The 57,671-nt window shown below is 63.3% G+C and carries 49 protein-coding genes (1 of these 49 running past the window's edge); 28 read left to right on the forward strand and 21 right to left on the reverse strand.

What is annotated here, in order from left to right; genetic code table 11:
- Positions 1–114: 114 nt before the first annotated feature.
- Both P9273_RS26750 and P9273_RS26755 read right to left on the reverse strand, forming a co-directional pair.
- Positions 115–1,611 (reverse strand): FAD-linked oxidase C-terminal domain-containing protein, encoded by a 1,497-nt coding sequence (locus P9273_RS26750; protein WP_278051459.1) that lies wholly within the window; start codon positions 1,609–1,611, stop codon positions 115–117.
- Positions 1,612–1,872: 261 nt separating this feature from the next.
- Positions 1,873–3,195 carry a DUF3422 family protein gene (locus P9273_RS26755; RefSeq protein ID WP_278051460.1) on the reverse strand — a complete coding sequence of 441 codons (1,323 nt, stop codon included), beginning with the start codon at positions 3,193–3,195 and terminating at the stop codon, positions 1,873–1,875.
- Between the two features lie 207 nt (positions 3,196–3,402).
- Here P9273_RS26755 and P9273_RS26760 point away from each other — a divergent pair, with 207 nt between their 5' ends.
- From P9273_RS26760 to P9273_RS26770, 3 genes are read left to right on the forward strand one after another with little or no spacing between them, the layout of a single operon-like run.
- Entirely contained in the window at positions 3,403–4,206 is an 804-nt protein-coding gene (locus P9273_RS26760) for a FadR/GntR family transcriptional regulator (RefSeq protein ID WP_278051461.1), read from the forward strand.
- A gap of 21 nt (positions 4,207–4,227) precedes the next feature.
- Entirely contained in the window at positions 4,228–5,364 is a 1,137-nt protein-coding gene (locus tag P9273_RS26765) for an alpha-hydroxy acid oxidase (RefSeq protein WP_041003469.1), read from the forward strand.
- A 59-nt stretch (positions 5,365–5,423) separates the two neighbouring features.
- Complete coding sequence (locus P9273_RS26770; protein WP_278051462.1) at positions 5,424–6,191, forward strand: metallophosphoesterase; 768 nt, start codon at positions 5,424–5,426, stop codon at positions 6,189–6,191.
- Between the two features lie 44 nt (positions 6,192–6,235).
- On the opposite strand, the gene P9273_RS26775 is transcribed toward P9273_RS26770, so the two are convergent.
- Together P9273_RS26775 and P9273_RS26780 are read right to left on the reverse strand one after the other, a co-directional pair.
- The gene (locus P9273_RS26775; RefSeq protein WP_263481599.1) at positions 6,236–6,367 is read right to left on the reverse strand and encodes a hypothetical protein; all 132 of its coding nucleotides are present in this window, start codon (positions 6,365–6,367) and stop codon (positions 6,236–6,238) included.
- 354 nt (positions 6,368–6,721) lie between these two features.
- Positions 6,722–7,420, reverse strand: a complete 699-nt coding sequence (locus tag P9273_RS26780) for a type 1 glutamine amidotransferase (RefSeq protein WP_278051559.1) — start codon at positions 7,418–7,420, stop codon at positions 6,722–6,724.
- A gap of 86 nt (positions 7,421–7,506) precedes the next feature.
- Here P9273_RS26780 and P9273_RS26785 point away from each other — a divergent pair, with 86 nt between their 5' ends.
- The 4 genes from P9273_RS26785 to P9273_RS26800 all read left to right on the forward strand — a co-directional run bounded on the left by P9273_RS26785 (position 7,507) and on the right by P9273_RS26800 (position 11,647).
- Positions 7,507–8,154: a hypothetical protein gene (locus P9273_RS26785; protein WP_278051463.1), complete on the forward strand. Its 648-nt coding sequence runs from the start codon at positions 7,507–7,509 to the stop codon at positions 8,152–8,154.
- Positions 8,155–8,185: 31 nt separating this feature from the next.
- Positions 8,186–8,920, forward strand: a complete 735-nt coding sequence (locus P9273_RS26790; protein WP_278051464.1) for a 16S rRNA (uracil(1498)-N(3))-methyltransferase — start codon at positions 8,186–8,188, stop codon at positions 8,918–8,920.
- Between the two features lie 252 nt (positions 8,921–9,172).
- Positions 9,173–10,546, forward strand: a complete 1,374-nt coding sequence (locus tag P9273_RS26795; protein ID WP_041003537.1) for a glutamate--cysteine ligase — start codon at positions 9,173–9,175, stop codon at positions 10,544–10,546.
- A 102-nt stretch (positions 10,547–10,648) separates the two neighbouring features.
- Positions 10,649–11,647, forward strand: a complete 999-nt coding sequence (locus P9273_RS26800; protein ID WP_278051465.1) for a DUF937 domain-containing protein — start codon at positions 10,649–10,651, stop codon at positions 11,645–11,647.
- 306 nt (positions 11,648–11,953) lie between these two features.
- Here P9273_RS26800 and P9273_RS26805 read toward each other — a convergent pair whose 3' ends face one another.
- Positions 11,954–12,244 (reverse strand): DUF1127 domain-containing protein, encoded by a 291-nt coding sequence (locus P9273_RS26805; RefSeq protein ID WP_278051466.1) that lies wholly within the window; start codon positions 12,242–12,244, stop codon positions 11,954–11,956.
- A 180-nt stretch (positions 12,245–12,424) separates the two neighbouring features.
- Here P9273_RS26805 and P9273_RS26810 point away from each other — a divergent pair, with 180 nt between their 5' ends.
- Positions 12,425–13,381 carry a LysR substrate-binding domain-containing protein gene (locus tag P9273_RS26810; protein ID WP_041003454.1) on the forward strand — a complete coding sequence of 319 codons (957 nt, stop codon included), beginning with the start codon at positions 12,425–12,427 and terminating at the stop codon, positions 13,379–13,381.
- Between the two features lies 1 nt (position 13,382).
- On the opposite strand, the gene P9273_RS26815 is transcribed toward P9273_RS26810, so the two are convergent.
- Positions 13,383–15,593 carry a bifunctional diguanylate cyclase/phosphodiesterase gene (locus P9273_RS26815; protein ID WP_278051467.1) on the reverse strand — a complete coding sequence of 737 codons (2,211 nt, stop codon included), beginning with the start codon at positions 15,591–15,593 and terminating at the stop codon, positions 13,383–13,385.
- A gap of 120 nt (positions 15,594–15,713) precedes the next feature.
- Here P9273_RS26815 and xseA point away from each other — a divergent pair, with 120 nt between their 5' ends.
- The gene (xseA, locus tag P9273_RS26820) at positions 15,714–17,279 is read left to right on the forward strand and encodes an exodeoxyribonuclease VII large subunit (protein ID WP_278051468.1); all 1,566 of its coding nucleotides are present in this window, start codon (positions 15,714–15,716) and stop codon (positions 17,277–17,279) included.
- A 7-nt stretch (positions 17,280–17,286) separates the two neighbouring features.
- Positions 17,287–18,405, forward strand: coding sequence for a DmpA family aminopeptidase (locus tag P9273_RS26825; RefSeq protein WP_278051469.1), 1,119 nt, complete (start codon positions 17,287–17,289; stop codon positions 18,403–18,405).
- A 33-nt stretch (positions 18,406–18,438) separates the two neighbouring features.
- On the opposite strand, the gene P9273_RS26830 is transcribed toward P9273_RS26825, so the two are convergent.
- Positions 18,439–18,693 carry a hypothetical protein gene (locus P9273_RS26830; protein ID WP_278051470.1) on the reverse strand — a complete coding sequence of 85 codons (255 nt, stop codon included), beginning with the start codon at positions 18,691–18,693 and terminating at the stop codon, positions 18,439–18,441.
- Between the two features lie 410 nt (positions 18,694–19,103).
- On the reverse strand, positions 19,104–19,775 hold the full coding sequence (locus tag P9273_RS26835) for a FadR/GntR family transcriptional regulator (RefSeq protein WP_041003444.1): 672 nt from the start codon (positions 19,773–19,775) through the stop codon (positions 19,104–19,106).
- Positions 19,776–20,000: 225 nt separating this feature from the next.
- On the opposite strand from P9273_RS26835, the gene P9273_RS26840 reads away from it, so the two are divergent.
- From P9273_RS26840 to P9273_RS26890, 11 genes are all read left to right on the forward strand, one after another.
- Positions 20,001–20,879: a fumarylacetoacetate hydrolase family protein gene (locus tag P9273_RS26840; protein WP_278051471.1), complete on the forward strand. Its 879-nt coding sequence runs from the start codon at positions 20,001–20,003 to the stop codon at positions 20,877–20,879.
- A complete protein-coding gene (locus P9273_RS26845) occupies positions 20,876–21,655 on the forward strand; it encodes an alpha/beta fold hydrolase (RefSeq protein WP_041003440.1) in 780 nt (259 codons plus the stop codon). Before P9273_RS26840 ends, P9273_RS26845 begins: the two co-directional genes overlap by 4 nt.
- Positions 21,656–21,707: 52 nt before the next feature.
- Complete coding sequence (locus tag P9273_RS26850) at positions 21,708–23,048, forward strand: metal-dependent hydrolase family protein (protein ID WP_052458974.1); 1,341 nt, start codon at positions 21,708–21,710, stop codon at positions 23,046–23,048.
- The gene (locus tag P9273_RS26855) at positions 23,045–24,094 is read left to right on the forward strand and encodes a branched-chain amino acid ABC transporter permease (RefSeq protein WP_442920262.1); all 1,050 of its coding nucleotides are present in this window, start codon (positions 23,045–23,047) and stop codon (positions 24,092–24,094) included. Before P9273_RS26850 ends, P9273_RS26855 begins: the two co-directional genes overlap by 4 nt.
- Positions 24,091–25,119 (forward strand): branched-chain amino acid ABC transporter permease, encoded by a 1,029-nt coding sequence (locus P9273_RS26860; protein ID WP_041003438.1) that lies wholly within the window; start codon positions 24,091–24,093, stop codon positions 25,117–25,119. Before P9273_RS26855 ends, P9273_RS26860 begins: the two co-directional genes overlap by 4 nt.
- A 51-nt stretch (positions 25,120–25,170) precedes the next feature.
- The gene (locus P9273_RS26865) at positions 25,171–26,412 is read left to right on the forward strand and encodes an ABC transporter substrate-binding protein (protein ID WP_278051472.1); all 1,242 of its coding nucleotides are present in this window, start codon (positions 25,171–25,173) and stop codon (positions 26,410–26,412) included.
- A 24-nt stretch (positions 26,413–26,436) separates the two neighbouring features.
- Positions 26,437–27,222, forward strand: coding sequence for an ABC transporter ATP-binding protein (locus tag P9273_RS26870; protein WP_278051473.1), 786 nt, complete (start codon positions 26,437–26,439; stop codon positions 27,220–27,222).
- Positions 27,215–29,434, forward strand: a complete 2,220-nt coding sequence (locus P9273_RS26875; protein WP_278051474.1) for an ABC transporter permease — start codon at positions 27,215–27,217, stop codon at positions 29,432–29,434. The genes P9273_RS26870 and P9273_RS26875 overlap by 8 nt, the downstream gene beginning before the upstream one ends.
- An 82-nt stretch (positions 29,435–29,516) precedes the next feature.
- Complete coding sequence (locus tag P9273_RS26880) at positions 29,517–31,721, forward strand: flotillin domain-containing protein (protein ID WP_278051475.1); 2,205 nt, start codon at positions 29,517–29,519, stop codon at positions 31,719–31,721.
- 255 nt (positions 31,722–31,976) lie between these two features.
- Positions 31,977–32,414, forward strand: coding sequence for an SRPBCC family protein (locus P9273_RS26885; protein ID WP_278051476.1), 438 nt, complete (start codon positions 31,977–31,979; stop codon positions 32,412–32,414).
- Between the two features lie 10 nt (positions 32,415–32,424).
- Positions 32,425–33,960 carry an SRPBCC family protein gene (locus tag P9273_RS26890; protein WP_278051477.1) on the forward strand — a complete coding sequence of 512 codons (1,536 nt, stop codon included), beginning with the start codon at positions 32,425–32,427 and terminating at the stop codon, positions 33,958–33,960.
- A gap of 207 nt (positions 33,961–34,167) precedes the next feature.
- On the opposite strand, the gene P9273_RS26895 is transcribed toward P9273_RS26890, so the two are convergent.
- The gene (locus P9273_RS26895; RefSeq protein ID WP_278051478.1) at positions 34,168–35,187 is read right to left on the reverse strand and encodes an NAD-dependent epimerase; all 1,020 of its coding nucleotides are present in this window, start codon (positions 35,185–35,187) and stop codon (positions 34,168–34,170) included.
- A gap of 234 nt (positions 35,188–35,421) precedes the next feature.
- Here P9273_RS26895 and P9273_RS26900 point away from each other — a divergent pair, with 234 nt between their 5' ends.
- The 5 genes from P9273_RS26900 to P9273_RS26920 all read left to right on the forward strand — a co-directional run bounded on the left by P9273_RS26900 (position 35,422) and on the right by P9273_RS26920 (position 42,954).
- Positions 35,422–38,070 carry an AMP-binding protein gene (locus P9273_RS26900; protein ID WP_336619407.1) on the forward strand — a complete coding sequence of 883 codons (2,649 nt, stop codon included), beginning with the start codon at positions 35,422–35,424 and terminating at the stop codon, positions 38,068–38,070.
- Complete coding sequence (gene nadE / locus P9273_RS26905; protein ID WP_278051561.1) at positions 38,067–39,050, forward strand: NAD(+) synthase; 984 nt, start codon at positions 38,067–38,069, stop codon at positions 39,048–39,050. Before P9273_RS26900 ends, nadE begins: the two co-directional genes overlap by 4 nt.
- A 5-nt stretch (positions 39,051–39,055) precedes the next feature.
- A complete protein-coding gene (gene asnB, locus P9273_RS26910) occupies positions 39,056–41,077 on the forward strand; it encodes an asparagine synthase (glutamine-hydrolyzing) (RefSeq protein ID WP_278051480.1) in 2,022 nt (673 codons plus the stop codon).
- Positions 41,074–42,627 (forward strand): class I adenylate-forming enzyme family protein, encoded by a 1,554-nt coding sequence (locus P9273_RS26915; protein ID WP_278051481.1) that lies wholly within the window; start codon positions 41,074–41,076, stop codon positions 42,625–42,627. Before asnB ends, P9273_RS26915 begins: the two co-directional genes overlap by 4 nt.
- A gap of 63 nt (positions 42,628–42,690) precedes the next feature.
- Positions 42,691–42,954, forward strand: coding sequence for an acyl carrier protein (locus P9273_RS26920; RefSeq protein ID WP_278051482.1), 264 nt, complete (start codon positions 42,691–42,693; stop codon positions 42,952–42,954).
- 18 nt (positions 42,955–42,972) lie between these two features.
- Here P9273_RS26920 and P9273_RS26925 read toward each other — a convergent pair whose 3' ends face one another.
- The 7 genes from P9273_RS26925 to P9273_RS26955 all read right to left on the reverse strand — a co-directional run bounded on the left by P9273_RS26925 (position 42,973) and on the right by P9273_RS26955 (position 49,870).
- Positions 42,973–43,665 carry a N5-glutamine methyltransferase family protein gene (locus tag P9273_RS26925; RefSeq protein WP_278051483.1) on the reverse strand — a complete coding sequence of 231 codons (693 nt, stop codon included), beginning with the start codon at positions 43,663–43,665 and terminating at the stop codon, positions 42,973–42,975.
- A 55-nt stretch (positions 43,666–43,720) separates the two neighbouring features.
- On the reverse strand, positions 43,721–44,923 hold the full coding sequence (locus P9273_RS26930; RefSeq protein ID WP_278051484.1) for a polysaccharide biosynthesis/export family protein: 1,203 nt from the start codon (positions 44,921–44,923) through the stop codon (positions 43,721–43,723).
- 43 nt (positions 44,924–44,966) lie between these two features.
- The gene (locus P9273_RS26935; protein ID WP_278051485.1) at positions 44,967–46,235 is read right to left on the reverse strand and encodes a hypothetical protein; all 1,269 of its coding nucleotides are present in this window, start codon (positions 46,233–46,235) and stop codon (positions 44,967–44,969) included.
- On the reverse strand, positions 46,232–47,236 hold the full coding sequence (locus P9273_RS26940; RefSeq protein WP_041003410.1) for an SDR family NAD(P)-dependent oxidoreductase: 1,005 nt from the start codon (positions 47,234–47,236) through the stop codon (positions 46,232–46,234). The genes P9273_RS26935 and P9273_RS26940 overlap by 4 nt, the downstream gene beginning before the upstream one ends.
- A 65-nt stretch (positions 47,237–47,301) precedes the next feature.
- Positions 47,302–47,976 (reverse strand): sugar transferase, encoded by a 675-nt coding sequence (locus P9273_RS26945; protein WP_278051486.1) that lies wholly within the window; start codon positions 47,974–47,976, stop codon positions 47,302–47,304.
- Positions 47,973–49,109 (reverse strand): DegT/DnrJ/EryC1/StrS family aminotransferase, encoded by a 1,137-nt coding sequence (locus tag P9273_RS26950; RefSeq protein WP_041003407.1) that lies wholly within the window; start codon positions 49,107–49,109, stop codon positions 47,973–47,975. The genes P9273_RS26945 and P9273_RS26950 overlap by 4 nt, the downstream gene beginning before the upstream one ends.
- Before the next feature lie 38 nt (positions 49,110–49,147).
- On the reverse strand, positions 49,148–49,870 hold the full coding sequence (locus tag P9273_RS26955) for a nucleotidyltransferase family protein (protein WP_041003405.1): 723 nt from the start codon (positions 49,868–49,870) through the stop codon (positions 49,148–49,150).
- A gap of 418 nt (positions 49,871–50,288) precedes the next feature.
- Between P9273_RS26955 and P9273_RS26960 the strand changes: the two genes are divergently transcribed.
- Positions 50,289–50,945 (forward strand): LuxR C-terminal-related transcriptional regulator, encoded by a 657-nt coding sequence (locus tag P9273_RS26960; RefSeq protein WP_041003403.1) that lies wholly within the window; start codon positions 50,289–50,291, stop codon positions 50,943–50,945.
- Between the two features lies 1 nt (position 50,946).
- Here P9273_RS26960 and P9273_RS26965 read toward each other — a convergent pair whose 3' ends face one another.
- Positions 50,947–52,626 carry a PAS domain S-box protein gene (locus tag P9273_RS26965; RefSeq protein ID WP_278051487.1) on the reverse strand — a complete coding sequence of 560 codons (1,680 nt, stop codon included), beginning with the start codon at positions 52,624–52,626 and terminating at the stop codon, positions 50,947–50,949.
- A gap of 217 nt (positions 52,627–52,843) precedes the next feature.
- On the opposite strand from P9273_RS26965, the gene P9273_RS26970 reads away from it, so the two are divergent.
- Positions 52,844–53,542: a helix-turn-helix transcriptional regulator gene (locus P9273_RS26970; protein WP_278051488.1), complete on the forward strand. Its 699-nt coding sequence runs from the start codon at positions 52,844–52,846 to the stop codon at positions 53,540–53,542.
- Positions 53,543–53,948: 406 nt separating this feature from the next.
- On the opposite strand, the gene P9273_RS26975 is transcribed toward P9273_RS26970, so the two are convergent.
- The 4 genes from P9273_RS26975 to P9273_RS26990 form a co-directional block, all read right to left on the reverse strand.
- Positions 53,949–55,055 (reverse strand): glycosyltransferase family 2 protein, encoded by a 1,107-nt coding sequence (locus P9273_RS26975; protein ID WP_278051489.1) that lies wholly within the window; start codon positions 55,053–55,055, stop codon positions 53,949–53,951.
- Complete coding sequence (locus tag P9273_RS26980; RefSeq protein WP_278051490.1) at positions 55,036–56,394, reverse strand: lipopolysaccharide biosynthesis protein; 1,359 nt, start codon at positions 56,392–56,394, stop codon at positions 55,036–55,038. Before P9273_RS26980 ends, P9273_RS26975 begins: the two co-directional genes overlap by 20 nt.
- A gap of 236 nt (positions 56,395–56,630) precedes the next feature.
- The gene (locus P9273_RS26985; RefSeq protein WP_082045310.1) at positions 56,631–57,425 is read right to left on the reverse strand and encodes an AAA family ATPase; all 795 of its coding nucleotides are present in this window, start codon (positions 57,423–57,425) and stop codon (positions 56,631–56,633) included.
- Between the two features lie 35 nt (positions 57,426–57,460).
- Positions 57,461–57,671: the end of a GumC family protein gene (locus P9273_RS26990; protein WP_278051491.1), read on the reverse strand. It continues 1,994 nt past the right edge of the window; the window shows 211 of its 2,205 coding nt (coding positions 1,995–2,205); its start codon lies off the right edge, out of view — the gene reads right to left on this strand; its stop codon occupies positions 57,461–57,463.

Here is a 57,671-nt window from a genome sequence, read left to right on the forward strand (position 1 = left end):
CCTCAACGCAAAAGCACGCGACGCGAGAACCGAGTTCGCAAATGCAACTTGACAGCCCAGACAGTCGCTCTCCCCCGCTTTGCGGGGGCGAGGAACTTTGATCCCTAGCCCCCATCAAAACCTCGGAATGTCCGGAAACGCCATCTGCCCGCGATGCACATGCATCCGTCCCAGCTCCGCGCAGCGGCGCAGCTGCGGAAACACCTTGCCGGGGTTGAGCAGATGGTTGGGATCGAAGGCGCATTTGACGCGCATCTGCTGGTCGAGGTCGATCTGGTTGAACATTTCCGGCATCAGGTCGCGCTTCTCGACGCCGACGCCGTGCTCGCCGGTCAAGACGCCGCCGACCTCGACGCAAAGGCGAAGGATGTCGGCGCCGAAGCTTTCGGCCTTGTCGAGCTCGCCCGGCACGTTGGCGTCGTAGAGGATCAGCGGATGCAGATTGCCGTCGCCGGCGTGGAAGACATTGGCGACTCCCAATCCATATTTCTCGGAGAGATCGCGCATGCCGGCAAGCACGCGCGGAAGTTCCTTGCGCGGGATGGTGCCGTCCATGCAGTAATAATCCGGCGAGATGCGGCCGACGGCCGGGAAAGCCGCCTTGCGGCCGGCCCAGAAGCTCAGCCGCTCCTGTTCGGATTGCGAGATGCGGCAAATGGTCGAGCCGTTCCTGTAGGCGATTGCCTCGACAAGGCCGATCAGGTGGTCGACCTCGACGCTCGGGCCGTCGAGCTCGACGATCAAGAGCGCCTCGACATCGAGCGGGTAGCCGGCGTGGACGAAATCCTCCGCCGCGTGGATCGCCGGGCGATCCATCATCTCCATGCCGCCTGGGATGATGCCGGCGCCGATGATGTCGGCGACGCATTGACCGCCCTGTTCGCTGGTCGGAAAGCCGATCAAAAGCGCGCGCGCCGTCTCAGGCTTCTTGAGGATACGCACGGTGACCTCGGTGACGACGCCGAGCAGGCCTTCCGAGCCGGTCATCACGCCGAGCAGGTCGTAACCTTCCTGGTCGAGATGGCTGCCGCCGAGCCGCACCACCTCGCCATTCATCAGCACCATCTCGATGCCCAGCACATTGTTTGCGGTGAGCCCGTATTTCAGGCAGTGGACGCCGCCGGAATTCTCCGCGACGTTGCCGCCGATCGAGCAGGCGATCTGGGAGGAAGGATCGGGGGCGTAGTAGAAGCCCTCCTGCTCGACGGCGGTGGTGATGCCGAGATTGGTGACGCCGGGTTGGGCAACGACCACGCGATTCGGGTAATCGATCGCGAGGATGCGGTTGAAGCGGCTCATCACCAGCAGCACCGCGTCCTCGAGCGGCAGCGCGCCACCAGACAGCGAAGTGCCGGAGCCGCGCGGCACGACGCGGATGTTGCGCTCGTTGCAGTATTTCAGCACGCGGGAAACCTGGGCGACCGTTTCCGGCAGCACCACCACCAGCGGCAATTGCCGGTAGGCGGTGAGGCCGTCGCTTTCGAAGGCGCGCATTTCATTGGCCGCGTCGACCACCCCCTCGCCCGGCACGATGATGCGCATGTCGGCGACGATCTCGGCGCGCCGGCGCATCGTCTCGGCATCTGGCTTGGGCATGGCTAGGCCGGACATCGGTCATCTCGCTTGACTGGTCAAAATCTTTTACCAGCCTGACCGTTTTGTTGCAAACGCTGCTTTGATCGCATCGGGCGACGAGCGTGACGCCAGGCTTCCGCAGCGGCAATCTGCCGCTGGCGCTCTACCCTCCCCTTTATGGGAAGGGTCGCGAACGAAGTGAGCGGGTGGGCCGCGCCGGCGAGGCGCTTTACGAGCCCATTCCCGATCCGCTCTGCAGATCGACCCCCCACGAAGGGGGAGGGTAAAAGAGCTGCCCTACTCGCCCGGATGCTTCGCCGGCTCGGAATGCATTTTCCGCACACGGCGCACGCCCCACCAGACCAGCAGGACGGCGACCGGGACGGAGGCCGCGGTGACGACCTCGGGCGCGAAGGCGTGACCGAAGATCGAGGCGCCCTTGGCGACATAACCGATGAGACCGACGACATAATAGGACACGGCGGCGACCGACAGGCCTTCGACGGTCTGCTGCAGGCGTAGTTGCAGCCGGGCGCGGTTGTTCATCGAGGCCAGCAAGTCGCGGTTCTGCTTCTCGACGTCGACATCGACCCAGGTCCGTAAGAGCGTCGTCGCGCGGGTGAGTTTTCGCGATAGATTGGCCTGGCGCTCCTCGACCGAGCGGCAGGTGCGCATGGCCGGCGCCATGCGACGCTGCAAGAAGCCCGCCCATGTGTCGTAACCCTGCACCGGTTCCTCGTCGAGCGCCTCAAGGCGTTCGGTGACTATGCCGTCATAGGCGCGGCTGGCGCCGAAGCGGTAAAGGCTGGACGCAGCATCGGCCTCGAGCTCGGCGGCGAGTTCGGTGAGATCGGCGAGCAGCGTCTGGCTGTCGCGGGTCTCAACCGCCTTCATCTCCAACGTGGTCTGCGCCAGGCGGTCCTCAATGCGGCGGGCACGGCCGGACAGCGTCAGCGCCAGCGGCAGGCCGAGCATGGCCAGCGTCCGGTAGGTCTCGATATCGATCAGCCGCTGCGACAAGGCGCCGGTGCTGGCCGGCGTCAGGCCGCGATCAAGCACCAGCATGCGGGTCAGGCCGTCGCCGTCCTGGCGAAAATCGGTGATGATGGCGGCGGCACCCCGCTCGACCAGCGAATAGCACAGGCTGGTCGGATCGAAGCCGGCAATCAGCCTTTCGCTTGCTTGCGTCCATTTGCGGATCTCGAGCCGGATTCCGGAGATCACCGTTCCCGGCGGCGAGAAGCCGTTGCCGAAGGGCGAATCCTCCTGCCCGCGGCCATTCTCGGCCAGCGGCCCTTCCCAGAGATAGGTCGAGAATTCCGTATGCCGCTCCCAGCGCAGCGTGCCCTTGCCCCATTTCATGGCATGATGGCGCGCGTTGCGCTCGGGCGCGGCGATGCCCAGCCGCCGCGACAATTCCGAGAGCACGGCATGGTCGACCGCGGCGCCACCCTCGGTCATGAAGGAAAGCTGGATGAGCACGCGCGGTTTTTCGATCAGCGGGTGCGGACGCGCATGGACCTCGCCCAGCGCGCCAGGTCGCCCCTCATGCGCCGGGAAGCCCATCACACTGCCTTGCGCGCGCGGCTGAAATTCGAGCTTGGACGTCTCGTCCGACACGGCTGGTCCCCCTGACTTCGACCGATCGTGCAATCCGGTCGTCTTGCGGCAATCGGCGGGACGCGTAAACAGCAAATATTGGCGTCCAGGCAATGCGACGCGGGGCAGGCGATGCAACCGGACTGGACAAATTGGATAAATAATTTGACCAGTTGGCGACAGACGCTTTAATCTGAGTGACCTCCGTCCCGTTCTCCAGGCGTCCCTTTGAGCGACATTTTTTCCAGGATCGAGCATTCGCGCACCGCCGACGAGGTGGTGCAGCAAATCGAGAGCCTGATCCTCGAAGGCGTGCTGCGCACCGGCGACCGGCTGCCCGGCGAGCGCGAGCTGGCGCGTCAGTTCGACGTGTCGCGGCCGATCCTGCGCGACGCGCTGAAGGCGCTGGAAGGCCGCGGGCTGCTGACGACCAAGGCCGGCGGCGGCACGCATGTCGCCGACGTTATCGGGCAACTCTTCACCAAGCCGGTGACGGACCTGATCTCCACGCACCGCAAGGCGGTGACCGACTATCTGGAATACCGGCGCGAGATCGAGGCGGTGGCGGCCGAATACGCGGCGCGCCGCGCGACGCCGGAGGATCTGGCGCTGCTCGATCGCATCATGGCGCGCATGGACGAGGCGCACCGGACCGGCGATTTCGACGACGAGGCGGAAATCGACGTCGAGTTCCATCATGCGGTGTGCGAATGCGCGCACAACATCATCCTGCTGCACACGCTGCGCTCCTGCTACCGGCTGCTGTCGGAAGGCGTTTTCCAGAACCGGCTTCTGGTGTTCGGCGTGCCCGGCGCGCGCGAGGCGCTGCTTGAGCAGCACCGGGCGATCCATACCGCGATCAAAGCCGGCGATCCAATAGCGGCGCGCAAGGCGGCGATGGACCACATCACCTATGTCGAGCGCTCGATGGCGGAAGCCGAGCGCAGCGGCGACTGGCAGCGGGTGTCCAGGTTGCGCCTCAGGCAACGCTCGGAGGCCGGCGACATCGAACCCACACGAAAACGCTCCTAAGCAAATTTAGCGGGGACCACCATGAGCGACATCCTCACCATCGCCGACCTCAAGGACTTGGCACGCCGCAGGGTGCCGAAGATGTTCTTCGATTATGCCGATTCAGGCGCCTGGACGGAGAGCACCTACCGGGCCAACGAAGAAGACTTCGGCAAGATAAAATTCCGCCAGCGCGTGCTGGTCGACATGAGCAACCGTTCGCTGGAATCGACCATGATCGGTGAGAAGGTGGCGATGCCGGTGGCGTTGGCGCCGACCGGACTGACGGGCATGCAGCATGCCGACGGCGAGATGCTGGCGGCGCAGGCAGCGGAAGAATTCGGCGTGCCGTTCACGCTTTCCACCATGAGCATCTGCTCGATCGAGGATGTTGCCTCGGCGACCAAAAAACCGTTCTGGTTCCAGCTCTATGTGCTGCGCGACAAGGATTTCGTGCTCAACCTGATCGACAGGGCCAAGGCGGCGAAATGCTCAGCGCTGGTGCTGACGCTCGACCTGCAGATCCTGGGGCAGCGCCACAAGGACGTCCGCAACGGTCTCTCGGCGCCGCCCAAGATGACGCTTGCCAATATCCTCGACCTGGCGCTGAAGCCTCGCTGGTGCCTGGGGATCGCCGGCACGCCGCGCCGCACCTTCCGTAACATCGTCGGCCACGCCAAGGGTGTCGGAGACGTCTCCTCGCTGTCCTCCTGGACGACGGAGCAGTTCGATCCGCACTTGTCGTGGAAGGACGTCGCCTGGATCAAGGAGCGCTGGGGCGGCAAGCTGATCCTGAAGGGTATCCTCGACAAGGAGGACGCTCTGATGGCGGCCGAGACCGGAGCGGACGCGATCGTGGTCTCGAACCATGGCGGGCGTCAGCTCGACGGCGCCGCCTCCTCGATTTCGGTGCTGGAAGAAATCGCCGATGCGGTCGGCGACCGGATCGAAGTCCATATGGACGGCGGCATCCGCTCCGGCCAGGACGTGCTTAAGGCGCTCTGCCTCGGCGCCAAGGGCACCTATATCGGCAGGCCGTTCCTCTACGGCCTCGGCGCGATGGGCAAGGACGGCGTCACCAAGGCGCTGGAGATCATCCGCAAGGAGATGGACATCACGCTGGCGCTCTGCGGTAAGCGTCTGGTAACCGACATGGGCAAGGACCAGTTGCGGCGCTAGTCCTTATTCACCGATCCGCCCTAGTTTCCCGTGATGAACGAAACGGGAAGACGCTCGCCTTGACCGACACCGGCATCCATTATCTCGACGCGCGCGGGCCGGACGGCATGCGGCTCTACGCCATCGGCGATGTGCATGGCCGCCAAGACCTGCTCGCCGCCATGCACCGGCGCATCGCGAGCGAACTGGAATATGCGCCCGGGTCCGACTGGCGCATCATCCATCTCGGCGACTATGTCGACCGCGGTCCGGACTCCAAAGGTGTCATTGACATGCTGATCGAGGCGCAAAAGCGCGATGCGCGCAACATCATGCTCGCCGGCAACCACGACATCGGCATGCTCGAATTCCTGGCCGATGGCGAGCCGGACGGCTTGTTCATGAATTATGGCGGCGTGCAGACGGCGCAATCCTATGGCGTGGATTTCACGCGGGACATGCATTGGGTCGGCAAGGCGGAGGCCATCGCGAGAGGACACGCCGCGCTGGTGAAAGCGGTGCCGCGCAGCCATATCGATTTCCTGCAATCGCTGACGTTTTCGGCCAGTTTCGGCGACTTCTTCTTCTGCCATGCCGGGATAAGGCCGGGCGCGCCGCTCGACCGTCAGAACCAGCAGGACCTGATCTGGATCCGCGATGCCTTCCACGACCACCAGGAGCTTTTTTCAAAGGTGATCGTGCACGGGCACACGCCAGTCCCGGAAGCCGAGGTGAAGGCCAACCGCGTCAATGTCGACACGCTCGCCTGGAAATCGGGGACGCTGAGCGCGCTCGCCATCAACGGTGGCGACAAGCAGATCATCGACGTGCAAGGCAAAGCGCTCTAAGCGCGATCCCGGGCGCGGGCGTGCTTGCGATTTTTTGTCGAGGCTTAGTTCAGCGAGGCGGTGACGCCATAGCCGTCGACGGCCCGGTGATTGGTCGCTGCATCGGCGGCATAAATGCCCAGGCCGCAGAGCACGATGGCAGACAGCATGACAAAAGACAGGAGAGCTGCTTTCACGGACGTCATCTCTGGTTAAGCTTTCTGCATCTGGGCACGAGGCGGTTACCAATGCGTTGAAACGATAAAATGCGTCTCAATGTTTCGACGATTTCGCGCTTCTAAGCAGATTCTGTATCGCCGGTGTGTCGGCTGGATCACACAAAAGGTTCATAGCGGTTGCACCGACGATACAAAGCGCGCCCGCTTTCTTCTGTCCCGGTGCAATTCCGGACGGAAAACCGCTTCGCACTTTTCCTGGAATTGCTCTAGGCGAGCGGCCGGACACAAACCAAGGAAGAAGAATGTTGTCCCCAGGCGGAAGCGTGCGGGCGTGCCAATTATGCCACGCTTCGCCCGATCGGCGTTGGATGCTCAGATGGTAGCCACCCAGGCGCGGGCTATCGCCAGCCCGGCCGCGTCGGCGTCGGCGCCATTGCGGGCCAGTTCGTCGCCGAGGCGGTCGTTCCAGTCGGGATGGCGCTCGGCGATCGTTGCCGCGAAGGACGTGCTCCAGTCGCGCACCATCGGCGTGTCCGCCTCGAAGTGGAACTGGAAACCATAGACGGCGCGGCCGAGGCGGAAGGCCTGGTTTTCGGCGACCGCGCTGCCGGCGAGCCGCACGGCGTTTTCCGGCAGGCCGAACGTGTCGTCATGCCATTCGAAGATCGGAAATTTCTCAGGCAGCGCCGCCAGCACCGGATCCGACTTGGCGGCCGGCGTCAGCGAGACTTTGTGCCAGCCGAACTCGGTGGCGCCGCCGATGTGGTTGTCGCCGCCGAACGCGCGGGCAAGGAGTTGGCTGCCAAGGCAGATGCCGAGCACCGAGCGGTCCTTGTCGGCGAAATCACGCGTCAGCTCGAGGAGCGCCGGGAAATAGGGATAGTCTTCGTCGGCCAGCGCATTCTGCCCGCCGCCCAGCAAGACCATCGCATCATACCCGCCTGCATCCTGTGGCAACGGATCGCCTTGGTAGGGGCGCCGCAGGTCGAGATCGGCGCCCGCTTCGGCCAGAGCGGCACCGACCTGACCGAGGCCGGTGTTGTCGTAGTTCTGGACCACCAGCACGCGCATCGAGAATCCTGCTGACATGAAAATGCTGGGGCGAGCGATATCATGCGGCCCGCATTTCAGCCAAGATGCGTGCCGGAGAGAAAGCTATGCCACTGCAGAACCGGGTCGATCCTTTCGGCGTCATCCATGCCGTGCCGGAACGCGGCCTGTTCACCGGCAATCGCGGCATCATCCATGATCCGGAGACCAGGACGCTGCTCAAGAAGCGCTGGGCCTTGCAGGCTTGGATCATCTGCGTTTGCCGGTTCCGCGACGTGCGGCGCGAGCCGATGGGCCGCAACAGGCCGGGTGGCAAGGCAGGCTGGACGGAACTGTTCTTCCTCGACGAGGTGACAGCCTTGGCTGCCGGCCACCGGCCCTGTTTCTTCTGCCGCCGCGAACGAGCGACCGATTTCCTCGACCGATTCGGTCGCGCCTTCGGCATCGCCGAACCGCGGGTGCCGATGGTCGATAAAAGACTGCACGAGGAACGGCTGGCTTCAGGCGGACAGCCGCCTAGCGTGCTCGTGGAAGGCCTCACCAGCTTGCCTGACGGCTCGATGATTGCCAGTGGCGATACTGCCTATGCGATCCGCGCCGGCAAGGCACTCGAATGGTCGTTCGCGGGCTATGCCGCTCCCCTTCCCTTCGAGCGCCTGGCAGGACAGAAGCTGCGGATGCTGACGCCGGCGAGCACTGTTTCGGTATTGAAGTATGGTTTCACGCCGGTCTGGCATCACAGCGGCGATACTTGACGACAGTCAATGCCTCGCCCATTCCTCAGCCATGCGCGCCAACTATAAAATGCAGCGGCTGTTCGTGCCGGACGATCTTGGGCCTGGCCTCGAATTCGACGCCGGACAGCAGCAGAGCCATTATCTCGCCCATGTGCTGCGGCTGGGCGAAGGCGCCGAGGTGCTGCTTTTCAACGGCCGCGACGGCGAATGGTCGGCGTCGATCGCCGCGAAGTCCAAGAAGGCGGTCCGGCTGAAGGTGCTGGAGCCGCAGCGGCCGCAGCCGACGCTGCCCGATCTCGTCTACTGCTTTGCACCGCTGAAGCAGGGCCGGCTCGACTACCTGGTGCAAAAAGCCGTCGAGATGGGCGCCGGCACCCTGCAGCCGGTCATCACCCAGCACACGCAGGTGGCAAAGCCCGGTATCGACCGGCTGCGCGCCAATGTCGTCGAGGCGGCCGAGCAATGCGGCATACTGGCGGTGCCGGAAGTGCGCGAGGCGGAAAGGCTGCAGCGGCTTCTCGCCAATTGGAACAAGGAACGGCGGCTGATCTTCTGCGACGAGGATGCCTCCACCAACAATCCGCTGCCTGCCCTGCAAGCGGTGAGCGAGAAGAAATTTGCGCTTCTGGTCGGGCCGGAAGGCGGCTTTTCCGACGAAGAGCGCAAGATGCTGCGGGCCTTGCCTTTCGTCACCGCCATCCCGCTCGGGCCTCGCATCCTGCGCGCCGACACCGCGGCGGTGGCGGCATTAGCGGTGATGCAGGCGACGATCGGCGACTGGTAGGATCTTCCTTTATCCCGTGGGAGAAGGGAAGGCGAGCCACGCAGATCAAGCCCAGTTGAGCCGTGGCTCAGGATTTTTCGCTTGATCGGCTGCTGACATTTCGTCCATCTAGCGCCCGGCGGCCAGCTGACCGCCTACAGCGCCGCGCGTCCTTCGGACGCGCAAAGGACGCTGTAGCACTTTGTTTGGCCGCATGATCCTTTCCGAAAATCGAAGCCGATTTTCGGGGTCATGCGGTGGGAGGGCTTCCTTATGGCGCGCGACACAACCGATACCCAGCCCATCGAAGGCATCGACGAACTGGTCGGCTACCTGGCCGCTGGCAACAAGCCGCGCGACAAATGGCGCATCGGCACCGAGCACGAAAAATTCCCCTTCTATGTCGACGGCAACGCGCCTGTGCCCTATGGCGGCGAGCGCGGCATCCGCGCAATCCTGGAAGGCATGCAGGAAAAGCTCGGCTGGGATCCGATCATGGATGCCGGCCGCATCATCGGCCTTGTCGAGCCGACCGGCCAGGGCGCGATCTCGCTGGAGCCCGGCGGCCAGTTCGAGCTTTCCGGCGCGCCGCTGGAGTCGATCCACCAGACCTGCCGTGAGGGAAACGCGCATCTGGCGCAGGTGCGCGAGATCGCCGAGCCGCTCGGCATCCGCTTCCTCGGCCTCGGCGGCAGCCCGAAATGGTCGCTGGCCGACACGCCGAAAATGCCGAAATCGCGCTACGAGATCATGACGCGCTACATGCCGAAGGTCGGCACCAAGGGCCTCGACATGATGTACCGCACCTGCACGATCCAGGTGAATCTCGACTTCGAGAGCGAAGCCGACATGCGCCGCAAGATGCAGGTGTCGCTCAAGCTGCAGCCGCTGTCGACGGCGCTGTTTGCCAACTCGCCTTTTACCGAGAGCCGGCCGAACGGCCTCCAGAGCTGGCGCGGCGACATCTGGCGCGATACCGACAACCAGCGTTCCGGCATGCTCGAATTCTGCTTCGCCCCGGATTTCGGCTTTGCCGATTATGTCGAATGGGCGCTCGACGTGCCGATGTATTTCGTCATCCGCGACGGCCACTATCACGACATGACGCGCTACACGTTCCGCCAGTTCATGGCGGGTGCGGCGCGCAGCGAAGTGCCCGATGGCCTGCCGACGATGGGCGACTGGGCGAACCATCTCTCCACTTTGTTCCCCGACGTTCGGCTGAAGCGCTTTCTTGAGATGCGCGGCGCCGATGGCGGCCCGTGGCGGCGCATCTGCGCCCTGCCCGCCTTCTGGGTCGGGCTGCTCTATGACGAGCAGGCGCTGGATGCCGCCGAGGCGCTGACGTCGAGCTGGACCTATGCGGAAGCGCTGGCGATGCGCAATGCCGTGCCGGAGTTGGGCATTGCCGCACCGTTCCGCAACGCCACCTTGCGCGACGTCGCCCGCGACGTGCTCGCCATTTCCCGTATGGGACTGAAGAATCGGGCTAAGAAGAACCGCGACGGCTATGACGAGACGTCATTCCTCAACACGCTGGACGAGGTCGTGGCGCGCGGCACCACCAGCGCCGAGGAGATGCTGTCGGCCTACCACACGCGCTGGGGCGGCTCGATCGAGCCGGTCTTCATGGAATATGCCTATTAACCGTCCGGCCTGCGCCGAGCGGTTGGGCACCAAAAGCTGCTTCAATCGGTGATGGAAACGAACTAGGCTCCTCGACGAGGATATTCTCGGAGGAGAACCCAAATGGCTTCCCTGTTCGACATTTTCACCCAGGCCCAGAACGGTGCCGGCATGCAGGCGCTGGCGCAGCAATACGGGCTTTCGATGCAGCAGACCCAGGCCGCGGTTCAGGCGCTGCTGCCCGCGTTCTCGCAAGGGTTGCAGCGCAACACCGCCGATCCTTACGGTCTCGGCGCCTTCATGACGGCGATGGCGAGCGGCCAGCACGCGAAATATTTCGAGGACGCCACGAGGGCCTTTTCGCCGCAAGGCATCGATGAGGGCAACGGCATTCTCGGCCATCTGTTCGGCTCGAAGGATCTGTCGCGCGCCGTGGCAGCCCAAGCCGCGCAAGCGACGGGGCTCAGCCAGCAGGTGCTGCAGCAGATGCTGCCGGCCATGGCCTCGATGATGATGGGTGGCCTCTTCAAGCAGACCAACAATCAATTGAGTGGGGGGCAGATGCAGGCCGCCGGCGGTTTCGGCGGCAGCGGCAACCCGCTCGGCGAGATCATCGAGGAGATGATGCGGCAAAGCGGCGTCGCGCCTGCGCCGCAGCCGGCGCCCAACCCTTATGGCGAGAACCCGCTCGGCAAAGTGCTGCAGGATATGTTCGGCGGCGGTGCGTCCCAGTCCCAACCGCAACCATCGCCTAACCCTTACGGCGAAAACCCGCTGGGCAAGGTGCTGCAGGATATGTTCGGCGGCGGCGTGGCGCAGCAGCCGCAGCAAACTCGACCAGAGACGCAAAGCCCCTATGGCGACAACCCGCTCGGCAAGATCTTCGAAGAGATGCTGCGCCAGGGCGGCGGCGGCTTCGGCCTGCCCGGCGGGCAGCCGGCGCCGCAACCGCAACAGAGCGCGCCGCAACAGCCGCAGACCAACCCGAGCGGCCGGCCGCGAAACCCGTTCGACGACATCTTCGGCAAGATGTTCGAGACCGGCGCTCAGCAGCGCGACGAATATGAGAAGAGCGTCGGCACGATCTTCGACCAGTTCAAGCGCGACATGGATCGGCGGTAGATCCGCGCAGCCCAAAGGTGTGCCGAGATTCAGGTCAGGCCGAGCCGAAAATGGTGGTTTCCGAGAACCGGAGCGGAGCGTACTTAAGGACGTGAGCACCGGAAGCGCAGGAAGCCGCCGTTTGCAGGCCGGCCTCACCTGAAGGTCGGTACATCTTAAAAAAAATGCCCGGTCCTGGAGGAGAACCGGGCAATGTGCAGGCTGGCCGGCGGGGAACCGGCAGGGAGTGTGGGAGCCTGCTTGAAGCTGGTCGCGCCGAGCCGTGAAAAGGTTCAACGCGACCGGAAATCCAGGCAACGCGGCCGTTCAGGCCACCTGACGAGCGAAATCCTCGATCGTGTCGGCGCGCTCGCTGGCAATGGCGCGCAGCTTCACGGTCGGATCGCGGCCGAACGGCACGGCGACGGCGACATGGAGGTCCGCGCGTGTCAGGCCGATATCGGCAAGCTCGGCATCTGTCATCTCGCCCAGGCGATAGAAGGCGCGGCGGTTTTTCCAGGCGACATAGGCGTTGGCGAGAGCATTGAGCACGCGCGTCGCAACGGCCGGACGCGTGGTGATGCGCGGGGTCTCGGAAGCGAATTCAATCGTGGTCATGTCAGTCTCTCCTGCAGAGCCGAGCGGACGAAACCAGGCAATCGGCGCCTTGGGAGAAGCGCCGTTCCGGTTTCCATTCACATGCTGTCATGTGGACGATGCCAATTTGCCATCGCGCGATTGATTAATCCAACGAATGTTTTTAATCTCTAGCATCAACATCAATGATAGGTTGGACCGATGAAAGCGCCGCTCGACCTCGATCAGTTGCAAACCTTCATCTCGATTGCAGACACGGGAAGCTTCACCCGCGCCGCCGAAGAGGTGCACCGGACACAGTCGGCCGTGTCGATGCAGATGCGGCGGCTGGAGGAGCGGATCGGCAAGCCGCTGTTCGAAAAGGACGGCCGCACCAACAAGCTGACCGAGGAGGGCGACCGGCTGCTTTCCTATGCGCGGCGGCTGATCTACCTCAACCGCGAGACGCTCGCCGCCTTCGACGACCAGCGGCTCGAAGGCACGATCCGCATCGGCACCCCGGACGACTATGCCGACCGCTTCCTGCCCGAGATCATGGCGCGCTTCTCGCGCTCCAACCCGCGCGTCGAGCTGACGGTGGTCTGCGAGCCGACGCCGGGACTGGTCGAGCACATCAAGCGCGGCAATCTCGATCTTGCGCTGGTGACGCATAACGACACGCGCGGCCAGTCGGAAGTGGTGCGGCGCGAGCCGCTTTTGTGGGTCACCTCGGCCAACCACGCCACGCATGAGCAGGAAATCCTGCCTATGGCGTTCGGCCGGCCGAACTGCATCTGGCGGCGTGCCGCCGTCGACGTGCTCGACCGGCAGAACCGCGACTACCGTGTGCTGTTCTCCAGCTTCTCGGCCACGGTGATCACCGCCGCCGTGCTTTCCGGCCTGGCGGTCTCGGTGCTGCCGGAATGCGCGCTTCGGCCCGGCATGCGCGTGCTCGGCGAGGCCGACGGGTTTGGCCAGCTGCCGGATTGCCGCATCGGCATCATGCGCGGCCAGACCTCGCAGCCGGAGATCGTCGACGCTTTGGCCCGCCACATCGCCGAAAGCCTCGACAATATTTCCGTGCCGGTGAGCGAAGAGGCAGGAAGCTTCGACTTCGCCGCGCTCGCCTTCGCCAAGATGAAGCGGGTCAAGCCGAACCAGATCATGCCTGGATGGTAGATCAAGCTCGAGCGGCGGAACGCTCCTGATCGGCTGACGAGATACCCGGCAGCGCAAGCAGCCGGCCGGGCTCCAGCGGCGGCGACAGGAGATAACCCTGCAATTGCCGGCAGCCCATGCCGACCAGCAGGTTTTTTTGCGCGTCTGTCTCGACGCCTTCGGCGGTCACCTCAACCTTAAGCGCCAGCGCCAGCTCGATCAGCGTCTTGGCGATCGCGCGGGCGCTTTCGTCCTCGTCGAGCAGATGCACGAAGGAGCGGTCGATCTTCAACTCGTCGATCGCCTGGCGCCGCAGATAGCTCAGCGAGGAATAGCCGGTGCCGAAATCGTCGAGCACGATGCGCACGCCGGACTGGCGCAGCGCGGCAATCACCGTGCCGATCGTGTCATTGTGCTCGAGCAGAACGCTTTCGGTGGTCTCGAGCTGCAGGCGGGACGGATCGAGCCCGGTTTCCTCCAAGATTGCGGCGACCTGTCCGGCAAAACCGATATCGCGCAACTGCATCGGCGAGATGTTGACCGCGATCCAGGGCAATTCGGTCCCGGCGGCAAAGCGGCAGGCCTCGTTCAGCGCCCATTTGCCCAAATCGCCGATGAGACCGCGCTCCTCGGCGATGGCGATGAACTGCGCCGCGGGCAAGGCGCCATGCACCTCATGCCCCCAGCGGATCAGCGCCTCGGCCCCGAGAATCCGGCGGCCGTCGGCAGCGAAGACCGGCTGATAGGCGAGCTTTATGCCGCCGTCGCCCTCAAGCGCCTTGCGGAGTTCGGATTCGACCTTGCGCTTGCGCAGCAACAGATCGTCCATGTCGCCGGCGAACACCTGATAGCGGCCGCGACCGTTCTTCTTGGCCTCGTAAAGCGCGATGTCGGCCTTTCGCAGCAGGTCGTCCGCATCCGTCTCCGATCCGGACGACAGCGCGATGCCGACGCTCGCGCTGACGAACACCTGGTCGTCGATCAGCCGGAACGGCTCGCGCAGCTTCATGAGCAGCCTGTCGGCGATGTCCTCGGCGCTCCCGACATGAGGAACGTCGAGCAGGATGATGGCGAACTCGTCGCCGCCGAGCCGGGCGACGGTATCGACGTCGCGGATCGTGTGCTTGAGCCGCGCCGCCGTCTGACGCACGAGCTCGTCACCGGCCGGATGGCCCAACGTGTCGTTGATGTGCTTGAAGCGATCGAGATCGAGGTAAAGCAGCGCCACGCGCGTTCCGTCCTTGCTGGCGAAGAGCAGCGTGCGCCGCAAGCGGTCCTCGAACAGCGCCCGGTTGGGCAGGCCGGTGAGCGTGTCGTGGAAGGCAAGATATTGCGCCTGGTCCTGGCTGGTCTGCAACGCCGCCGAGGCGCGACGCAACCTGCTCAAAAGGAACACCAGCACGCCGCCCGCCAGGAGCAGCGCGATCGCCAGGGCAGGAGCGATCTTACGCACCAAAGCGAGGCCAGGCCGCAATTGGTCCCAGCCGACATAACCGAGGATCACGCCGCGCGAATCGACCAGCGGCACGGCGGCCGGGCCAACCGGCTCGGACAAGGGCACCAGACGCGCTCCCTCGAGCAGATATTTCCCGGCGATCTTGTGCACCACGGCGTCGCTGATGAATTTGACCGATACATGCAGATATTCGGTGCCTTGCGCCTGGCTGACCCTGTCCGAGCTCGGCACCAGCGGCGCGACGCTGACGATCGCCAGCGCGCCGTCGAGCGACACCAGATCCTCGGCCACCATCTTCATAGGCTGGCCGTGCGCATCGGTTTGCGGCGGCCCAGCCAGCATGCGACGCAGCTTTTCGATGATGGGAAGAAGCGTGGGTTGGTCCTCGCCATAGGCGGAAACTTCGACCAGCTTGCCCTCGCGCATGGCGTGGATCGGATGGTTGGCGCTGTCGAGAACGTAGACCCGGTTGTGGCCGTAATAAGTGTACATCCAGACGCTGAGGTTCTCGGCCATCCAAAGCTGGTTGCCGGCCTTTGCATTGATGACGGAATCGTCCCAGACCGAGATGCTTTCCTGCTCCCGCTCAACGGCCGCGATCTTGTCCTGCAGGCCGTCGGCAATGAACATCTTCTGCCGTTCGAGCGAGGCATCGTCCGCCTGGCTGGCGGCGTAGAAGCCGAAGCCGACGACGATGGCCAAAGCGAAAGCCGCGAGCGTCAGCACGGTCAGCGTGACCTGACGCGTCAAAGGGCTGCTGTTGTGGCGTGCGCTCATCGCGTCCCTGGCCGGCTCTCCTGCCGCCAGTCAAAGCAAACCGGGCTTAAGATCGCGTTATAATATTAGCGAGGTTTCTCCGCGCTTGACGCGGGCCGATAAGCGCTCCCCAATCGCCAGATGAGTGAAACAGCAACCGAATCACGCAGCAACGCCACCGAATACACGGTGAGCGAGATTTCCGGCGCGCTGAAGCGCACGGTCGAGGACGCCTTCGGCAATGTGCGGGTGCGTGGCGAGATTTCCGGCTATCGCGGCCCGCATTCGTCCGGCCATGCCTACTTCGCACTGAAGGACGACCGCGCGCGGATCGACGCCGTGGTCTGGAAGACCACCATAGCGCGGCTGAAATTCCGCCCCGAGGAAGGTATGGAGGTGATCGCCAGCGGTAGGCTGACGACCTACCCCGGCAAATCCAATTACCAGATCGTCATCGACAATCTGGAGCCGGCGGGCGCCGGCGCGTTGATGGCGCTGCTCGAAGAACGCAAGCGCCGGCTCCAGGCAGAAGGCCTGTTCGACGCCGGCCGCAAGCGGCGGCTGCCGTTCATGCCACGGGTCATCGGCGTGGTCACCTCGCCGACCGGCTCGGTGATCCGCGACATCATCCACCGCATCAAGGACCGGTTCCCGCTCCATGTGCTGGTCTGGCCGGTGCGGGTCCAGGGCGAGACGACCGCCAAGGAAGTGACCGCAGCCGTCAATGGTTTCAACGCGCTGACATGGGACGGGCCCATCCGCCAGCCCGATCTTCTGATCGTGGCGCGCGGCGGCGGCAGCCTCGAGGACCTCTGGGGCTTCAACGACGAAGGGCTGGCGCGAGCGGTGGCGGCGTCCGGCATCCCGGTGATCTCGGCCGTCGGGCACGAGACCGATACGACCCTGATCGACTTCGTCGCCGATATGCGCGCGCCGACACCCACCGGCGCGGCCGAGATCGCCGTGCCGGTCAGGGCGGATCTGGAGGCAACCTTGGCCAGCCTCGGCGCGCGACTCAACGCCTGCGCCTCGCGGCATCTGGAGCGCAAGCGCCAAGCGGTGCGCGCGGCGGGGCGCGCGCTCCCCTCGCCCGACCAGTTGCTGGCGCTGCCGCGCCGCCGTTTCGACGATGCGACCAGCCGCCTCGGCCGCGGGCTGACGGTGAATATCGAGCGCAAGCGAGCGACACTGGAGCGGCAAAGGCTGACGCCCGCGACCCTGTCGCGGCGCTTGAACGAAGCGCGCCTGCTGACCGGTCGCGACATCGCGCGTGCCCGCGCGGCGTTCTTCGCCATCGTGCGCGAGCGGCGCGCGCGCTTCCAGCGCAATTCGACGCGCCTGTCGCCGGCCCCGATCGCCCGGCGGCAGAAGCTGCAGGCCGACGCATTGGCCGGACTGTCGCGCAGGCAAGACCAGGCCTTGGCACGGCGGCTCGACCGGCTGCGCGCGGCGCTGACCCAGGCCGACCGGCTCTTGTCGACGCTGTCGCACAAGGCCGTGCTGGCGCGCGGCTTCGCGCTGGTCAAGGATGCCGACGGCGCCGTCATCAAACGGGTCGCGGAACTGGCGCCGGGCGCGGCGCTGCAGCTGGAATTCGCGGACGGCACTGCCGAGGCCATCGCGACCTCCGGCGGGGCGCGGCCGAAGCTGGCGGCGAAGTCGCCCGCCAAGGCCAAGCAACCGGGCAATCAGGGCTCGTTGTTCTGAGGTTTCCATGAGCAACCACGACCCGCATCTTCGCACCCCGTCCGGCAAGCCGCGCCTGCGCGCCTTCGGCATCGCGCTGGACGGGACGCCCGGCCGTTTCAATGCCATCACCGACGTTTCGGGCGTGTCGGTGGGCTATACGACGCTGATTTCCGGCGATGGTCCGCTGCGGGTCGGCGCCGGACCGGTGCGCACCGGCGTCACCGCGATCCTGCCAAGGCCGGTTCAAGAACTCGCGACACCGGTATTCGCCGGCGTGTTCAGCCAGAACGGCAATGGCGAGCTGACAGGCACGCACATCATCGAGGAGACCGGCGCGTTCAACTTCCCGGTCACCATCACCAACACGCATTCCTGCGGCGTCACCCGCGACGCCACGCTGCGCTGGATGCACAAGGTGTTGCCGGCCGCGCTCGACAGCGGCTGGGGTCTGCCGGTGGCGGCCGAGACCTACGATGGCTTCCTCAACGACATCAACGGCCATCATGTGAGCGTCGACCACGTGGCCGCGGCACTCGACAGCGCCAACGGCGGGGCCATCGAGGAAGGTAGCGTCGGCGGCGGCACCGGCATGATCAGCTTCGGCTTCAAGGCCGGATCCGGCACCGCCTCGCGCGTCGTCCAATGGCAGGACAAACGCTACATGCTCGGCGTGTTCGTTCAGGCGAATTTCGGCAAAAGGCACAATTTTACCATTCGCGGCCAGCGTGTCGGCCCGGAATTGGCCCAGCCGGCAATCCGTGAGGCGACGGCGCGCGCCGAGAAGGGTTCGATCATCGCCGTCGTCGCCACCGACGCGCCGTTCCTGCCGCATCAGATGAAGCGGCTCGCCCGGCGCGTGCCGCTCGGCATCGCCCTGACCGGCGGCTATGGCTACCACAGCTCGGGCGATATCTTTCTGGCGTTCTCGACCGCCAATCCGCAGGCCGCGCTAGGCGCTTCGGGGCGGATCGGACAGGCTGAGTTCATCCCGGACGTCGACGTCGACCCGTTCTTTGACGCGGTCGTGCAAGGCGTCGAGGAGGCGATCCTCAACGCCTTGGTCGCCAATGAGGACATGACGGGACGCGACGGCAATTTCGTGCCGGCGCTGCCGAAGGATTGGCTGAAGGAGATGTTCGGCTAAGAGATACCGCTGCTGGCCTGTGCCAGGCGGGTATTATTCCGCCGGCTTGTCGGGCCTTGCTTCGCTGCTGCCCTCTTCGGCAGCTTCCTCGAGGCGCGACGCGATCAGCTCCTGGATGTCGCCGACCTCTTCCTGAATGTCCTCGAGCAGAATGCCTGCCTCGGCGGCTTTGGCGCAGCACTCCCTGGCGAGGGTCTCCGCCTGCTTGTCGATCTTGATCGGCGAATGCTGGCATTGGACTTTCTCGCCAATCCATCCGCGCAAAAACTCGATCGCATGTTCACTCATACTGCTTCTTTCCTAGCGGCAAAGCCGGTTGGTAGCCATGAACGTCCGCGCTCCTGCAGAGGATGCCTGCCCCATTCGAGCCGAGTCGGCCTCGACCGGCAAGACATCTTGTCCGTGGGACAAGACAACTTGCCCATGGGACAAGGTATCTTGCCCATGGTCCGCGGAGCCGAAGGAATGGAGGGGTTGGAGGTGCACGTTCAGATCATTGAGAATGATGGGATCGTTGGCCGGGATCGATAGAAAGCCGCTTTGTTGTTTTTGCTTGCTTTTTTCTAACTTTGACAGCGCATTCGTATCACAAACCGTATCGCGGTTTCCCGGTCGGTGCTGCCCCGGCCTCAGCCGGAGCAGGCGCTATATAGTGGCATCTTCATGCAATGTCGACTCGGGCTCCGTCGTCCGAGCGACTACCTCCCCAGAAGATTGCGCTCGACGGTCCTCAGATGCGTCAGCATAGCATTGCTGGCGCCTTCGGAATCGCGTGCCAGCAACGCATCCAGGACGAGTTGGTGCTCGCTGCAATAGGTGGCGCGGCGTTCCTCCGAGAAGGAACGCTTCTTCATCTCGAACCACGGCCGCTGATTGCGCAGGATGCGCATGAGATTGTGGATCTCCTTGAGGAAGTCGTTGCGCGAGCACGCGAAGATGCGGTGGTGGAATTCCGCGTCCCAGTGCTCGAAAGTGGGCATGTCCTGGGATGCACAGGCGATCTTGTGCGCCTCGCGCACGGCGTTCAATTCGCCGGCGCTTGCATTGGTCGCGGCAAAGGACGCCGCCGCCGGCTCCAGCAGTTGCCTGATCTCCATCATGTCGGCGGGGCTGGTTCCTTCCATGCGGGCGACGGTCGCGGCCATGGAATCGGGGTTGCCCGCCGTCAAAAAGGTCCCGCGCCCTACGTGCCGTACGACCGTGCCGTCATCCTCGAGCATGCTGACGGCACGCCGCACCGTGTTGCGCGCCACGCCGAACTCGCTGGCGAGGTCGCGCTCCGGCGGCATGCGGCCGTTCTCCAGCCACTCGCCCAGCGAAATCCGCTTCTTCAGGGCGATGGCGATATCGTTGGCAACCAGTTTGGGCATGTTTGGGAGCGTTTATCTGATCCAATAATGAACCATTTATAGCAGCTTTTCATGTGCCCGTCCATCAGGCAAGCCCACGAACACTTCTGCATTCGTGCGCCGTAGGGGTACCGGGATTATTTGATGAAGCCAATCAGAATCCGGCTTGCGGCCTAAGCCAATTGGGGTTAGCGTGTTTCAAAAGAGCAGAAAATTGGCTCAAAATTGGTTCACGGGAGGAACTTCATGCGGGTCGCGACTTTCTCGCTCGCCGGCGAACGGCGCGTCGGCCTGGTCGATCTTGCCGCCCAGACCGTCGCCCCCTTCGATTTGCCCATCGAGCGCGCCGAGGCCGGGTTGCTCGCGCTGATCGAACGCGACGGAGCCGGGCTGCCGCGCACCCTCTCCCCGGTTCCGCTGGCAGGGGTAGAGATCGAAGCTCCGATTCCACAGCCGCGCCGCAATATCTTCTGCGTGGGCAAGAACTACCACGAGCACGCGCACGAGTTTGCCCGCTCAGGCTTCGATTCCAGCGCCGGCGCCGGCGCGGTGCCGAAGCATCCGATCATCTTCTCCAAAGTGCCGGAATCGGTCGTCCCCAACCACGCCAGCGTGCTGATCGATTCCGCCGTATCGACGGCGATCGACTATGAGGCGGAGCTTGCCGTCATCATCGGCAAGGGCGGGCGCGGCATCTCGAAGGAGGATGCCCTCGACCACGTCTGGGGATATACGATCGTCAACGACGTCACGGCGCGCGACCTGCAAGGCAAATACAGCCAGTGGCTGATCGGCAAGTCGCAGGACACGTTCTGTCCGATGGGTCCGTGGGCCGTCACCAGGGACGAGTTCGATCTCGCCAGCGCCGGCATCCGCTGTTTCGTCAATGAGGACCTGCGCCAGGACTCCCGTATATCGCTGCTCATCTTCGATATCCCGACCATTATCGCAACGCTGTCGCAAGGCATCACGCTCAAGCCCGGCGACATCATCGCCACCGGCACGCCGGTCGGGGTCGGCATCGGTTTCGACCCGCCCAGATATCTCAAGCCCGGTGATGTCGTGCGCATCGAGATCGACGGCATCGGCACGCTGGAGAACCGTTTCGTGGAGAGGCCGCAATGACGACCGTGACTGTCGGCCAGGTCGTTGCGGAGGTCGTCGGCGAAGGCGCGGCCGTAGTGATGATCCATGGCCTCGGCGGGACCTCGAACATGTTCCAGCCGCAGATGGGCGCGCTCTCCGGCTATCGCGTCGTCCGGCTCGACCTGCCGGGGTCGGGCCGCTCGCCGCGGCCGATCGAGCCGCTCACCATCGAAGGGATGAGCGAAGCCGTCATCCGCGCTATGGCCGGCATGGGCGTTCCATCGGCGCATTTCGTCGGCCACTCGATGGGCACCATCGTGTGTCAGCAGATCGCCGCGACGCAGCCCGCGCTGGTAAGATCGCTGACGCTGTTCGGCGCCCTGGCCGAACCAGGCGAGGCAACCCGGCAGGGGCTCGGCAACCGGGCGCGCCTCGCGCGCTCCGGCGGCATTGCCGACATCGCCGATCAGATCGTCGCCAACGCGATCTCGGCGCATACGAGGGAGACGTCGCCCGCGGTGGCGGCCTTCGTGCGGGAATCCATCACCCGCCAGGACCCCGAATCCTATGCCCGCACCTGTGAGGCGCTGGCGAAAGCCGTCGCCGTCGATGCGCGGAGGATTTCGGCGCCGACCCTGCTCGTCACCGGCGATGCCGACACGGTCAATCCGCCTGGCGTCGCCCAGGCGCTTGCCGACAAGATCAAGGGAGCCGTATTCTCCTCGCTCGATCGGTGCGGACACTGGGCCACTGTGGAAAGTCCGCGCGAGAGCAGCTCGAAGCTCGCCGATTTTTTGAGACGGGTTGATAGGTGAGGATTTCGCATCGGGCGTAGAATTACGCGCTCGGCAAGTTGGGAGGCTTGTTATGGCAGACGAAAGCTGGGCCGGAAACGGATCGGGAAGCACGCTCTTCACCAATGTGCGCGTGCTCGACGCCACCGGCGAATACCCTTACACCGGCGAGGTGCTGGTGCAGGGCAACCGCATCAAGCAGATCACCAGGGGCTCGTCCCGCTTCGGCGCCTCATCGTCGTCTCCCTACAGCGGCGGCGCGCCAGGGGGCGCCACCGTGATCGACGGCATGGGCGCGACGCTGATGCCCGGCATGATCGATGCGCATCTGCATCTGTCCTGGAACAACGCGCCCGGCATCGATCCCATCCAGATGATGGAGATCGAGGAGCACATGCTGGTCACCATGGAGATGGCCAAGCTGGTGCTCGATGCCGGCTTCACCGCCGGTCGCGGCGCGGCCGCCGCCAAGCCGCGGCTCGACGTCGTCGCCAAGAAATTCATCAACCAGGGCCGGTTTCCCGGACCGCGTTACCTCGCGGCCGGGCCTGAGATCACAACGGTCGGCGGCCTCGGCGATTCCGCGCCCTCGCATATCCCGCATGAGGGCCTCAATCTCGGCATCGTCGTCTCGGGTCCGGAGGAAATCCGCCGCACGGTGCGCCAGCTGATCAAGTACGGCGTGGATTCCATCAAGCTCAACCTCTCCGGCGAGAGCATCACCGGCATGGGCGCGGAGGAAACCCCGATGTCCGAGGAAGAGGTCGCCATGGCCGCTTCCGAGGCGCGCTGCCGCAACAAGGTGCTGTCGGCGCATGCGCGCTCTTCCGGCTCGGTCAAGCAATGCGTCCGCCACGGCATCCAGAACATCTACCACGCCTCCTTCGCCGATGAGGAAGCGCTCGACATGCTGGAGGCGGTCAAGGACAAGCACTTCGTCGCGCCGGGCATCGCCTGGCTGATCAACACCGCGCGCCATGCCGAGCAATGGGGCATCAAGCCCGGCTCGCCGCTGTCGCTCGAATATGAGCGTGAGCTGGAAATGTGCATCGAGACGATGAAGAAGATGCACCGGCGCGGCATTCGCGTATGCATCGGAGGCGACTATGGCTTCGCCTGGACGCCGCAAGGCACCAACGCCAAGGACATCCAGACCTTCGTCGAGATGCTCGGCTTCTCGCCGATGGAGGCGATCCAGGCCGGCACCAAATATGGCGGCCAGATCATGGGCATGGGCGACGAACTCGGCCTGATCAAGGAAGGCTATCTGGCAGACATCCTTTTGATCGACGGCGATCCAATTTCCGACGTGCGCATCCTGCAGGACAAGAACCGCATCCTTGCCATCATGAAGGACGGCAAGTTCCACAAGGCGCCGCGCATGAACGAGCAGCGCCGACGGCTGACCGCATGAGCATACTCGACCAGCCATCGTCTTCGTCGCTGTCGGGCGGCGGCATGACGCGCCGCCAGATTTGGGGCCTCGTCGGCCTGCTGGCCGCGGCGATCGTCGCCTGGCTGGTCTTCGCCGTCTGGCCCGCCTGGCTGAACGCGATCCTCATTTCCAAGAAGGCGTTCGTCAGCGCCATCCTCAACGGCCTGACGCTGGCCGGCCTCTATTTCCTGGTCGCCAGCGGGTTCACGCTGATCTTCGGCCTGATGCGCAACATCAACCTGGCGCATGGTTCGCTCTACCTGCTCGGCGCCTATATCGGCTACGAGGTCACCAGCCGCACCGGCTACTGGCTGCTCGGCGTCGCAGCCGGCTTCGCGGTGCTCGCCATCATCGGTGTCGTCATGCAGGTTTTCGTCTTTCGCCGCCTGGAGGGCGATGATCTCAGGCAGACCCTGGTCACCATCGGCATCTCGACCATCGCCGCCGACCTGATGCTGGCGGTCTGGGCCGGCGGCACCTACCAGATCGCCACGCCGGAATGGCTCGACGGCGCCCTGACCTTGCCCGTCATCACGGCGGTACGCTCGAACGGCGTCTCGGTTTTTCTCACCTATCCGCTTTACCGCGTGGTCGTGCTGGCGGCAGCGATCGTCATCGGGGTCGGGCTCTGGCTGATGCTCAACAAGACGCGCGTCGGCATGATGATCCGCGCCGGCGTCGACGACCGCGCCATGCTGTCGGCTTCGGGCGTCAATGTGCATGCGGTGTTCGCCATCGTCTTCGCGGTCGGCGCCGGACTTGCCGGTTTCGCCGGAGTCGTCGGCGGATCGGCGCTCTCGGTCGCGCCGGGCGAAGACGTGCGCTATCTGCTTGCCTCACTGGTCGTGGTCATCGTCGGCGGCATGGGCTCCATCACCGGCGCGGCGATCGGGGCGCTGCTTATCGGCTTGGCCGAGCAGATCGGCCTCGTCTATTTCCCGACCTACGGCGTGGTGCTCACCTTCGTCATCATGGTGGTGACACTGGCGGTGCGGCCGCAAGGCATCATGGGGAAGACGCGATGAGCCTGGCCACAGCCGCAGAGGGCGCGGCGCCGCAGGAGAACTGGCTGGACAAGATCGGCGCGGGTCATGTCATCCTTGCCGTCGCGCTCCTTCTCTATCCGTTGGTGGCCTCGGATTTCTTCCTGACGCAGATCGCCGGCTATTCGATGATCTTCGGCGTGCTCTCGCTGTCGCTGATGCTGCTTGCCGGCTATGGCGGAATGCTCAGCCTGGCGCAGATCACGGTCGCCGGCATCGCCGCCTATGCCGTCGCCATCCTCGGCAGCAACAATTCCAACGTGCTGGGCTTCGGCTGGCCGTGGTGGATCGTCGTCCCCTTCGCGGTTGCCGCGGCGGCGGTGTCGTCGGCGCTGATCGGCTGGATCTCGGTGCGCACGGAAGGCATCTACACGCTCATGATCACGCTGGCGATCGCGACCGCGACCTTCTATTTCGCCCAGCAGAACTACGCGATCTTCAACGGTCATTCCGGCTATGCCGGCATCCACGCTCCGGTGTTCTGGAGCATCAACTGGCGGGACCCGAAACCTTTCTATTACCTCTGTCTCGGCCTTGCGATGCTGTCCTACGCGGCGGTGCTCTACGGCTCGCGCTCCACCTTCGGCATGACCTTGCAGGCGATCCGCGACAACCCGCGCAGGATGCGGGCGCTGGGCTACCACGTCACCGCGCACAAGGTCTTCGCCTGGTTCCTCGCCGGCATCCTCGCCGGGCTCGCCGGCGTGCTTTTGGTCTGGTTCAACGGACGCGTCTCGCCCGGCACGATCGGTGTCGACGTGGCGATCGACATCCTGATCATCGCCGTCATCGGCGGCCTGCGCCACCCGATCGGGCCGTTCGTGGGCGCGATCGTCGTCATACTGATGCAGACCTTCGCCATCGACATCGTCGGCGCCGAGCGTTTCAACACGCTGATCGGCCTGGTGTTCCTGGTGATCGTCTTCGTCTCGCCGGATGGAATTCTTGGGTTGTGGGGGAGGATCAAGCCACATCTTGCCCAGGAGTCATTGCGCGCCGGTCCCTAGCGGCCGACGCGGATGAAGCACTGCAGATCAATGCAATGGGAGGAACCGAGGATGCATAGACGTACACTGCTGGCCCTGGCACTGTTCACCGGGCTGACCGCGCCTTCGATGGCGCTCGCCGCCGACGACATGATCAAGATCGGCCTGCTCGCCACCTTCGAGGGACCGTTCACGGTGCTCGGCGAGGACGGCGAGCGCGGCGCCATGACGGCGGTCGCCGAGACGAACGGCACCGTCGCCGGCAAGAAGATCGAGATCGTCAAGGGCTCGTCCGACGCCTCGCCCGACAGCGCGGTGCGCGCGGCGCGCAAGCTGGTCGAGCAGGACGGCGTGAAGGTGCTGGTCGGCCCGCTTTCGGGCGATGAGGGCCTTGCCGTCAAGGACTACGCGAAGACGAAGCCCGACGTGACGTTCATCAACGGCACCTCGGCCGCGCAGGACACGACGCTGCGCAATCCGGCCGAGAACTTCTTCCGCTTCTCCACCGACGGCGCGCAATGGATGGCGGGCCTCGGCACCTATGCCTTCAACGACAAGGGCTACAAGAAGGTCGCGACCGTCGCGGAGGATTACTCCTTCCCCTACACGCAGGTATTCGGCTTCATGGCCGAGTTCTGCAAGGCCGGCGGGCACGTGCCGTCGAAATCCTGGGTGCCGATCGGCAACAAGGACTTTTCCTCCGTCATCGCGGCGATCCCCGAGGATGTCGACGCCATCTATGTCGCGCTTGGCGGCGCCGACGCCGTCAACTTCCTGACCCAATACCAGCAGGCCGGCGGCACCGCTCCGCTGATCGGCGGCTCGATCACCGTCGACCAGACTGTGCTGACCTCCAAAGGCAAGCTGCGCGACGTGCTCAAGGGCACGCCCTCGGCTGGACCGACCGCCGACACCAATGACGCGCCGGCCTGGAAGGCGTTCGTCGACGCTTACAAGAAGCAGCCGGGCGCCTTCCCCTCGCCCTCGCTCTTCGCTCATGGCTACTATGTGAACATGAAGGCGGCGCTGCTGGCGCTCGACCAGGTCGGCGGCGACGTCTCCGACGGCGGCAAGAAACTCCGCGAGGCCTTGTCGAAACTGTCCTTCGACACGCCAACCGGTAAAGTGTCGCTCGACAAGAACCGCAACGCCGTCGCCGACATCTTCCTGACCGAGGTCACCGAAGGTTCGGACGGCAATCTCCTGAACAAGCTGGTCAAGGTGGTGCCGCAGGTCAACCAGACGCTCGGCATCCCCGAGGACGAGTTCATGAAGCTCGGGGCGGTCAACCGCGACAATCCGAGCTGCCCGTAACGGCACGCGCCAAGAGCATCGTCAGTGACCGAAAACCTGGCCGCGAACCGTCTGCAGAGCACCAGCGCCTACGCGCTGGAGCTCGATGGCGTTGCGCGGCATTTCGGAGCACTGGTGGCTCTCTCGGGCATCGACATGAGGATCGCGGCCGGCGAGCGGCGCGCGGTCCTCGGCTCCAACGGCGCCGGCAAGACCACGCTCTTCAACGCCGTGACCGGCGACTTCCTGCCGACCGCCGGACGCATCCGCTTCTTCGGCGAGGACATCACCGACCTGCCGCCGCATGAGCGCATCCGCCGCGGGCTGCGCCGCACCTATCAGATCTCTCAGCTGTTCAAGGGGCTGTCGGTTCTCGATTCCATCTTTCTCGCCTGCCGTGGCGTCTCGCGCAGGCGGTTTTCTCTGCTGAGGCCGCCCGCCGCCGACGTCAACATGGTGCAGGCGCGATCGATCCTCGAGGCGGTCCATCTCGAAGCCTATCGCAACGCCCTGGTGGCGACGCTCAGCCACGGCCAGCAGCGGCAGCTGGAAATCGCGCTGGCACTCGCCGGCGCGCCGCGCTTCATCCTGTTCGACGAGCCGGCGGCGGGTCTTTCACCGACCGAGCGACGCGACCTCGTCGCCATCCTCAACGCGCTGCCGAAGCATATCGGCTTCATCATCATCGAGCACGATCTCGATGTCGCGCTGCGCGTGGCCGACTATGTGTCGATGATGCATAACGGGCATCTGTTCAAGGAAGGAACGCCGCAGGAAATCGAGGCCGATCCGGAGGTCCAGCAGATCTATCTCGGAGGCAAGCATGGCTGACCGCTCCGCCGGCAAAAGCGCCAGGGCGGTGCTGAAGATAGAAGACCTGCAGGTCTTCTATGGCGAGAGCCATGCGCTGCAGGGAATTTCGCTGACGCTGGAGAGCGGCGTGCTTTCGGTCGTCGGCCGCAACGGCATGGGCAAGTCGACGCTGTGCAACACCATCGTCGGGCTGAAGCGCGCGCGCTCCGGCTCGATCCGCTTCGACGGCCGCGAGATCACCGCGCTGGAACCGCACGAGATCCATCGCCTCGGCATCGGCTATGTGCCGCAAGGGCGCCGCCTTTGGCCGAGCCTGACGGTCGACGAGCATCTGCGGCTTGCCGCCGGCAACCGGCGCGACGCGAGCTGGACGGTCGAGCGCGTCTACCAGACCTTCCCACGCCTGGCGGAGCGCCGTCATAATGGCGGATCGCAGCTGTCGGGCGGCGAGCAGCAGATGCTCGCCATCTCGCGCGCCCTGCTCAGCGATCCGAAGCTTCTGGTGATGGACGAGCCGACCGAGGGCCTGGCGCCGATCATCGTCGAGCAGGTCGAAAAGATGCTCGTCGAGCTCGCCGCGGAAGGCGAGATGGCCGTGCTCGTAATCGAGCAGAATATCGGGGTGGCGACGGCCGTCTCCAGCCAGGTCGCGATCATGGTCAATGGCCGCATCAACCGGCTGATGGATGCGGCCGCGCTTGCCGCCGACCGCGACCTGCAGCAACGGCTGCTCGGCGTCGGACGCCATGCCGAGGAAGCGCCTTTCACGCCAGCGGAAGCGGCGCAGGCAAAGGAGCAGTTGGCGGCCGTCTATCGCGTCGACCGCGGGGCGGTCGGATCGGTCGAAGCGGCGGGGGGCGACAGCGTCTACCGGCCTGTCACCGAATTGCCCAACCGCTGGAACCTGCCGGTCACCGAACTGAGGCAGGCGGCCGTCTCGAACAAGCTGCCGCAGGAAGATCCCAAGAAGGTCTTTGCCATGCCGTTCGCCGAGCGCATCGGCAGGACGGTGCTGGTCGCTGGCACGTTCGACACCAAGGGCAAGGAACTGCGCTTCATCGCCGAGCGCCTGAGGTCGCTCGGCGTCCCGGTCCGCACGGTCGACCTGTCGACATCGGGCAAACCAGCGAGCACGGACGTGCCGGCCATGCAGGTGGCCGGCATGCATATTCGCGGGTCCTCGGCGGTGTTCACCGACGATCGCGGCGGCTCGGTCAGTGCCATGGCTGAGGCCTTCGCGCGCTGGATCGAGCGAGAGCCGCGCATCGGCGGCATCATCTCGGCGGGCGGCTCCGGCGGCACAACGCTGGCGACGGCCGGCATGCGGGTCCTGCCGGTCGGCATTCCCAAGCTGATGGTCTCGACGGTGGCGGCAGGCGATGTCGCCAAATATGTCGGCGGCGCCGACATCATGATGTTCCATTCGGTCGCCGATGTTCAAGGGCTGAACTCCATTACCGAACGGGTGCTTGCCAATGCTGCGCATGCCATGGCGGGCATGGTGGCGCAGTTGCCCAATGCCGAGGCGTGGGAAGCAAAGCGCAAGGTTGCGCGGCCGGCTGTCGGCATCACCATGTTCGGCGTCACCACGCCGGCGGTGCAGGAGGTTACGAAGCGGCTCGAAGCCGATTATGACTGCCTCGTCTTCCACGCCACCGGCATCGGTGGGCGCGCCATGGAGAATCTGGGCGACTCGCGCCTGCTGTCGGCTTTCCTTGACCTCACCACAACCGAGGTGGCCGACATGATCGTCGGCGGCGTTTTTCCCGCGACGGCGGATCGCTTCGGCGCCGCCATCCGCAGCGGACTTCCCTATGTCGGATCGACGGGTGCGCTGGACATGGTCAATTTCGGTCCGCGCGAGAGCGTGCCGGAGAAGTTCCGCGGCCGCAAATTCGTCATCCATAATCCCAATATCACGCTGATGCGCACGACGCGGGACGAGAACCGCGCTTTCGGCGAATGGATCGGCGCTCGGCTCAACGCTATGAATGGCCCGGTACGCTTCCTGCTGCCCGAAGGCGGCGTCTCGATGCTCGACGCGCCCGGCCAGCCCTTTCATGACCCGGAAGCCGACAACGCCTTGTTCGAGGCAATCGAAAAGACGGTTCGCCAGACGCCGCTGCGCCATGTCGAGCGGGTGCGCGCCAACATCAACGATACGCCTTTCGTCGATGCGGTGATCGGCGCTTTCCACGCGATCGGCCCAAAGCTGCAGAGGCGGGCATGACGAATTGGGCTTTACCTGACGGGCGGACGGATCTTTGAATTGGCGCCTGGCGCAGACCGGATTGTGTAGGGGAGAATAAATCATGGACGCGCAGAGCTTTGGCGCTTTCCTGTTGTGGCTGATTGTCGCCGCGGTCGTCGTGGTGATCGCCGTCTATATCCTGCGGTGGCTCTATCGCCGTTCGACGAAGGAGACGGCGTTCGTGCGCACCGGCTTCCTGGGCGAGAAGGTGGTGGTGAACGGCGGCGCGTTCGTCATCCCCGTGCTGCACGAGATCACTCCCGTCAACATGAACGTGCTGCGCATCGAGGTGCGCCGCGAGGAGGCGCTGGCGCTGATCACCAGGAACCGCATGCGCGTCGACCTCATCGCCGAGTTCTTCGTCCGCGTCGGCGCGAGCCGCGAGTTCGTCGCCACCGCGGCGCAGACCCTCGGCCGCCGCACGCTGCAGCCCGACAGCCTGCGTGAATTGCTGGAAGGCAAGTTCGCGGGCGCCATGCGCACCGTCGCCGCGCAGATGACGCTGGAAGAGATGCATGAGCTGCGCGGCGACTATGCCGAGAAGGTCCGGGCGCTTGCCTCGGATTCGCTGGCCGCCAACGGGCTGGAGCTGGAGAGTGTCGCTATCGTCGATCTCGACCAGACCAGCCTCGAATATTTCGATCCGTCCAACGCTTTCGATGCCGAAGGCCTGACGCAGCTGACCGAATCCATCGAGACCAGGCGCCGTATGCGCAATGAGATCGAGCAGCGCACCTTGGTCGACATCCGCAACCAGAACCTCGACACGCAACGCAAGGTGCTGGAGATCGAGCGCGACACGGAATACGCCCGCCTCGAACAGGAGCGCGAAGTGGAGATCCGGCGCGCCGCGCAGCGCTCCGAACTCGCCAGGGAGCGCGCCGTGCGCGACCAGGAGGCCGAGCAGGCACAGCTTTCCGCGCGCGAGGCGGTCGAGAAATCGCGCCTCGCCCAGGAGCGCAGCATCACCGAGGAACGCATCCGCAGCGAGGAAGACACGCAGCGCCGCGAGATCGCGCGCCGCCGCGCACTCGACGAGGCCGAGATGAAGATGCGCGAACTGACCGAGCGCGAGCAGATCGCTCTCGGACTTTCGCTGGAGAAGGCGCGCATCGAGCGCGAAGGCGCGCAGAGCGGACTTGAGATCGAGCGCAGGAAGTCGCTCGAAATCGCCGAGCTCGAACGCCAGATCGCGCTCGCCGAAAAGGCGCTCGAAGTGACACGGGCGGAGGCGGAGAAGCGCCGCGCCGAGATCGTCGAAACCCAGGCGACCGAGACCGCGCGGATCGAGCAGGAACGTGCGCTGGACGAGGTGCGGATCGCCAGGGAGCGCCACCTCGAAGCCCTGCAGATCGCCAAGCGCCAGGCCTTCGAGGAAGCCGAGATCGCAGCGGCCGAGGAGGTGGAACGGGCGCGCATCACCACCGAGCGCGGCATCGAGGAAGCCAAGCTCGTCAAGGAACGCGAGCTGCGCCAGCTCGCCGTCGACCGCGACCAGAAGGTCGAGATCGCCGAAATCCAGAAGGCTATCGACATCGCCAAGAAGACGCAGGAACGCTCCTCGGCGATCGCCGCTTCGGAAGCCGTCCGCGCCAAGGCCATCCAAGCGGAGGAACAGGCCCTGACCGCCCGCGAGCGCGAGATCGCCGAGCGCCGCAAGCTGACCGACCTGATCGCCGCCAGCCGCGAGGCGGAGCGCGAGGCGCTTCGCGTCACCGCCGCCGCCGAGGCCGAGATGAAGGCCGCGAAGAGCCTGGCGGAAGCGCAGAAGATCGCGGCCGTGGCGGCTGCGGAATCGGAAAAGATCCACGCGCTTGCCGCCGCTCAGCGTTACGAAGTCGACGCGGCCGGTCATCGGCAGATCAACGAAGCGGAGAACCTTCTCTCCAGCGAGGCGCGCGCCGGCCGCCTGCGCGGCAAGTTGCTCGATCACATGGAAGGTATCATCCGCGAGAGCGTCAAGCCGATGGAGAAGATCGACGGGATCAAGATCCTGCATGTCGATGGCATCAATGGCGGGTCGGGCGGCAACCGCAATGTCACCGACGAGGTGATCGATTCGGCGCTGCGCTACCGGGTGCAGGCCCCGATGATCGACAATCTTATGAAGGAGATTGGCATCGAGGGCGGCTCGCTCGGACGGATGACCGACGTGCTGCGCGACGCCAAGGACATTTCCAACCTCGCCCGCGACAAGCGACAAGAAGTGCAAGGGAAAGGCAAGGCCAAGACCGCCAAGGACGATGATGACGACCGCGACCATTGACGGGAACGTCTGCGCTGCCCCTTACCTGCCTGCTGGCACCCTCTCCCCGTATAGTCACGGGGAGAGGGACGCGGTCATTGATGGCTTCGCAAATCACCAACGTCGCAATGTCGGCACCGAGGTTGCGGCCAGCCCCTTTCTCCCCGTCGCTTTACGGAGAGAAATGTCCGGCAGGACAATGAGGGGCGGTGCCGGCGTCAACAAGGGAGGTACACCCAAGCGCGACCTCCATAGTTCCATCTCCGGCTCTCAAGCATGACCAAGGTCTATGTCTCCTCGGTCATCCCGGCCCCGGCCGCGGACGTCTGGAAGGTCGTGCGTGACTTCAACGGCTTGCCGGGCTGGGCGCCTTTCGTGACGGAGAGCCGCATCGAGCAGAACGCGCATGCCGACCGGATAGGCTGCATCCGTAATTTCACGCTCAAGGACGGCGGACGAATCCGCGAAAAACTGCTGGCGCTGTCGGATTACGACCTCTCCTGCAGCTATGCGATCCTGGAAAGCCCGATGCAGGTGGAGAACTATGTCGCCACCCTGTCGCTGACGCCGATTACCGACGGCAATTTGACGCTGGCCGAATGGCAGGCCGAGTTCGATTGTGCCCCCGGACGCGAGGCGGCGCTGACGCAGCAGATCGGCATGGGCGTATTCCAGGCCGCGTTCACCGCGCTGAAGCAGCGCTTCGGACGCTGACCCGCCGCGAATGGTTCAGGTCCGCCAGAGCACGATTATCGATGCCCCGATCGAGGAGGTCTGGGCGATCCTGCGCGATTTCAACGGTCACGACCGCTGGCATCCGGCGATCGCGTCGAGCGAGATCGATGGCGGCGAGCCTGCCGATGTGGTCGGCGCCGTGCGCCATTTCCGTCTGGCCGACGGCGGCGAGCTGCGCGAGCAGCTTCTGGCGCTCTCCGACAAGGACCGCCGGCTGAGCTACTGCCTGCTCGAGGCGCCGCTGCCATTGATGGGCTATGTCGCCTCGATACGGCTGAAGCCGGTGACCGACGGCAACGCCACCTTCTGGGAATGGCGTTCCGAATTCCATCCGCCGGCGCATCGTCGCGACGAACTGGTGAAGCTGGTCGCGGAGGACATCTATCGTGCCGGCTTCGCCGCGATCCGCGACCTGCTCAGGCGCCGGGACTTTCCCATGCCCACCGAGGCAAGGCCGTCGAAGACAATCATGCCGCCGGGGCCGACAGACATTGCACCACGTTCGATCCCAGCACCGTCGATCCTCGCATCATCCTTGAGAAGGGAAGAAACAACGCGGGCGATCCTTGTCGAGCGCTATGGCGGACCGGACGTGCTGCAGCTGAAGGAGATAGCATTGCCGCCGCCGGCACCCTACGAGGTGCGCATCCGCCATACGGTTATCGGCGTCAACTTCATCGACGTCTATTGCCGGACCGGCTTCTTTGATCTGCTGGGGCTGCCCGGCGTGCCCGGCATGGAGGCGGCAGGTATCATCGAGGCTGTCGGCTCGGCGATCTCAGGCCTGTCGGTCGGCGATCGCGTCGCCTATGCCTGCCCGCCGGTCGGCGCCTATGCCGAGCGCCGTAACATGACAGCCGAGCTCTTGGTGCGCCTGTCGGACGACATATCGGACGAAACCGCCGCCGCGAGCCTGCTCAAGGGCGTGACGGCCAGCTTCCTGCTGCATGACATCCATACCGTCCGGCCAGGCGAGGTCGTGCTCATCCATGCCGGCGCCGGCGGCATCGGCCAGTTGCTGGTGCAATGGGCGCGCCATCTCGGCGCCACCGTGATCGCAACCGTGTCGAGCGACGACAAGGCGCGCATCGTCGAGCGGCTCGGCGCGCACCATGTCGTCGTCTATTCCCGCGAGGATTTCAGCGAGGCGGTGATGGGGCTGACCGGCGGCGCAGGCGCCAACGTCATCTACGATGCCGTCGGCGCCGACACATTCGCCGGCTCGCTTGCGGCCCTTGCCGTGCGCGGTCATCTCGTCAGCTTCGGCCAAGCATCGGGGCCGGTCGGCAGCTGGGACGTCGGCCGGTTCGCCTCCCGGTCGATCACCCTTTCGCGGCCCAACTACGCACATTACACCGACACGCCCGAAAAGCTCGCGCCGCATGTCGACCGCTTTTTCGCGGCGTTGCGTCAGCGCGCCGTCAGGATCGAGCAGCCCGTGGCTTATGACCTGGCCAGAGCCGCGGACGCTCACCGGGATCTGGAAGCCCGCAGGACCAGCGGGGCGCTCGTTTTGTTGCCCTAGCCACGGGCCGGGCCGCTCGTGCGCTCGTCAGAGCGATGAGAAGCCCTTGACGCCGATGCGCGCGAGGTTTTCCGATTTCCTGCTTCTAGACTAGAGAGCCGCTAACCGCGGCGCTGGCGTTCACCTTCGCCAGCGGTGAAGCTGCGAAAAGGCGTATCTTTTGGGGTCGCCAACTGCGGCTGCGTGGAGATACAGGAGCGGTCCGGATCAAACTCGATAAAATTCCCGATACCATTCCACGAAACGCCGGACGCCGATCTCGATCGGAATTCTCGGCCTGAAGCCAATCGCTTGCTCAAGTGAGCTGACATCGGCACAGGTGGCAGGCACGTCACCCGGCTGGAGCGGCATGGAGTTGCGTTTCGCTTTCTTGCCCAGCGCGTCTTCCAGCAGTTCGATCAAGTGATTCAGCTCGACTGGCGAGCTGCCGCCGATGTTGTGGATCCTGAACGGCGCGCTGCTCGTCGCGGGGTCAGGCGCGGCACTGCTCCATTCCTTGTTGGGCGTTGCAGGCAGTTGCATGATGCGGATTAAACCCTCGATGACGTCATCGATATAGGTGAAGTCTCGCTGCATGTTGCCGTGGTTGAAGACGTCGATGGGCTCACCCGCCAGTATGGCCTTGGTGAAGATGAACAGGGCCATATCCGGACGGCCCCATGGCCCGTAAACTGTAAAGAACCGCAAACCAGTCGTCGGCAGTCGGAGAAGATGACTGTAGGTATGGGCCATCAACTCGTTGGCCCTCTTGGTGGCGGCGTAGAGACTGAGCGGGTGATCGGCGGAATCGTGAACGGAGAACGGCATTCGCGTGCTGCCGCCATAGATCGAGCTCGAGGACGCATAGACCAGGTGGCCGACCGAGGCGTGGCGGCATCCTTCCAGGACATTGAGGAATCCGCTCAGATTGCTTTCGCCGTAGGCGTAGGGATTGGTGAGCGAATGACGAACGCCGGCCTGGGCTGCGAGATTGACGACGATTTCCGGATCAACCGAGGCAAATAGCCCCGAAACGCGATCACGATCGGCGAGATCGACATGCTCGAACCGGAAATGCGGAAATTCCTCCAACTGATCGAGCCGGGCTCGCTTCAGATTGACGTCGTAGTATTCATTCATGGAATCGAAACCGAGAACTTGCCAACCGTCGCTAAGCAGTCTCCGGCATAGATGAAAGCCGATGAAACCCGCTGCCCCGGTGACAAGAACAGGCCTATTTGATGTCACGGCATATCCCTAACGTTAAGCTGTGACCCGATTCCTACCCGTTCCCACCCTCGCCTCTCTTTATCCCCGGAAGCATCATCAGAATGATCGATGAAAGATCTCTTGAGCAGAGCCATAACCGAACTTCATCTCTAGCTCAGGCACGCCATGCTCCCGGCATATGTGAAGGCACAAGCAGCGGATCAGGACTTTGATGAGGCTCCTCTTCCGCAAAGCCCGCCCGGATGGGTAGAAGTGCGCAATTATGCGCTGGACCAGGGCGGACCTGCCCTGCGGTCCTATCCGCCTTTGCCGGCCGATTTTGCGGATATAGGGATCGGTCCCCGTCTGGAAATGATCGTAGGGCAACATCCGCATAAGATCGCCATCAATGACGGTGCGGACGAACTCTCCTATTCGGCGCTCGGCGTCGCCGTCGATATCCTATCGCGCCGCGTTGCGAATGCCGTTCCCGAAGGCAGGCCGGTCGGAATCTGCCAGCCAACCTCGGTCTGGAGCGTCGTCGCCATGCTCGCGGCCATGGCAGCCGGACGGATTTCGATTCCGCTCAATGCGAGAGATCCCGGTCCCCGGATCAGGGAGATTGTGGCGGCGTCCCAGCTTTCGGCCATGCTGGGCATCGGCGACAGGCCCAGCGACCTGCCTGCGGACATCCAATGGATCGACATGAGCGTAAGTTCGGCATCGGAGCGGGAGCTGTTGGCAACGCCCCTGCCGCAGCCTTCCGTCGATGCGCCGGCCATCATTCTCTATACCTCGGGCAGCACAGGGCGCCCGAAGGGCATAGTTAACAGCCAGCGCAGCTTGCTGTGGCGCGTGCAACAATATGTCGAGGCGTGTCACATCAATTCGGACGATGTTTTTCTGCCCCTGTCGGGACTGGCCACGATAGCCGGCTGCCGCGAGATTCTGGCGGCCGTCCTCAGCGGGGCCACCTTGCAGCTCGTCGAACTGGAGGCGGTGGGGCTGCGCGGCGTTCGCGCGCGGATGCAGGACCAGGGCACGACCGTCACATACATCGTGCCCACCTTGCTTCGAACGCTGATGGCGGATGCCAGCGCTGATTCGTTCAGATCGCTCAGGGTCGTCCGCGTCGGCGGCGAGAAAGTGCTGTGGTCCGACATTGCCCTTCTGCGCAAAGCCGTCCCGCCGCATTGCCTGATCCAGATCGGCTATTCGTCCACGGAAACGACAGGATCGCAGTGGTTCGTGCCGTCGGAACCGCCGAACGCCGAGCCCGACGTGCCGGTTGGGCGCCTTTTGCCGGGGATCGCGTTCTCGATCGTCGACGAGGAAGGACGCGTCGTCCCGCCCGGTGAAACGGGAGAGCTCGTGATCAAGAGCCCCTATGTCCTGCTCGGGCATTGGGAAAATGGCGCCGTCATCCCTGTCGAAGCCGACCCCGACGATCCGCATGCACGGGTTTTTCCGACCGGCGATCTCGTGCGTCTGGACAGCGATGGTCTATTGAGGATCATCGGCCGGAAGGGGCGCCAGATAAAGATCAACGGTCGACGCATCGAGCCGGCCGAGCTCGAAAGGGTGCTGCGATCCGCCCCGTCGGTTCAGGATGCCGTCGCAATCGTGACCGAGGCAACCGAACTTGTCGCATTCGCCATTCCAAGCGATGTCGCAGGTCCGGATTTTGTGGAGGACCTGCGCCGGCTGATTGCCGACACGCTGCCCCCAGCGCTGCGGCCCCTGCGGCTCCACCGGGTGAGCGAGATCCCCTGCCTTGATGGCGGAAAGATCGACCTCATCAAACTCGGTAAAATGGACCTCCTCGCCAGGAGGCCGATTGTTCCGGCCGACCCGTCCGGTTCGGATGCCGATTCGGCGGTGGGTAAGGTGGTGCAGAAGGCATGGAGCAAGGTCCTCAACACCAAGGCAGCCACAGGCAGATGGGACGAGGCTGGAGGAGACTCGCTGAAGCTGCTGCACTGCGTGATGGAGATCGAGAATCTCATCGGCAAGGAACTCGGCCTCGAGGGGTTCACCGTCGGAATGAGCGCGGCCGAGATGGTGAGGGCTGTCGTCGCGGCGCAGGCAGCCGCATCCGGCAAAGCCGTCCCTGAGCACAACCCGCCGCTGCTTTTCCTGTTTCCCGGATCCGTCGGCTACGGTCCAAGTCTTGCCGCCTTTTCCTCCGCCATGGGGAAAACCGCGAAAGTGGTTCCAATCAGATATCCCGGCCTCGCGCTCATCCTGCGCGGACAGAGCGATCTCGCCAGCATGGCAGACGCCGCGGTCCAGCAAATCAACCGCGCTCAGCCGTCCGGGCATGTCAGGCTTCTGGGCCACTCGCTCGGCGGCGCGGTCGCGCTGGAGGTCGCGGTGCGCCTGCTCGAGGCCGGGCGGTCGGTCAAGTTCATCGGCATCCTCGACACAAGCCTGGAGGGCGAGCGCAGCCGCCTGTGGGACACGTTCATCCGCACGATGCGCCGGCTCCGGTCCAACCGCATCTCGTTCCAGCGCGTCGCCTGCCGCGCGCTGGCAAAGATCGCGGTCAGATTGGGGCACGAAGTCCGTCTCGCCAGCGCGATCGATCGCTATACCGAAGGCCAGTTCAACGGAGCCTGTTTCCGCATCAAGCTGGAATTGCAGGAGGTTTTGCGGGCTCGCGCATTTTTCCGATGGCTGGAGGAACCCAAGCCAGCGCTTCCGATCCATGGAACGCTGTTCCGCTGCGCTCGCCCGGGGATGTCCCGCGCCATCGGGTGGGATCGGGTGTTTCGCGACCTGCAGGTGGTTCCGATCGTCGGCACACATATCGATCTCGTCGTGGAGCCTCACGTCGCGACCAACCGTCCGCTGATCGAGAAGGCCGTGTTGCAAACCTATTCGACGGCCGAAACCCTGCAATTGGAGGGCCAGTGGGCGTGATCTCGGGATTCACCAAGGAAGCGCTGGCATTGGATGCAGCCGCGGAAGCGGACCGCATCGTGTCGTCGACGCGCGAGCAGGTTTTGGTCACGCTTCGACGGCGCGGCGTGGTGGTCGGCCTATCGGGCGGCATCGACAGTTCCGTCGTAGCCTCCTTATGCGTGCGCGCCTTCGGCAAGGACAAGGTGCTGGGTCTCTTCATGCCGGAGCGGGACTCCTCGGGAGACTCGCTGAGGCTCGGACGCGTCATCGCTGCTCAGCTCGGCATCGATACCCTGGTCGAAGATATCGCCCCGGCGCTCGATGCCATCGGCGCCTATCGCCGGCAGATCGAGGCCATCCGCTCCGTCGTTCCAGAGTATGACGAAGGATGGAAATGCAAGCTGGTGCTGACCTCGGTCCTGGAGAGCCAAGGGCTCAACATCACCCGTCTTACGGTTCAGGATCCGGAAGGCAAGGTCAACACGGTTCGGCTGCCCTTGGCAGCCTATCTGCAGATCGTCGCCGCGACCAATTACAAGCAGCGCATCCGCAAGATGACCGAATATTATCATGCGGATCGCCTCGGCTACGCTGTTGCCGGAACGCCGAACCGGCTCGAATACGACCAGGGCTTCTTCGTCAAGCAAGGCGACGGTATCGCCGACGTCATGCCGATCGTGCACCTGTACAAAACACAGGTCTACCAGTTGGCTGAATATCTCGGAGTGAACGAAGAAATCCGTCGCAGGCCGCCGACCACCGACACATTTTCCATGGCTCAAAGCCAGGAGGAATTCTACTTTGCGCTGCCTTACCAGCTGACGGATCTATGCCTCTATGGCGTCAACCATGGGTTATGCGCCGACGAGGTCGCAGCCGCTGCGGGCCTCACGGGCGGCCAGGTCGAGAAGGTCTTCAAGGACATCGAAGCCAAGCGCCGGGCAGCACGCTATCTGCATGCGCGGCCCTTGCCGTCCGTGCCGATGGATGTGGACTGACGACGATGTGCGGGATCGCCGGGATACTGGCGCTGAACGCCACCGCCGAGCCGCCTTCGCGCGAAGCATTGTTGCGCATGGCCGGCGCGCTTGCGCATCGCGGTCCTGACGAACGGGGGCTCTACCGCGACAGACGCGCCGGGCTGGCGCATGCCCGGTTGTCGATCGTCGATCTTCAACACGGGCAGCAGCCGCTCGCCGACTCCGATGGTCCGGCGTGGATCGTCTTCAACGGCGAGATTTTCAACTATCTCGAACTGCGCGACAGGCTGTTCGCCCTCGGCCATCGGTTTCGCACCCGCAGCGATACCGAAGTCGTCCTGCACGCTTATCGGGAGTGGGGCCAGGCAGCCTTCGAGCGTATGAACGGCCAATGGGCGCTGGCGATCTGGGACCCGGCTGCAGGCCGGCTGGTGCTGTCGCGCGATCGATACGGCATTTGCCCGCTGCATTTTTGCGAGCATGGCGGCCGCCTGTTCTTTGCGAGCGAAGTCAAAGCGATTTTCGCCGCCGAGGTCTCTATCCCGCGCGCGTTCGATCCAGCGGGTATCGATCAGACCTTCACCATGTGGACCGTCGTTGCGCCACAAACCGTGTTCCAGGGCATCCGGGAACTCCCGCCCGGACACGTGCGCCTCTATGAGAAAGGCGTGGCCCGAGAATACCCATTCTGGCAGCCGCGCTTTCCGGAAATCCAGGATCAGGACCAAGACCGGTTCAGCGGCTCCCTGGACGAGGCCGTGGAGGAAGTGCGGCTGATGCTGGAAGGCGCCGCAGCGTTGCGAATCGTGCAAGCCGATGTGCCGGTTGGCTGCTATCTGTCAGGCGGGCTCGACAGCTCCCTTGTCGCCACGCTCGGAAGGCGCTTCGCCGGCGAGCGTTTCCAGACCTTTTCGCTGCGTTTTGCCGATGCCGAATATGACGAGACCGAATTCCAGCGGCTCGTCGCAGACGCGACGGGCAGCGAACACCACGAAATAGTCGTTTCCCGCGACGATATAGCCGCAGTCTTTCCCGAGGTGATCCGCCACACCGAGCGGCCGATCCTCAGGACCGCGCCGGCACCACTGTTCCTGCTGTCGAGGCTCGTGCGGGAACGCGGCATCAAAGTCGTGCTGACCGGCGAAGGCGCCGACGAGATGTTTGCCGGTTATGACCTGTTCCGCGAGGGCAAGGTGCGCCGCTTCTGGGGACGCCAGCCGGCTTCGACCAAGCGCGCCCGACTGCTCGAACGGCTCTATCCATATCTGTCACGCTCACCGGTTCATCAGCAGGCACTGGCCCGGCAGTTCTTCGGCCGCAATATCGAGGCCCACGCCGCGGCCGGATTTGCGCATGACACGCGCTGGCGTACGACCAGCGCCATCAAGCGCCTGTTCTGCTCCGATATGCGGGCTGCCTCCGAACGCCGGGATGCGGTGAGCGAACTGATCTCGACGCTGCCGGCCGAATTTGCGCGCTGGAGCCCCCTCGCCCAGGATCAGTATATCGAGATCCAAACCTTGATGTCGGGCTACCTGCTCTCCTCGCAAGGCGACAGGATGCTGATGGCTCACTCCATCGAGGGCCGCTTCCCATTCCTGGATGACAATGTCGTGGCGTTGGCGAACGCACTTCCGGATGCCTACAAGCTGCGCGGTCTCGACGAGAAGCATGTGCTGAAGCGCGTCGCCGCGCCGATCCTGCCGCCGCGGGTCGTCGCCCGGAAGAAGCAGCCCTACCGGGCGCCGAATGCGATGAGTTTCTTTGCTGACGGCGCGCCGGCCTACATTGGCGACGCCTTGTCCGAGACGGCCGTGCGGGCGGCCGGCGTCTTCGATCCCAAGTCGGTGAGCCGGCTGGTCGGGAAGTGCCGGGCTCGAACCGGCGACGGCGACATGTCGAACTCCGACAACATGGCCCTGGTCGGCGTGCTGTCGACGCAGCTTCTGCACCAGCAATTCGTCGCAAATCGTCCTGCCGGCTCGACAAGGCCGGATCTCAGCATCGATGTCGATTACGAGCATCGCGAAAGGGAGTTGGCATGATCCACGGCGCCGTACCGCTCCTGCATGATTATCTGATCCACTCGGCCGGCCGGCTCGGCGACAAGGTGGCGTTGGTCTGCAACGGACGACGTGTCACCTACGGCGAACTCGACGAGCGTTCCAACGGGGTCGCTCAATGTCTGGCAACGGCCGGCGTGCAACGCGGCGACCGGGTGATGATCTTCGCCGACAACACGGTCGAGACGGTCGTCAGCTTCTGGGCGGTGCTGAAGGCAAACGCCGTCGTGTGCATCGTCAATCCGCTCACCAAAAGCGACAAGCTTGATTACCTGCTGAATGATTGCCGGCCGGCGGCGCTGATCACCGACCAGCATCTGCGCTCTGTGTTCAGTGAGCCGGCGCGAAATTGCCGATCGCTACGCCAGGTGATCGTGTCAGGGCCGATCGAGGACGACGAGCTTGGCCGGTTGCCGCAGGCAATGCGCTGGGAAACGGCCGCCGAGAGAAATCCCGCCGCGCCGGCGCGCAAATCAATCGACATCGATCTTGCGGCCATCATCTACACGTCCGGGTCAACGGGCGAGCCCAAGGGCGTGATGCTGACGCACCGCAATATGACCGCCGCATGCACCTCGATTGCGTCATATCTGGAGCTTCGCGAGGACGAGGTGATCCTCAACGTCCTGCCCCTCGCCTTCGACTACGGTCTCTATCAGATGCTGATGGCGTTCCGCACCGGCGCCCGGCTGGTTCTCGAGCGCTCTTTCGCCTTCCCGGCGCAGATCCTTCAGATCATCAAGGACGAGAGGGTCACAGGCTTCCCGGGCGTGCCCACCATCTTCGCCTCGCTGGCGGAGCTCAAGTCGCTGAAAGATCACGACTTCTCCAGCATCCGCTATGTCACCAACACCGCCGCCGCCTTGCCGCTCAAGCACATCACCATGCTTAGGGATCTGTTTGCCGGCGCCCGCATCTATTCGATGTACGGGCTCACCGAGTGCAAGCGCTGCACGTATCTGCCGCCGGAAGATCTCGAGCGAAAACCGCTGAGCGTGGGAATCGCGATCCCGAACACCGAGATGTGGATCGTCGACGACAACGATCAACGCGTCGAACCCGGGGTGGTCGGTCAACTTGTCATCCGTGGCGCGACGGTGATGAAGGGCTACTGGGGCAAACCGGAAGCGACCGCCAGGAAGCTCAAGCCCGGCCCCTTGCCGGGCGAGCAGGTGCTCTACACCGGCGACTACTGCCGAATGGACGCGGAGGGCTATCTCTATTTCATCGGCCGCAGCGACGAGATCATAAAATCCCGGGGCGAGAAAGTTGCGCCCAAGGAAGTCGAGAACGTGCTGGTGAACATCCCGGGCGTCAAGGAGGCTGCCGTGGTCGGCGTACCTGACGAGCTTCTCGGCCAAGCCGTGAAGGCCTTCGTCGTGATCGAGCAAGGCCGCATTGTCGGCGAGCGGCAGCTTCAGATGGAGTGCCAGAAGAGGCTTGAAAACTTCATGGTCCCGAAGTCCATCGTTATCGTGCCCAGCCTGCCGAGGACGGACACAGGGAAACTCAAGAAGGTGGCTCTTTCGTAGCCCCTGTCGGGCGGCGCGGACCGTATTTGGTTTTTCATCGGAGGGTGGGTTATGGATAATTTTTTGGCAACGAAGCCCGCGGGCGACATTTACACCAGACAAATTCGCGATTTCCTGGCTTCGAACTTCTACATCGCCGACGTCAAATCGCTCAGCGCCACGGAATCGCTGCTCGATCAGGGTATCGTCGACTCCACCGGCGTGCTCGAGGTCATCGGCTTCATCGAAGAAACCTTCGGCATCATGGTGGAAGACAGTGAGCTGCTCCCGGAGAATCTCGATTCCATCCAGGGCATAGCGCAGTTCATCGCGCGCAAGAGGGGATGAGCGCCTTCTGCGAGGCGCTCAGGGCTGCGCTTTTGCGTATCCAAGCACGACCCGCGCCTCGCCGGCGAGGTTGGTGACGGCGCGGACATTCTCGTAACCCCTGTTCCGCTCGAACAGGCTTGCGACCTGGCGATCCTGGCCGAGGCCGACTTCAAACAACAACACACCGCCGGGCCGCAGATACCGCAAAGCATCCCTCACCACGCGCATGTGGATGGCGATGCCGTAAGGCCCGGCCGCAAAGGCTTCGCGCGGCTCGAGCGCGACCAGATGAGAGCGGTCGCCCTCCAGCCGCTTCTCCGAGATATAGGGCGGATTGCACACGACAACATCGATCGTGCCCTGAGGCACCAGGGTGGAGAGAGCTTCGAACAGATCGCCCTGCTGGACCGACACCCGATCAGCCAGTCCATGGTGGGCGACATTCCGGCACGCCACCGCGACACATCCATCGGTAAGATCGCTTGCCCAGACCTGCGCCGCCGGAACCTGGTGGGAGATCGCGCAGGCGAGATTGCCGGCCCCGCAGCACATGTCGATCACGCGCGGCGCCGGCAGGTTCATTTGATGCAATACGTCGACGGCGGTCGAGCCCAGCAGTTCCGTCTCCGGCCTCGGCACAAGCGCGCCGGATGCGACAAGCATCTCCATTCCCATGAAGACCGCGCTGCCTCTGCTATAGGCGTCTGCCACATCGATGTCCTGGCTCAAGACTTGCCTCCACAACCGGATCCAGCACTCGCCGAATGGTGCAGAAGCGCCGGCGCTATTGCGCCGCCGCGCTCTCCAGCTCGCTGCTGAACCTGACCTCGATCGTATCTCCCGGCGCCACCTCGGCATCCTCGTCGGCGGCCTCCTTGCGCCATTGCCCATCGACGTTGCGAATAATTGTCATCTGGGCTCGAACGGTCTCGCCGGCGATGGAAAGAGGCGCGGCGGTTGCACCCAAGGGCTGCAACTTCTGACTCGCGGCGCGAAGTCTTGTGCCGATATCGGCCAGGCGAACCTCGGTGTCCCGCAATTCGTTCAGCAGACCGATGCGCCTTTGGTTCTCGTTGCGCTCGAGCTGCCTGGCAAAGTCTTCCTGCTGGCGCTTTGTTCTCATCAGCTCGACCGATGTTTCCAGCGCCCGGCTGGACGAAAGCAGGACGGCGCGCCGGACATCGGCGAGCCTGTTGTTCGTCAGGTTTCCAGCCTTGAACGCTTTGGTGACCTGCTCCAGGTCCTCTTCATCGGCCTTGACGGCATCCGCTTCATCCTGTGCGCGCTTGATCAGCGTCTCGATCTGCGCCGCGGCATCCTTGGCGCCCTTTTCGACAAAGCTCTGCTCTTGCTTAAAATTATCCAGGGAGAGCTTGAGCGCTTCCGCTTCGGCCTTTGCTATGCCCGCCGCTAGCGCAGGGGAAAGCGGCGATCCTTGCGGAGGCTGCGTGTCGAAGCTTTCCTGCTTGTCGAGCTCGGCGCGCAGGCGCGCGCTGTGGAAGTAGTCCCTGGTGTATTCTCCCCAGATCATCTCGTAATCGCGTCGCAGATCCGTCGGATCCGGGCCTGCCTGGTTGGTCCGCGCCCGCAAAAGGCTGAAACCGCCGGCCACGGCGATCGCCTGGCGCACGGTCATCAGCGGGCGGTAGGCCTGCTGTCCGGGGGTGAGCACATCGCCGGTCACATAGATGGGGCGATACTCGGCGATGATCGCCGTTACGTCGCTCGGCCTTACGACCACCATCTGTTCGCGGCCGTCGGGCATGCGGATGTGGAAGATCTTGGTCGGCAGGACCGTTTGCATACGGCTCTGCAATTCGGGTGGCGTCAGACCGCCGACCGAAACCGTGCCGGCCTCGGGCAGGACGATCGTGCCATCCATTTGGACGACGGCACGTTGCGTCCGGTCGGGGATGGAGGTTATTCCGATCTCGACCGTGTCGCCCGGCGAAATCCGGTAGGTCGATGTCTCGGCCGCCACGGCCATCGACGCTGTGGCACAGACTGCAAGAAGCGCAAAGGAGAACCGGCTAAGGCTGGTCATTGGCAACAACCTCCTTGGGGTTTTGGCGTTCGCTCCAATCGAGGCGCGCGACGAACTCGTAGACCGGGCCGCCCGGCACGCCCCAGTTGCTCGACCAGATCACCTGGGAGCCATCCGGAGAAGGCGAGGCATGCGTTTCGCTCCAGTAGTCGGAAGGAGGATTCCGCGTCTGCACGACACGACGGATGGCGCCGCTGCCGTCGGTGCGAAGGGCGATGACCTCGCGCGCATAGGGAGCCCAGCCAGGATTGGCCGATACCTCGTGCGGGTCACCGCCATAGCTCAGGAAAACCCAGTCGCCCCTGGCCACGGCCCGGGCCGATGCATGCTCCGCCTGACCGTATGCGGTCAGGGACGTCACCTTCCCGTCCGAGAGCCTGCGCTTGATGACCTGGAACTTGTCGGGGTCGGATTTGCTTATGCCGACATAAACCTCGCTGCCGTCCGCGTCGACGGTCAGATCGCCATGGCCTGGACGATGATGGTCAGTCCATCTCTGATGCAAGGTGCCGTCGACGGTGAAGATGGCTCTCTGCTCCGTGCCATCCACAAGATTTTGGAAACACAGGATATACGCTCCGAGCGGTGAGATTGTGCAGGAACTGGCCTTTCCAGGTACCTGAGAAAGGTCGATATCCGGAAATTTCTGCCGCTGGCTCAGATCATAGGCAAAAACGACGTCCGCGCCGTCCTTGCGGATCGCGCGGACCGCGATGCGGCTACCGTCCCGGCTGGGATTGCCCTTCGATGGACCGAATTGCAGATCGTGGTAGTCCGCGGATGTGAAAAGGACGTCTTCGCGGTTGGTCCGTGGCGCCCAGGTTGAGACCGCCCGGTCCTGAACGCAGATCATCAATTCGGCATTTCGGGGATGCCACTCGCACTCGCCCCCTCTTTTGCGCCAAAACAGCGCCTTGTAGGTGTGCCCGTCGAGAAAGCACATACCATTGCAGCCATTGTCGAGCAGGAGCAGTGTCTGGTCCGCGTTCCAGGCTTGAGCGCTCGAATAGCGATGGCTGCAATATTTGGGCCCGCAAACGACCCCATTTCCAAGAGGGCCGGGCTTGGAGATGCGGACGATGCTCGTGCCGAATGCGGGGTCCGTGGCGGGACGAAGATATTCCGGCAAATTCATCGCCACCGGAGCCACGAAGCCGGCGAACGTGTCGCTCGCCTGCCCCCCTACCGTTCGCAGGCCGACAAATGCGGCAACGCAAACCAGCAGCAATGCGGCGGAAAGCTTGGAAAACCTCATGTCATGTAGCTCATTTCATGACGTACGCGCCCCTCGCTCAGGCGCGCCCGCCACCAGGCGATGGTCCGCCTAAGGCCTTCGCGCAAGTCCGTTTTAGCCCGCCATCCAGTTGCGCTTTCAAGCCGGGATGAATCCGCCAACAGCGCCCGGACCTCGGAATTTTGCGGGCGCAGCCGGCTCTCGTCACGACGGACGGGCTTGTTGGAACCGCTCAACTCCAGCACCAGGTCCAGCACGTCGGATATGGTCACGGCACGCTGGCTTCCGGCATTGTAGGCATGGCCGAATTCGAGCTCGGCGGAACCTGCGCTGAGAAACGCCGCGGCCGTGTCCTCGACGAAGGTAAGGTCGCGGACCGGACTCGTATCCCCTACCATGATGGCCTGGCATTTTGGGTCGACGGCCTGCCTGATGAGGGTCGGAACAATCGCCCGTTCGCTTTGCCGTGGCCCGAAGGTGTTGAATGGACGCAGCACCACGACGGGAACATCGAAGGAGCGGGCGTAAGATTCCGCCATCATGTCGGCTCCGATCTTGGAAGCCGAGTAGGGCGACTGGCCCTGCAGCGGGTGGGTTTCGTTGATCGGCATGGTCAAAGCGGTGCCATACACCTCACTGGTCGAGGTGTGCACGATGCGCTCGGTATCCCACTGACGGGCGGCTTCGAGCACATTCACGGTGCCCAGGACGTTGGTTTCCACATACGACTGGGCGGCCGCGTAGGAGTAAGGAATGGCGATCAATGCGGCGAGATGAAACACGACGGCTTGGCCGCGTACGATCCGGTTCAGGAAGGCACTGTCGCGAACGTCGCCGCGGACGAGCTTGAGCTGGCTTCGGATCTCGTCCGGCAGGTCATCCAGCCAGCCGTGGCTGTCGAACGAATTGTAGAGAGCCAACGCCGTCACATCGGCCCCGCCGCGAACCAGCGCTTCAGTCAGATGCGAGCCTATGAAGCCATCCGCCCCGGTGACCAATACTCTCTTGCCCTTGTAGGTCATGTCCTGACAGTCCTCGCACTCCTTGGCCCTAACCCGGCGAATGCCGCGACGACCATTCGAACGGCTCATGCGCCGGTCGAACGGCCCGCAGTCGTGCCGAGAACGATGAAAACACCTCGAATGATGAGCGCCGCGTCCGAAAGGATTGTCCGGCGGCCATAATAAGAAAGATCGATCTTCGCCTTTGCCGGAAACAGAACCTCCTTGTAGAAGGCAGTCGGCTCGACATCTCGAGGATAGAAATGAGCCTCATGACGGAACATGATCTGAGCAGGACCGAACAGGCCTGGCTTGTATTGCAGGACAGCTTCGTAGCCGTCCCTGAAGCACTCAGCGAATGACAAGCTTTCCGGGCGCGGGCCGACCAGCGCCATGTCGCCTTTCAGAACGTTCCACAGCTGCGGCAGCTCGTCCATTTTGCTGAAAGCAAGAAACCTGCCCACCGTCGTCATCCGCGCGTCGTTGGCAAGCGTCAGCGCGAGCCCCCCCGTATCGCACTGCGGGTAGAATTTTCGGAACTTGTACATACGGAAAAGGTGACCGCCGGCGCCAATTCGCGGCTGGACAAAGAGCACCGGGCGGCCGCCTTCGATCAGCAGTGCCGCTGCAATAAGCAGCATTAACGGAGACAGGACGATGAGGCCAAGACACGCGGCAATGATGTCGATGGCGCGCCGGCCTCGTCCATGGCTCACGCAGCGCATTGCAAGCCGGCCAATGGGCATGTCCAACGCGTTCATGCCGCTGTCCCTGCTCGGGCACAGCTGTTGAGGGCGGATGCCAGGGCGTCCACGACTGCTTCCACCACGGGAGATGTTATCTGCGGATGCAGCGGAATGGTCAGTTCACGGTCGGCGAAGTCCTCGGTGCGCGGCAGATGAACTCCGGGGAAAAGCTCCCGGTAGAGCGTCATTTGATGCACAGGCGGATAGTGAATTGTCGTCTGTATGCCCTGCGCCCGCAGTTCATCGATGACCTCTTGTCGGTTGACGTAACGGGGCAACAGGATCGGCATGATGTGATAGGCAGAGCGGCGCGGTTCGGCAAACGGCATGGAAACGGCCGGACAGCGCATGGAGATGAGGCGTCGATACAATGTGACAAGGACGCGCCTGACCTCATTCCATTCCTGCAGATTGCGAAGCTGAACCAGGCCGATGGCTGCCCGCAATTCATCCATGCGATAGTTGAAGCCCAGCATGGTCACATCGTATTGCGGCGTGCGGCTGTTCAGCCTCTGCCGCGTGCCGGTGGTCATGCCGTGGCCACGCGCCTGTCGAATCTTCTCCCGCAGGTCGGGGTCACGCGTAATGACCACGCCGCCTTCGGCGGTGGTCATATTCTTATTGCCGTAGAAGCTGAACGCCGCTCCCGCGCCAAAGGTCCCAACCTCCTTCAGGCCGGGAGCATGCGCGGCGTCCTCGATAATGTAGAGCCCTCGCGCGCTTGCGAATGTCTGCCACTCCAGCTTGTTTGCGAGATAGCCTGCGAAATGGACGAGAATTACAGCCCTGGTGCGGGAGGTGCAGCTTGCCTCCGCATCCTCGACCGACATCAGAGGCACGTCATCGGATTCTATATCGACGAAGACGGGCTTGGCGCCGACGTACAAGACTGCGTTCACGGTCGCCACGAATGTCAACGAAGGCACCAGAACCTCGTCGCCGGGTCCGATTCCTAGTCCATGCAGAATAAGGTGGAGGGCTGCGGTGCAGGAATTGACGGCGACACAATCGTCGGCGCCATGCATCGCGGCGAACGCTTCTTCGAATGCCCTGACGCGTTCGCCCATCGTCAGCCAGCCGCTGTCGATTACTTTCGACAAAGCGGCCTTCTCCGGCACACCCAACAAGGGAGCACTAACCAAGAGCATCCCAACCTCCCGGTGACTCTCGCGACTGGAAAATCCGCTCAGGCTGCGGCCGCGGCGACCTCTATCGAAGCTGACTGCTCCTCCCAGGAAACCGTCTGCGCCTTCTGGAAATCTTCGACGCGGCCAATGTCCAGCCAAAGCCCCTCGTGCTTGTAGACGTGCACGACCTGCCCATCCTGGAGCATTTGCAACATGAGATCGTCGAAGCCGAAGGGGATGCCGGATGGAATGAACTGCAGAACCGCCGGATTCATGCAGTAGATTCCCATGCTCACCAGATGAGTGAGCGCAGGCTTTTCGCGAAACACCTGGACAGTGTCATTGACCTCGTCGATGACGCCAAAGTCCATTTTGGTGACGCGCGCCGCCGTCGCGATTGTAACCAGATCTTTGTGGGCCCGGTGCGCCGCCACGAACCGGCTGAGGCTCAGATCGGTAAGCACATCGCCATTGAGGACCAGAAATGGTTCATCCAATTCGTCCCTAATCAGGGAGAGTGGGCCGATGGTCCCGAGCGGTTCCATTTCCTGCGTATAGCGTATCTTGAGGTTCCATTGCGAACCGTCGCCACACACGCTGCGGATCAGATGGCCGAGGTAGCCGGTCGTGACGTAGACATTCTCGATGCCGTTGCGCCGCAACCATTTGAGCAGCAACTCAAGCACCGGCCGGGCACCGATAGGCATCAGAGGCTTTGGCAGAACCGATGTGAAGGGACGCAGACGCATGCCCATTCCACCGCATTGGATAACAGCTTTCATAGGATACTCCCTGCGCACACGGCCGACACAGGCCAACAATCAAGCTCGGCGTCCGAACCTCGCCCGTGCAGCTCCTGCCACCCGATCTGCCAGACGTGCTCCGAACTAAGCGAGAGATACGCTCAGCCTGCAGGCCTGTCGTCGTGCGTTCGAATGGCGCGCTCAGCTGGACGATGGTGAAAGGGCAGGCGGTGTTGCAGCATGCGCGGGCGCGGACTCCATCGCGGCCAGGGACCAAGGTCCGACTTTGCATTATGGTAAACGCGGAGTAGCCTTTTTTATTGGAAGGGGTAGATTGCTGTTGGGTTCCAGCTTGGCGGACCAAGTCACGCATCGTCACAGAATTAAGTCCTGTAGGCAAAGACGTTCTGGACGTGTGCCGTAGTCTCCGGGCCGGAAGTGCGTGCGTTGGGGTACAATGTACAAAATTGTCATCGCCGATGATCACGGTCTCTATAGGCGTGGCCTGCGGTTGGCGCTGACTGCCGGCATTGAGGACGTCGAGATATTCGAGGCCGCATGCTTCGATGCCGTGGTTGGCCTTCTTGCCGAGCACGAGCGGGTCAACCTCGCGATGCTCGACCTGAACATGCCTGGGCTCTTCACTCAAGAAGTGATCGGCGATGTTTTGGCCGCGTACCCAGACACGCGCTTTGCGATCGTTTCGGGAAACGATTCACGCTCCGAAATCCTGACCGCTCTCAATGTGGGACTGCACGGCTATATCGTGAAATCGCAAAGCGATGACGAGGTCGTGCTCGCGGTCAAGGAAATCCTCGCGGGCCGCATATACGTGCCGGCGCTCCTTTCCCGACATTTGGGAACCCACGATCAGGTGCTCGAAATCCGTCACGGCAGCAACGCCGGCGCTGGCGCTCTTGAAAGACTCACATCCCGCCAAAAGGATGTTCTGCGGCTGATGGCGGATGGATATTCGAACAAGGAGATAGCGAGAGATCTCGATATCGCCGAGGCCACCACAAAGATTCATGCGGCGGCGATCATGCGGGAATTGGGAGTGCGCAATCGCACCGAGGCGGCGGTTCTGATAAAGACCTGGTTTGGAACGGTGTGAGCTAAGCGTGCACTTCCTTCGACGACAGCCGAAGGGAATATCGCAATCCATCCTCCCGCACCTCGAATTGCGAGGAATGGCCTATAAGTGGTGTCCCGTCGACTCCCAGAACCACGGATCCGAAACCCGGGCGCTTGATCGAAGCCGCGCGCCGGCGCCCCGTTTCTATCCACTCGAAAACAATCTCATCGTCCGCCCCGGCTGACGTGAAATCCCAACGTGCCTCAACGTTGCCCTGCGCATCGCCGAGCACGCCGTGCTTGATCGAATTGGTCGTGAGCTCGTGGACAATCATTGCGAAACTCTCCGCCGCCCCGCCTGAAATCCTGACATCGGGGCCCGTGATCACTGTCTTGCCAGCGTCCGCGAAAGGCTTCAGTTCCCGCACCAGGAGATCACGGATGGTGGATGATCCATCCGCGCTGCGCGTGAGCAGCATATGCGTCGCCTCAAGCGCGCGAATTCGCTCGACCAGCATTTCCTTGAACTTGGCGAGACTGCCCTCCGGCGCGTCCAGCATCTTCACTATCGCCGTGATGACGGGGAACAGATTGCTGAACCGGTGACGCTGCTCCAGCATCAATTTTTCTTGCCGTCTTACCGCAGCCCGCAGCAGCGTGGTTTGCCGTCGCTCGGTCAGATCCGCCGCGATGCCAATGCGCTGGTCACGGCCATTGCGGCTTTCCTCGCGTCCCCGCAAGGCGACCCAACGGACTTCGCCGCCAGGGCGCTGGAGGCGAACCTCCACGTCGTAGTTGGCCCCGGGCTGCCCCTTTCCTGGACGCGACACCAGCTTCTCCCAGTCCGCGGCGTGGATGATGGATGACAGATCCGACAGGGGGCGGAACGCGGCCGGAGGCAAGCCTAGAATCTCCCAAAACTGACGTGAGCCCGAGATCACGTCCTGGCTATAGTCTATGCGCCAGGTGCCCAACCGGCCGGCAGACAATGCGAGGTCGAGCCATTCGTTTTGAGCTATCAGCGCTTCGCGGGCGGCTCTTCGCTCGGTTATGTCGTCTACGACCACAAACAGGCTGTCCAACGGCACCGTGTCAGACGCAGAAAGAGAGAGCGTCAACCAAGCCCAAAGTGTGCTGCCATCCCTTCTGATCAGACGCATTTCCGAGCCGAACCACGGCGCTTCGGAGGTCAAGGCGGCGAGCGAATTCTTCAGCAGCGCGCGATCGTCTTGATGGACAAGCTCATCTATGGGCCGCCCGACAAGCTCGTCTTCGGGGTAGCTGAGCAAGGCACTGAGGCGTTTGTTCAGCCTCAGCAATTCCCCTCTGTCGTTCGCAGTCGCAAAGCCCAGCGCAGCTCGTTCAAAAGCCCGGCGGTAACGGGACTCCGCAGCCTCGACCGCGGCGAGCCTGACGTCCAGCGCGGCTTGTAAGCTTTGCCTGGACCGATCGAAAAGAAAGGCGATCATGCCCCCGGCAAGCACAAGCAGGATTGCGCGCGCCCAATCATCGGCGAGAGGCTGACCATTCATAACCATCCGGGCACCCAGGCCGGCAGCCGCCATCAAAAGCGTCGATCCGACCGCAATCAGGCGGCTTTCCAGGAAGGCGATGACAACAATCGCCGGAATAAATTCAAGGAATGCGGGGTCTGTGGCACCCGCGACGGAAACAGTTACCTCAAAGAGCAGCGTGGCGACCAGAACAGCCGTCGACGCCAAGTGAGTTGGCGACAGGATCGGACCTCCTCGGCAACTTCATCCAAATTAACTACAACTTTTGGTCTAGTTCGTCGAGGTTAGATCATCGACCGTGCAGCTAGTACGACTGGTTGCTTTCAGGCCGCCAAAAATCAGGGTCTTATGAAGCCAGCACAATCGTCTGGCTGTCCGTCGTCAAGCGCGGACAACAGAGACAGAAAACAAGGATGGATGATCCATGAATCTGGTCAGCGGGCGGAATGACACGGGGTCGATCGCAAGGTTTGGCATGGTCGCGGCTGGTGCCGGCAGCAGAACAACGACCGCGTTCGCGCGAAGCGCTTCACGCAAAACCATCAGGCCGGCCACCAATGGCACATGCGTGCGGCCGCGCCTTAATTCCATAACCGGCATGCTCGAGCGCATCGGCTGCGGGTGGCTTGTGCTGAGTGAGGCAAAGAGGGTGCTTGAATGGAATGCGGCCGCCGAAACCATCCTCGAGGCCTGTGCGGATTCTCTGGATTCGCCCGGCGATCTATCGGCGGCACTAAGGAGCCTTATCGCTGGCGTGCCTGCGCATTTTCCTGCCGGATCGTTGTCCTGGATCGTCATTCGCAGCGCTGGCGACCGGCCGGTTATCATGAACGAAGAAGGCGTTGTCACCCCCGATGGGTCGATCATCGTCGCGCTTCTCGATCGCCAGCCGAGAACCGGACCCAATCCGGAGACCCTGCGGAAAATGTTTGGGTTGACCGGCGCCGAAACACAGCTGGCGTTGCGTTTGGCGAGTGGCGACGCCCCCTTGGAAATTGCCGAGCGCAACCGGCTCAGCCGAACCACGATCCGCACCCAGCTCGCCTCGCTATTCGCCAAGACAGAGACAAGGCGTCAGGCGGAGCTGGTCGCTCTTCTGGGGCGCATCTCGGTGCTGCCATAGAACCAGAAACCCTCCGATCATCCGGCGTGCTTGGTTTTCCGAGAGCACGCCGTTTGCTCCACGTCTGCTTCGAGCGTTTCACCGTTTCACGGTTCGGCGAAGCGCTCTTTTCTTTTGTATTGATGCAATTCCGGACGGAAAACGCTCATCCTTTTCCTGGAATTTGCTCCGTGCAAATGACTACGCCCGCCCTGTTTCTAAGGCATCGGCCGAATGCGGTCTCGACGCCAATGACGCCTAGACTAAACTGCCCTATCTCCTTGTTTAGCCGCATTTGTGTGACGCCAAGCGATTCCGCTTGGCTGCAAAATGCTCTAGCGGCTCGCGCAGGGTGCCGGTATCGAGCTGTCCCGCGGAATACCAACACAATTCCTCAGGCGGGCCTCGGCATATCAGGAGCGTATTGTCAGCGTTTACGGGTCCGCAGCGCGCCGAGTTTTGGTCGGATCCTGAACAGGTATTCCAGGGCATACTGGTTCGCGATCTTCATCACGGACGGCCGAAAGATCTGCACGGCGTCTCGCATCGTCGTTCGCCAGGACTGATTTCGGAACCTGGCCGGGATGCGAGCGACCCGCAGCGCACGCAAAAGCGGCTCCGGTTCCGGGAGGCCCCTTCTATCCTCGATCAGATCCCAATTGAGCTGTTTGACGGCAAGAGTGACCTCATCCACGTCCTCGTAGCTCTTCGACGTCGTTATGCTCGGATGATGTGTCGCATCATAGAAGATCAACCCTTCGTTGATTGCCACCATCTCGCCGTAGCGGGCCAGATCGACAAAGAACAATTGATCGACGCCGGCCGGGATGGATTTGTGTGCGCGCATCTGGCATCCGGCGTGGATCACGGCGGCGTTGATCAGCAGCGTCGACGGAATGATGCCAAGGCTCCTGGTCACCCGTACCAGATAGAGGTCCGTCAGGCATTGCTGGCTCGAATAGAGCGAGACCCGGTTTTGCTCCGGCGGGTCCGACCGCATCACGATCCGGTTTTCCTCAACAACATGCGCCGCGCAGGTCATGAACGCTGCCGACGGATATTTGACCGAGATCTCGGCGAACCTCTTCAGAGCGCCCGGGGCCAGCCAATCGTCGTCATGCAACAATTTGATCCATCTGCCTGTGCAGGCAAGCATGGCGTTGTTGGTGTTTTCCACCTGCCCCCGGCCCCTGCGGTTTTCGACGATCCGGATGCGCGGGTCGCGTCGCGCATACTCTTCCAAGATGGGCCAACTCGACCCCTTTGGTCCTTCGTCGTCGCTGACGACAAGTTCCCAGTTGGAAAAGTCCTGCCCCACAATGCTGTCGATGGTGCGCCTGATGGTGTCCGGCCGGCGAAACGTCGGAACGGCAACGGAAATGAACGGGCGCGCGGGTGACGTGTCGGCAGCATGAGCGACATTGGCCACGGGGCCAAGCGCTGACAGATTTGTCTCACTTTTGCCGCCGGTCGCCGGCTCTAGCGACGGCATGGCTCCTTCAGGACGCGTGTCGCTACTCAACAGGAGCTTCATCGTGCTGTTTCCTCGCGATTGAATACGGACTGGACAATGTCGCCTGTGCCGGTTCGGTTTCCCGCTTCAGAAGGTACAATGAGGCTGCGGTTTTGATGGCAAACCCAACCATCCCGCCAATAGCCATGAGATAGATGACGTCAATAGCTTCCCACCCAGCCTTGGCGCCGGCGAGCAGCGGACCGAAGACAAGCACCATCCGCGCCGCGTCGACGACCAGCCGCACCTCCTGCCGCCGCAACAGGGCAGGAATTTCACTGAGCGGTGTCGACAAGGCCTGCACCGCGCCCATGAATGCCAAGGCAGTCATAATTTGCGCAGTCGGCATCCAGGCCTCGCCCAGGAGCGGGACGACGAGGTATGGAGCAGCCAGCCCAAGCGCCAAGATGGGCAACGCAGTAAGGCCCGTGACAAGGATCAAGAGGCCACGCGCGACGCCAAGGATATGTCCGCGATCGCTGCTCTTGTTCGCCTCGGCGACGAACACGTTGCTCAGCGGAGTGGCTATCAGCACGATGGGCCCTGTTACCAGCCGTGACGCGACGCCGAGATAACCGGCGAAAGCTGCGCCGAACAACGAACCTACGAGAATTGCCGGAAGATTGTTGATGGCATAGCTGCCGAGGGTCGCGGGGATATCGAACAATGGGAACTTGTATTCCCTGACTGCCTTGTTGAAGGCACTTCTCCATGGCGCTCGATAGATGCCACGCAGGTCGTCCCAACTCAGAATCCGAGAGCCCAGAAAGGCGAGAAAAATGAACTGGCTGAGGACATGCGCATGCACCATCGCCTCGCCCCCGAGATGGGCTACGCCAAAAATCAGTTGCAGCAACGCCATGGTGGCCGGCAAGATCAGCCGGCCGAGAGCGAAATCGCGCAGCAGGCCCGCACGCAAGGCCCAGCAATTCATCGCTTCGACGAGCGCGGCGCCGCTCATGCCAAGCGGAACGAGCCAGAAAAGGTGCCTGAGCTGGGTAGGCGCCAGACCCAAAAGCATCTGCCCTACAGCAAAAGCGAGCACACCCGTCGTCAACACGGCCATCACGATAAGCTTTACGGTGACGTAGATCTGCTCGGTTTCCTTGACCCCATAGAGCGAGGGCTCGAAGCGCAGCGCTGCGACCGCGCCGAGGATGTTTACCGTTGCGAGATAGATCGTGAAGATGCCGAAGTCGGCAGGGGAATAGAGACGGGCCAGTATCGGAATGGTGGCGACCAGGGTGAGTTGCCCTGCAATCGCCATTGCCGAAACGCCGCCCGCCGCGCGGACGATCTTGCCAATCGGGCTTGCTGTTATCCGCCCCTCCCTGGATCTCAGAAAGTCGCTGTAGGACATTGGTTCGCGATTCCGAGAAACGGCTGACGACTGGAATAGGAGCGTACGGAGGCTGTCGCATCACGCCATCATTCACCTGAATGATGGCACGCATCCAAATGCCGGTTCGATCCGTGGTGGGGGAATAAAACATCGATTGGGGATGAGAAAGCTCGGTTGTCGACCAACGGTCCCGTCAGCATGTCGGCTGCGTTTTTCCGAGTTGGATCAGCAGGTTGGATGGCCAAAGATGGCGGCTATGGCCCGTGGGGCTCCACTGCTTCGGATGGCTGCTCGACCCGCTGGCGCTCACCATCCGTTGTGCCCAGAATGTATCTGGCGATGATCGCCTGTTCGACGGCCTGCGCGCTTTTCATTGTGGAACGCTGGCTTGAAGTCTTCGCACAGACAACGTTTCGCCCCGACACGGCAAGTATATCGCTTATCGTCTTGAAGACGCTGAGCGAACGCATATTGACGTCGAAATCGGCCTCGAAGAGCCGCTCCGCCGGTGGCTCACGCTCCATGCGCCGGCGAAGACGAGCCGCGACCGTCGCTCGCGGCGCCAGAACTCTGATCGTGAGATCCGCGACCGGCACATCGCCCAGCATCGTTTTGAGAACAGCTTTGTCCGCATTTCCATTGAGCAACGCCAGGGATCCGACCGCCTGAACATAACCCTCGTCGAAGATAAGAATATCGTGGGCCAGCTTGGCTCGATCCCAGGCGTGCGACAGCTTCAATATTTGCTGCCAGATCCGGGCTCGCCAGATCGGTTTTTTCGGTGGCATCGCTCTGAGCATGAGCAGGGATTTCGATAGATTCGACCCTCCATTGCGTGGGAAAAAAATGACCTTAGCCGTGGAGACGGTCGCCGAGACGATCCTCGATACGAACAGAAGGGCGCCCAGATCAAGTTTTCCGGATCTGATCGCTGGTCGGTAGCTGCGGACAACCTCGGCACGGTATCCGTCTTCGCGCAACCGCATGGCAAGAACGTGTGCTAAGGTTGTCTTGCCCGAACCTGGCGGACCGAAGAGCTCGACGATCACGGTTCAACACTCGACATGGCGCTTCGCGGCCGGCCTCACGGGATCCGCGCAAGCAACAAGTCCCCGCTGTCACCGAATCGGAATTTGGCGTGTCGTTTCAGATCGACCCGGGTAAGGACGCTCCCGATCGGAATCGAGCTCGCGCCGTCCCGTTGAAGCAACTCCAAAACGCCGCGGGCGATGTCGCGCGGCGTGCTGTTCCAGCGGATGGCAAGAAGGATCGCGTCGGCCCAACTCGTCAGGAAT

Origin of the sequence: Mesorhizobium sp. WSM4935 (genome assembly GCF_029625735.1) — a bacterium.
In the GTDB taxonomy this organism is placed as follows: Bacteria; Pseudomonadota; Alphaproteobacteria; order Rhizobiales; family Rhizobiaceae; genus Mesorhizobium.

Coding starts and splice junctions, on each gene's coding strand:
- P9273_RS26850 (WP_052458974.1), top strand. CDS start 21,708: ATGGCAGACGAAAGCTGGGCCGGAAACGGATCGGGAAGCACGCTCTTC.
- P9273_RS26855 (WP_442920262.1), top strand. CDS start 23,045: ATGAGCATACTCGACCAGCCATCGTCTTCGTCGCTGTCGGGCGGCGGC.
- P9273_RS26915 (WP_278051481.1), top strand. CDS start 41,074: ATGATCCACGGCGCCGTACCGCTCCTGCATGATTATCTGATCCACTCG.
- P9273_RS26830 (WP_278051470.1), bottom strand. CDS start 18,693: ATGAGTGAACATGCGATCGAGTTTTTGCGCGGATGGATTGGCGAGAAA.
- P9273_RS26945 (WP_278051486.1), bottom strand. CDS start 47,976: ATGAACGCGTTGGACATGCCCATTGGCCGGCTTGCAATGCGCTGCGTG.
- P9273_RS26890 (WP_278051477.1), top strand. CDS start 32,425: ATGGTTCAGGTCCGCCAGAGCACGATTATCGATGCCCCGATCGAGGAG.
- P9273_RS26780 (WP_278051559.1), bottom strand. CDS start 7,420: ATGCGCGTGCTGGTGGTCCAGAACTACGACAACACCGGCCTCGGTCAG.
- P9273_RS26825 (WP_278051469.1), top strand. CDS start 17,287: ATGAGCAACCACGACCCGCATCTTCGCACCCCGTCCGGCAAGCCGCGC.
- P9273_RS26960 (WP_041003403.1), top strand. CDS start 50,289: ATGTACAAAATTGTCATCGCCGATGATCACGGTCTCTATAGGCGTGGC.
- P9273_RS26795 (WP_041003537.1), top strand. CDS start 9,173: ATGGCGCGCGACACAACCGATACCCAGCCCATCGAAGGCATCGACGAA.
- P9273_RS26970 (WP_278051488.1), top strand. CDS start 52,844: ATGAATCTGGTCAGCGGGCGGAATGACACGGGGTCGATCGCAAGGTTT.
- P9273_RS26930 (WP_278051484.1), bottom strand. CDS start 44,923: ATGGCCGTGGCGGCCGAGACATCGACCTACCGGATTTCGCCGGGCGAC.
- P9273_RS26880 (WP_278051475.1), top strand. CDS start 29,517: ATGGACGCGCAGAGCTTTGGCGCTTTCCTGTTGTGGCTGATTGTCGCC.
- P9273_RS26810 (WP_041003454.1), top strand. CDS start 12,425: ATGAAAGCGCCGCTCGACCTCGATCAGTTGCAAACCTTCATCTCGATT.
- P9273_RS26885 (WP_278051476.1), top strand. CDS start 31,977: ATGACCAAGGTCTATGTCTCCTCGGTCATCCCGGCCCCGGCCGCGGAC.
- P9273_RS26860 (WP_041003438.1), top strand. CDS start 24,091: ATGAGCCTGGCCACAGCCGCAGAGGGCGCGGCGCCGCAGGAGAACTGG.
- P9273_RS26865 (WP_278051472.1), top strand. CDS start 25,171: ATGCATAGACGTACACTGCTGGCCCTGGCACTGTTCACCGGGCTGACC.
- asnB (WP_278051480.1), top strand. CDS start 39,056: ATGTGCGGGATCGCCGGGATACTGGCGCTGAACGCCACCGCCGAGCCG.
- P9273_RS26950 (WP_041003407.1), bottom strand. CDS start 49,109: ATGCTCTTGGTTAGTGCTCCCTTGTTGGGTGTGCCGGAGAAGGCCGCT.
- P9273_RS26975 (WP_278051489.1), bottom strand. CDS start 55,055: ATGAAGCTCCTGTTGAGTAGCGACACGCGTCCTGAAGGAGCCATGCCG.
- P9273_RS26765 (WP_041003469.1), top strand. CDS start 4,228: ATGAGCGACATCCTCACCATCGCCGACCTCAAGGACTTGGCACGCCGC.
- P9273_RS26805 (WP_278051466.1), bottom strand. CDS start 12,244: ATGACCACGATTGAATTCGCTTCCGAGACCCCGCGCATCACCACGCGT.
- P9273_RS26815 (WP_278051467.1), bottom strand. CDS start 15,593: ATGAGCGCACGCCACAACAGCAGCCCTTTGACGCGTCAGGTCACGCTG.
- P9273_RS26835 (WP_041003444.1), bottom strand. CDS start 19,775: ATGCCCAAACTGGTTGCCAACGATATCGCCATCGCCCTGAAGAAGCGG.
- P9273_RS26785 (WP_278051463.1), top strand. CDS start 7,507: ATGCCACTGCAGAACCGGGTCGATCCTTTCGGCGTCATCCATGCCGTG.
- xseA (WP_278051468.1), top strand. CDS start 15,714: ATGAGTGAAACAGCAACCGAATCACGCAGCAACGCCACCGAATACACG.
- P9273_RS26980 (WP_278051490.1), bottom strand. CDS start 56,394: ATGTCCTACAGCGACTTTCTGAGATCCAGGGAGGGGCGGATAACAGCA.
- P9273_RS26875 (WP_278051474.1), top strand. CDS start 27,215: ATGGCTGACCGCTCCGCCGGCAAAAGCGCCAGGGCGGTGCTGAAGATA.
- P9273_RS26935 (WP_278051485.1), bottom strand. CDS start 46,235: ATGAGGTTTTCCAAGCTTTCCGCCGCATTGCTGCTGGTTTGCGTTGCC.
- P9273_RS26750 (WP_278051459.1), bottom strand. CDS start 1,611: ATGTCCGGCCTAGCCATGCCCAAGCCAGATGCCGAGACGATGCGCCGG.
- P9273_RS26955 (WP_041003405.1), bottom strand. CDS start 49,870: ATGAAAGCTGTTATCCAATGCGGTGGAATGGGCATGCGTCTGCGTCCC.
- P9273_RS26790 (WP_278051464.1), top strand. CDS start 8,186: ATGCGCGCCAACTATAAAATGCAGCGGCTGTTCGTGCCGGACGATCTT.
- P9273_RS26840 (WP_278051471.1), top strand. CDS start 20,001: ATGCGGGTCGCGACTTTCTCGCTCGCCGGCGAACGGCGCGTCGGCCTG.
- P9273_RS26845 (WP_041003440.1), top strand. CDS start 20,876: ATGACGACCGTGACTGTCGGCCAGGTCGTTGCGGAGGTCGTCGGCGAA.
- P9273_RS26800 (WP_278051465.1), top strand. CDS start 10,649: ATGGCTTCCCTGTTCGACATTTTCACCCAGGCCCAGAACGGTGCCGGC.
- P9273_RS26940 (WP_041003410.1), bottom strand. CDS start 47,236: ATGACCTACAAGGGCAAGAGAGTATTGGTCACCGGGGCGGATGGCTTC.